Origin of the sequence: Bacteroides sp. FSHCM14E1 (assembly GCF_019633785.1) — a bacterium.
Taxonomy (GTDB): Bacteria; Bacteroidota; Bacteroidia; order Bacteroidales; family Bacteroidaceae; genus Bacteroides; species Bacteroides hominis.
In genome coordinates this window covers 173,014-230,684 of the sequence record NZ_JADKYL010000003.1, presented here as the reverse complement: position 1 = coordinate 230,684, position 57,671 = coordinate 173,014, and the positions used below count along the sequence as shown (strand labels likewise).

The 57,671-nt window shown below is 42.9% G+C and carries 59 protein-coding genes and 4 tRNA genes (2 of these 63 only partly in view); 29 read left to right on the top strand and 34 right to left on the bottom strand.

The annotated features are described in order from the left end of the window. From ISX59_RS06650 to ISX59_RS06640, 3 genes are all read left to right on the top strand, one after another. A protein-coding gene (locus ISX59_RS06650; RefSeq protein WP_032540318.1) for a BF3164 family lipoprotein crosses the window boundary here: on the top strand, positions 1-978 show its 3' portion. Its footprint begins 144 nt before the window's first position; 978 of the gene's 1,122 nt are visible here — the last part of the coding sequence; the start codon falls outside the window, past its left edge; it ends in the stop codon at positions 976-978. Positions 979-1,085: 107 nt separating this feature from the next. Further along, positions 1,086-2,999, top strand: a complete 1,914-nt coding sequence (locus tag ISX59_RS06645) for a discoidin domain-containing protein (protein WP_032540316.1) — start codon at positions 1,086-1,088, stop codon at positions 2,997-2,999. Further along, on the top strand, positions 2,968-4,164 hold the full coding sequence (locus tag ISX59_RS06640; RefSeq protein WP_032540315.1) for a BF3164 family lipoprotein: 1,197 nt from the start codon (positions 2,968-2,970) through the stop codon (positions 4,162-4,164). Before ISX59_RS06645 ends, ISX59_RS06640 begins: the two co-directional genes overlap by 32 nt. 87 nt (positions 4,165-4,251) lie before the next feature. Here ISX59_RS06640 and eis read toward each other — a convergent pair whose 3' ends face one another. The 4 genes from eis to ISX59_RS06620 are packed head-to-tail and all read right to left on the bottom strand — an operon-like array spanning position 4,252 to position 7,279. Next, positions 4,252-5,268 (bottom strand): enhanced intracellular survival protein Eis, encoded by a 1,017-nt coding sequence (eis, locus tag ISX59_RS06635; protein ID WP_005778999.1) that lies wholly within the window; start codon positions 5,266-5,268, stop codon positions 4,252-4,254. 7 nt (positions 5,269-5,275) lie between these two features. Next, positions 5,276-6,193: a DUF2156 domain-containing protein gene (locus ISX59_RS06630; RefSeq protein ID WP_005778998.1), complete on the bottom strand. Its 918-nt coding sequence runs from the start codon at positions 6,191-6,193 to the stop codon at positions 5,276-5,278. Positions 6,194-6,248: 55 nt separating this feature from the next. Further along, positions 6,249-6,944, bottom strand: a complete 696-nt coding sequence (locus tag ISX59_RS06625) for an LrgB family protein (protein WP_005778997.1) — start codon at positions 6,942-6,944, stop codon at positions 6,249-6,251. Continuing rightward, a complete protein-coding gene (locus ISX59_RS06620; RefSeq protein ID WP_005784314.1) occupies positions 6,941-7,279 on the bottom strand; it encodes a CidA/LrgA family protein in 339 nt (112 codons plus the stop codon). Before ISX59_RS06620 ends, ISX59_RS06625 begins: the two co-directional genes overlap by 4 nt. 208 nt (positions 7,280-7,487) lie before the next feature. Between ISX59_RS06620 and ISX59_RS06615 the strand changes: the two genes are divergently transcribed. The 8 genes from ISX59_RS06615 (at position 7,488) to ISX59_RS06580 (ending at position 15,896) form a co-directional block, all read left to right on the top strand. Then, positions 7,488-8,171, top strand: a complete 684-nt coding sequence (locus ISX59_RS06615) for a hypothetical protein (protein WP_005778995.1) — start codon at positions 7,488-7,490, stop codon at positions 8,169-8,171. A gap of 25 nt (positions 8,172-8,196) precedes the next feature. Then, on the top strand, positions 8,197-8,994 hold the full coding sequence (locus ISX59_RS06610) for a DUF4384 domain-containing protein (protein WP_032540314.1): 798 nt from the start codon (positions 8,197-8,199) through the stop codon (positions 8,992-8,994). Between the two features lie 44 nt (positions 8,995-9,038). Continuing rightward, entirely contained in the window at positions 9,039-10,592 is a 1,554-nt protein-coding gene (locus tag ISX59_RS06605; RefSeq protein WP_175414002.1) for a hypothetical protein, read from the top strand. A gap of 133 nt (positions 10,593-10,725) precedes the next feature. Beyond that, the gene (gene pta / locus ISX59_RS06600; RefSeq protein ID WP_005810809.1) at positions 10,726-11,745 is read left to right on the top strand and encodes a phosphate acetyltransferase; all 1,020 of its coding nucleotides are present in this window, start codon (positions 10,726-10,728) and stop codon (positions 11,743-11,745) included. An 18-nt stretch (positions 11,746-11,763) separates the two neighbouring features. Beyond that, the gene (locus ISX59_RS06595) at positions 11,764-12,960 is read left to right on the top strand and encodes an acetate kinase (RefSeq protein WP_032542899.1); all 1,197 of its coding nucleotides are present in this window, start codon (positions 11,764-11,766) and stop codon (positions 12,958-12,960) included. 222 nt (positions 12,961-13,182) lie between these two features. Beyond that, positions 13,183-14,583, top strand: a complete 1,401-nt coding sequence (locus tag ISX59_RS06590; protein ID WP_005778990.1) for an alkaline phosphatase — start codon at positions 13,183-13,185, stop codon at positions 14,581-14,583. 191 nt (positions 14,584-14,774) lie between these two features. Further along, the gene (locus ISX59_RS06585) at positions 14,775-15,086 is read left to right on the top strand and encodes a metal-sulfur cluster assembly factor (RefSeq protein WP_005778989.1); all 312 of its coding nucleotides are present in this window, start codon (positions 14,775-14,777) and stop codon (positions 15,084-15,086) included. 45 nt (positions 15,087-15,131) lie between these two features. Beyond that, positions 15,132-15,896: a UDP-2,3-diacylglucosamine diphosphatase gene (locus ISX59_RS06580; protein ID WP_122296862.1), complete on the top strand. Its 765-nt coding sequence runs from the start codon at positions 15,132-15,134 to the stop codon at positions 15,894-15,896. A gap of 28 nt (positions 15,897-15,924) precedes the next feature. Here the strand turns inward: ISX59_RS06580 and radC are convergent, their stop codons facing one another. The 3 genes from radC to efp form a co-directional block, all read right to left on the bottom strand. Then, positions 15,925-16,620, bottom strand: coding sequence for a DNA repair protein RadC (gene radC / locus ISX59_RS06575; RefSeq protein ID WP_032531360.1), 696 nt, complete (start codon positions 16,618-16,620; stop codon positions 15,925-15,927). A gap of 58 nt (positions 16,621-16,678) precedes the next feature. Further along, on the bottom strand, positions 16,679-17,668 hold the full coding sequence (locus ISX59_RS06570) for a glycosyltransferase family 2 protein (RefSeq protein ID WP_220575749.1): 990 nt from the start codon (positions 17,666-17,668) through the stop codon (positions 16,679-16,681). 138 nt (positions 17,669-17,806) lie between these two features. After that, entirely contained in the window at positions 17,807-18,373 is a 567-nt protein-coding gene (gene efp / locus ISX59_RS06565; protein WP_005778982.1) for an elongation factor P, read from the bottom strand. A gap of 192 nt (positions 18,374-18,565) precedes the next feature. Between efp and rpmH the strand changes: the two genes are divergently transcribed. From rpmH to ISX59_RS06520, 9 genes are all read left to right on the top strand, one after another. Continuing rightward, entirely contained in the window at positions 18,566-18,727 is a 162-nt protein-coding gene (rpmH, locus tag ISX59_RS06560; RefSeq protein ID WP_004292199.1) for a 50S ribosomal protein L34, read from the top strand. Positions 18,728-18,876: 149 nt separating this feature from the next. Beyond that, on the top strand, positions 18,877-19,518 hold the full coding sequence (locus ISX59_RS06555; RefSeq protein WP_022011442.1) for a PASTA domain-containing protein: 642 nt from the start codon (positions 18,877-18,879) through the stop codon (positions 19,516-19,518). 29 nt (positions 19,519-19,547) lie between these two features. Next, the gene (locus ISX59_RS06550) at positions 19,548-20,621 is read left to right on the top strand and encodes an RluA family pseudouridine synthase (RefSeq protein ID WP_022011443.1); all 1,074 of its coding nucleotides are present in this window, start codon (positions 19,548-19,550) and stop codon (positions 20,619-20,621) included. Next, the gene (locus ISX59_RS06545) at positions 20,618-21,592 is read left to right on the top strand and encodes a D-alanine--D-alanine ligase (RefSeq protein ID WP_022011444.1); all 975 of its coding nucleotides are present in this window, start codon (positions 20,618-20,620) and stop codon (positions 21,590-21,592) included. Before ISX59_RS06550 ends, ISX59_RS06545 begins: the two co-directional genes overlap by 4 nt. 99 nt (positions 21,593-21,691) lie before the next feature. Beyond that, positions 21,692-22,840: a 1-acyl-sn-glycerol-3-phosphate acyltransferase gene (locus ISX59_RS06540; protein WP_005778973.1), complete on the top strand. Its 1,149-nt coding sequence runs from the start codon at positions 21,692-21,694 to the stop codon at positions 22,838-22,840. After that, positions 22,837-23,517: a NigD-like protein gene (locus ISX59_RS06535; protein ID WP_122296861.1), complete on the top strand. Its 681-nt coding sequence runs from the start codon at positions 22,837-22,839 to the stop codon at positions 23,515-23,517. Before ISX59_RS06540 ends, ISX59_RS06535 begins: the two co-directional genes overlap by 4 nt. Positions 23,518-23,792: 275 nt before the next feature. After that, entirely contained in the window at positions 23,793-24,116 is a 324-nt protein-coding gene (locus ISX59_RS06530; RefSeq protein ID WP_005810792.1) for a hypothetical protein, read from the top strand. A 152-nt stretch (positions 24,117-24,268) separates the two neighbouring features. After that, entirely contained in the window at positions 24,269-25,408 is a 1,140-nt protein-coding gene (locus ISX59_RS06525) for a 6-bladed beta-propeller (RefSeq protein ID WP_005810790.1), read from the top strand. Continuing rightward, positions 25,405-25,959, top strand: a complete 555-nt coding sequence (locus tag ISX59_RS06520; RefSeq protein WP_022011445.1) for a hypothetical protein — start codon at positions 25,405-25,407, stop codon at positions 25,957-25,959. Before ISX59_RS06525 ends, ISX59_RS06520 begins: the two co-directional genes overlap by 4 nt. Positions 25,960-26,085: 126 nt before the next feature. Here ISX59_RS06520 and ISX59_RS21385 read toward each other — a convergent pair whose 3' ends face one another. Continuing rightward, complete coding sequence (locus ISX59_RS21385) at positions 26,086-26,301, bottom strand: transposase (RefSeq protein WP_080594398.1); 216 nt, start codon at positions 26,299-26,301, stop codon at positions 26,086-26,088. Positions 26,302-26,801: 500 nt separating this feature from the next. Here ISX59_RS21385 and ISX59_RS06510 point away from each other — a divergent pair, with 500 nt between their 5' ends. Beyond that, on the top strand, positions 26,802-27,197 hold the full coding sequence (locus ISX59_RS06510) for a rhodanese-like domain-containing protein (protein ID WP_032531766.1): 396 nt from the start codon (positions 26,802-26,804) through the stop codon (positions 27,195-27,197). Between the two features lie 59 nt (positions 27,198-27,256). Here the strand turns inward: ISX59_RS06510 and ISX59_RS06505 are convergent, their stop codons facing one another. The 13 genes from ISX59_RS06505 to ribD form a co-directional block, all read right to left on the bottom strand. Further along, entirely contained in the window at positions 27,257-28,210 is a 954-nt protein-coding gene (locus ISX59_RS06505; RefSeq protein ID WP_005810784.1) for an acetylornithine carbamoyltransferase, read from the bottom strand. 52 nt (positions 28,211-28,262) lie between these two features. Further along, on the bottom strand, positions 28,263-28,991 hold the full coding sequence (locus ISX59_RS06500; protein ID WP_175636586.1) for a murein L,D-transpeptidase catalytic domain family protein: 729 nt from the start codon (positions 28,989-28,991) through the stop codon (positions 28,263-28,265). A 39-nt stretch (positions 28,992-29,030) separates the two neighbouring features. Then, complete coding sequence (locus ISX59_RS06495; protein WP_175636585.1) at positions 29,031-30,053, bottom strand: L,D-transpeptidase; 1,023 nt, start codon at positions 30,051-30,053, stop codon at positions 29,031-29,033. A gap of 491 nt (positions 30,054-30,544) precedes the next feature. After that, a complete protein-coding gene (locus ISX59_RS06490) occupies positions 30,545-31,792 on the bottom strand; it encodes a glutamate-5-semialdehyde dehydrogenase (protein WP_220575748.1) in 1,248 nt (415 codons plus the stop codon). An 11-nt stretch (positions 31,793-31,803) separates the two neighbouring features. Continuing rightward, the gene (gene proB / locus ISX59_RS06485) at positions 31,804-32,886 is read right to left on the bottom strand and encodes a glutamate 5-kinase (RefSeq protein WP_005778957.1); all 1,083 of its coding nucleotides are present in this window, start codon (positions 32,884-32,886) and stop codon (positions 31,804-31,806) included. A gap of 189 nt (positions 32,887-33,075) precedes the next feature. Then, positions 33,076-33,312, bottom strand: coding sequence for a DUF2007-related protein (locus tag ISX59_RS06480; RefSeq protein WP_005778954.1), 237 nt, complete (start codon positions 33,310-33,312; stop codon positions 33,076-33,078). Between the two features lie 76 nt (positions 33,313-33,388). Further along, positions 33,389-34,231 carry a glutamate racemase gene (gene murI, locus ISX59_RS06475; protein ID WP_005778951.1) on the bottom strand — a complete coding sequence of 281 codons (843 nt, stop codon included), beginning with the start codon at positions 34,229-34,231 and terminating at the stop codon, positions 33,389-33,391. 104 nt (positions 34,232-34,335) lie between these two features. Next, positions 34,336-34,845: an OmpH family outer membrane protein gene (locus ISX59_RS06470; protein WP_005810775.1), complete on the bottom strand. Its 510-nt coding sequence runs from the start codon at positions 34,843-34,845 to the stop codon at positions 34,336-34,338. A 57-nt stretch (positions 34,846-34,902) separates the two neighbouring features. Next, positions 34,903-35,418 (bottom strand): OmpH family outer membrane protein, encoded by a 516-nt coding sequence (locus ISX59_RS06465; RefSeq protein ID WP_005778948.1) that lies wholly within the window; start codon positions 35,416-35,418, stop codon positions 34,903-34,905. 24 nt (positions 35,419-35,442) lie between these two features. After that, complete coding sequence (bamA, locus tag ISX59_RS06460; RefSeq protein WP_032531764.1) at positions 35,443-38,079, bottom strand: outer membrane protein assembly factor BamA; 2,637 nt, start codon at positions 38,077-38,079, stop codon at positions 35,443-35,445. Between the two features lie 23 nt (positions 38,080-38,102). Next, the gene (locus ISX59_RS06455) at positions 38,103-38,837 is read right to left on the bottom strand and encodes an isoprenyl transferase (RefSeq protein ID WP_005778944.1); all 735 of its coding nucleotides are present in this window, start codon (positions 38,835-38,837) and stop codon (positions 38,103-38,105) included. 8 nt (positions 38,838-38,845) lie between these two features. Then, positions 38,846-40,201, bottom strand: a complete 1,356-nt coding sequence (locus ISX59_RS06450; protein WP_032540309.1) for a DUF6242 domain-containing protein — start codon at positions 40,199-40,201, stop codon at positions 38,846-38,848. 138 nt (positions 40,202-40,339) lie between these two features. Continuing rightward, positions 40,340-41,380: a bifunctional diaminohydroxyphosphoribosylaminopyrimidine deaminase/5-amino-6-(5-phosphoribosylamino)uracil reductase RibD gene (gene ribD / locus ISX59_RS06445; RefSeq protein WP_032531762.1), complete on the bottom strand. Its 1,041-nt coding sequence runs from the start codon at positions 41,378-41,380 to the stop codon at positions 40,340-40,342. A gap of 53 nt (positions 41,381-41,433) precedes the next feature. On the opposite strand from ribD, the gene prmC reads away from it, so the two are divergent. From prmC to ISX59_RS06410, 7 genes are all read left to right on the top strand, one after another. Continuing rightward, positions 41,434-42,270 carry a peptide chain release factor N(5)-glutamine methyltransferase gene (prmC, locus tag ISX59_RS06440; RefSeq protein WP_022011450.1) on the top strand — a complete coding sequence of 279 codons (837 nt, stop codon included), beginning with the start codon at positions 41,434-41,436 and terminating at the stop codon, positions 42,268-42,270. After that, entirely contained in the window at positions 42,267-42,731 is a 465-nt protein-coding gene (locus ISX59_RS06435; protein ID WP_005778936.1) for a regulatory protein RecX, read from the top strand. The genes prmC and ISX59_RS06435 overlap by 4 nt, the downstream gene beginning before the upstream one ends. Positions 42,732-42,826: 95 nt before the next feature. Continuing rightward, positions 42,827-43,465: an orotate phosphoribosyltransferase gene (gene pyrE, locus ISX59_RS06430; RefSeq protein WP_005810767.1), complete on the top strand. Its 639-nt coding sequence runs from the start codon at positions 42,827-42,829 to the stop codon at positions 43,463-43,465. A 100-nt stretch (positions 43,466-43,565) separates the two neighbouring features. Beyond that, positions 43,566-43,976, top strand: coding sequence for an SRPBCC family protein (locus ISX59_RS06425; RefSeq protein WP_005778931.1), 411 nt, complete (start codon positions 43,566-43,568; stop codon positions 43,974-43,976). Between the two features lie 5 nt (positions 43,977-43,981). Continuing rightward, positions 43,982-45,325, top strand: coding sequence for an argininosuccinate lyase (argH, locus tag ISX59_RS06420; RefSeq protein WP_032540308.1), 1,344 nt, complete (start codon positions 43,982-43,984; stop codon positions 45,323-45,325). A gap of 144 nt (positions 45,326-45,469) precedes the next feature. Next, a tRNA-Gly gene (locus ISX59_RS06415) sits at positions 45,470-45,542 on the top strand. 14 nt (positions 45,543-45,556) lie between these two features. Further along, positions 45,557-45,640, top strand: a tRNA-Leu gene (locus tag ISX59_RS06410). 83 nt (positions 45,641-45,723) lie between these two features. On the opposite strand, the gene ISX59_RS06405 is transcribed toward ISX59_RS06410, so the two are convergent. The 13 genes from ISX59_RS06405 to gadC form a co-directional block, all read right to left on the bottom strand. Continuing rightward, complete coding sequence (locus tag ISX59_RS06405) at positions 45,724-46,869, bottom strand: glycerate kinase (protein ID WP_032540307.1); 1,146 nt, start codon at positions 46,867-46,869, stop codon at positions 45,724-45,726. A 126-nt stretch (positions 46,870-46,995) separates the two neighbouring features. Further along, positions 46,996-47,196 carry a DUF2007-related protein gene (locus tag ISX59_RS06400; RefSeq protein WP_005778894.1) on the bottom strand — a complete coding sequence of 67 codons (201 nt, stop codon included), beginning with the start codon at positions 47,194-47,196 and terminating at the stop codon, positions 46,996-46,998. Between the two features lie 155 nt (positions 47,197-47,351). Then, positions 47,352-49,007, bottom strand: a complete 1,656-nt coding sequence (locus tag ISX59_RS06395; RefSeq protein WP_220575747.1) for an AMP-binding protein — start codon at positions 49,005-49,007, stop codon at positions 47,352-47,354. Positions 49,008-49,024: 17 nt separating this feature from the next. Then, a complete protein-coding gene (locus ISX59_RS06390) occupies positions 49,025-49,579 on the bottom strand; it encodes a helix-turn-helix domain-containing protein (RefSeq protein WP_005778890.1) in 555 nt (184 codons plus the stop codon). Positions 49,580-49,638: 59 nt separating this feature from the next. Then, complete coding sequence (proC, locus tag ISX59_RS06385; RefSeq protein WP_005810731.1) at positions 49,639-50,412, bottom strand: pyrroline-5-carboxylate reductase; 774 nt, start codon at positions 50,410-50,412, stop codon at positions 49,639-49,641. A gap of 112 nt (positions 50,413-50,524) precedes the next feature. Then, on the bottom strand, positions 50,525-51,649 hold the full coding sequence (locus tag ISX59_RS06380) for an aspartate aminotransferase family protein (protein ID WP_032542905.1): 1,125 nt from the start codon (positions 51,647-51,649) through the stop codon (positions 50,525-50,527). A gap of 6 nt (positions 51,650-51,655) precedes the next feature. Beyond that, entirely contained in the window at positions 51,656-52,624 is a 969-nt protein-coding gene (argC, locus tag ISX59_RS06375) for an N-acetyl-gamma-glutamyl-phosphate reductase (protein WP_005778883.1), read from the bottom strand. Continuing rightward, positions 52,621-53,826 (bottom strand): argininosuccinate synthase, encoded by a 1,206-nt coding sequence (locus tag ISX59_RS06370; protein ID WP_005778881.1) that lies wholly within the window; start codon positions 53,824-53,826, stop codon positions 52,621-52,623. Before ISX59_RS06370 ends, argC begins: the two co-directional genes overlap by 4 nt. A 13-nt stretch (positions 53,827-53,839) precedes the next feature. Further along, the gene (locus ISX59_RS06365) at positions 53,840-54,418 is read right to left on the bottom strand and encodes a GNAT family N-acetyltransferase (protein WP_005778879.1); all 579 of its coding nucleotides are present in this window, start codon (positions 54,416-54,418) and stop codon (positions 53,840-53,842) included. A 33-nt stretch (positions 54,419-54,451) separates the two neighbouring features. Beyond that, positions 54,452-54,925, bottom strand: a complete 474-nt coding sequence (locus ISX59_RS06360; RefSeq protein ID WP_005778877.1) for an arginine repressor — start codon at positions 54,923-54,925, stop codon at positions 54,452-54,454. Between the two features lie 364 nt (positions 54,926-55,289). After that, positions 55,290-55,362 (bottom strand) — tRNA-Pro (locus ISX59_RS06355). A gap of 12 nt (positions 55,363-55,374) precedes the next feature. Next, a tRNA-Phe gene (locus ISX59_RS06350) sits at positions 55,375-55,447 on the bottom strand. Between the two features lie 393 nt (positions 55,448-55,840). Further along, a complete protein-coding gene (gene gadC / locus ISX59_RS06345) occupies positions 55,841-57,427 on the bottom strand; it encodes a putative glutamine/gamma-aminobutyrate antiporter GadC (RefSeq protein WP_032542907.1) in 1,587 nt (528 codons plus the stop codon). 218 nt (positions 57,428-57,645) lie between these two features. Between gadC and ISX59_RS06340 the strand changes: the two genes are divergently transcribed. Beyond that, on the top strand, positions 57,646-57,671 hold the beginning of the coding sequence (locus ISX59_RS06340) for a potassium channel family protein (RefSeq protein WP_032542908.1). It continues 712 nt past the right edge of the window; the window shows 26 of its 738 coding nt (coding positions 1-26); the start codon lies at positions 57,646-57,648; its stop codon lies off the right edge, out of view.

Genomic DNA, 57,671 nt, shown 5'->3' with positions numbered 1-57,671 from the left:
AAAATACTTCCATTGGATGGAGCGAATTTTGGATGGCTATCCACATACGACTCACTGATGTTTTTTATGAATCCTAAATTACCGGATCGCTTTTATAATATATTTAATGTAGACACCGGAAAAGAAATAGGCACTTTTTGTTATAGAGGAAGTGGTCCTGGGGAAGTTGCCGCTTTGGGTCCGATTTTTCATTTCTTTAAAGAAAAAGGGGATCTGAAAACTCTACTGTTCGCTCCTAATGAAGAGAAGCTATTTATCTGGAATATAACTCAGTCGATCAAGCGGGACACCACTGTTATGGATAAGCAAATCTCCTATCCCTGGAGAGAGGAGAATGGAGGTGCTCCATACTATTTGATGTTTCTGAAGGATGAAAATACATTAATTACAGAGTTACAGTCGTTCCCGCTTAATGATAAAGAAGCTACTTTGCCCGCTTATCAAAAACGGACACTTGACACGAATAAGTTGCTGAAGAGCTTTTCAAGCTATAAGAAGTCGATAAGGAATGATGAAGCTTCCATTCTGCCGGAGTCTTTTTTCTACTCGAATGATGCCATTAAACCGGATGGAACTAAAGTGGTGCAAGCTATGGTTCATCTTGCGCAATTGAATATTCTGGATCTTGAAACAGGTCATGTGAGCGGCTATCGTTTGGAAGGTGAACCGGACTTTTCTGTTTTTAAAAGTGATGAAAAAATAAAGTCGTATTTTACAAGGGTTCAGGCGGATGACAATTACATATATGCAGTATATTGGGGAAAAGAGCGTTGGGAACGTTTTGAGACTCCACACATGAATATCATTCATGTATATGATTGGGATGGGAATCTGATACAAAAAATAGAGACGGATTATAGCATTGGGCAGATGTGGATAGATCCTATCCGAAATAGATTATATGTGACAAATCCCCAAATAGATGACGTGCTTTATTTAGACCTGGATGATTTCTTGGTTCCTAACACAGGCTTATGAATTCATCAACTAAAATAATAGGATTGCCTCCGATGTCAAATTCAATCCTAAAACATGAATATCTTAGAAAGAATAAGTCTGAATAGAAAATAAGCATTTTTTTTACTATGAAATATATACTGTTTATCCTGTTAGTTTTAACTTTGGCAGCTTGTCAATCGGAGAAAGATAGGCGGTTGGAATATGCTTTGGAATTTGCCGGCGATAATCGCGTGGAGCTTGAAAAGGTATTAGAACATTATAGAACTGATCCGGAAAAATTGGAGGCAGCTCGTTTTTTAATTCGTAATATGCCGGGATGGTATTCTTATGAAGGAAATGAACTTGATTCTATTCACCATTTATTAGTTGGGGTTTGTGAAGGGCGTCCTATATCTAAAAGGGAGAAGAATAAATGGAACAGAATTTCCTTTGACTCTCTCTCCAAGATATATGACGCCCAAGTGATAACAGCGGAATATTTGATAGATAATATAGACCTGGCTTTTGAAGTTTGGAGGAAATATCCTTGGAATAGAAATTTGCCGTTCGATGATTTTTGCGAACTGATATTACCTTACAGAATAGCCGATGAACCTTTATCGGATTGGCGTAAATTGTATTATGAAGATTATGGAACTCTACTCGATTCTCTTTATAAGGGGGATGATGTTATTGAAGCTTCTAAGATCATTGACGGGAAACTGAGAAAGCTGTATTACATCTACAATACTGATTTTCGGATACCTCACTTGGATGCTGTTTTTCTTTATCATAATCGGATTGGTTATTGTCGTGAAGCATGCGACCTGACAATATATGCTATGCGTGCTTGTGGAATTCCTGTTGCGACCGACTATTTTGCTTATTCACCCGATTATCAACATTATCATTGTTGGACGATGTTGCGTGACACAACGGGAACTTTTCTTCAATTCGGATTTAATGAGTTTGAAGCGTCACGTGATACCTTACGGCATGACGGAAGGAAAAAGGGGAAGGTGTATCGCTATTGTTTTGGCGTACAACCTGAGAAAATCTCCGGGATTTCGGGCAATAAACGGTTGTATCCTGTGTTTAGAAATAGATTTGTGAAAGATGTGACATCTGAATATTTTGGAAGCAATGATACGACAATACCGATACAAATACCTGGAGAGCAATACATCTACTTAGGGATATTCAGTCCCGGCGGATGGATTCCTGTAGATATGGCACTTGGTAATGCGGGTAAGGTTACTTTCCGGGATATAGAACCCGATGTGATTTATCAGACTCTTTATCAGGGAGATGGAGGAAAACTTTATCCGGCGGGATATCCGTTCATATCTAAAAGGGGAGGTGAGTTTGTTTTGCTGAAACCCAATATCGATTTGATGAAGGAAGCTATATTAAGGCGGAAAATGCCTCAGCAAAAGACAATTGCGGAATGGGCTTATCGAGCAGTTATAGGGGCAAAGATTGAAGCTGCCAGTGATTTGTCATTTATACATGCAGATCTGTTATGGCAATTTGAGGATACGCTTACCACTAATTATTGCATATTAACTCCGCCTTCAAGAAAGAAGCATAGGTATGTGCGGTATGTTGCTCCGGCAGGGAAAAGAATGGAGTTGGCGGAACTGGCACTATTTAAGGATTCACTGTGTCAGGAGAAGATTCGGTTGAGGAGGATAAACAGTATAGAACCGATTGCAAAATTAGAGTATGTTACAGATGGCAATATATTGACTTATTTTCAGGCACGTGATACATCTTCTTATCTGGCCTATGATCTGGGAGAAAGTATGCCGATTGAAAGAATTGTTTTCTCTCCGCGTAACGATGATAATTACATTTGGCCCGGGGATAATTATGAGTTATTCTATCAAGACGGAATCAATGGATGGAAGTCATTAGGCAGGAAAGTGGCGACGGAAAGAAAAATTGAATTTTTAGTTCCGCAGAATGCCTTATTGTGGTTGAGAAACTGTACCAAAGGACGGGAAGAACAGGTTTTTATCTATAAAAATGGAAGGCAAACTTTTACGTTTGATTTATAAAAGTCGGGTGTGCGATGGCATACAGGTGGATATGTTATATATTTGTGGGTCTAATCTTAATTGGTGTACTATGGAGATATTGCTATTAAAAGACATGCGACTTAAACTTACAGCCGTTTTAGGAATATTATTCTTGGTTGTTTCATGCCAAAGACAACCGGAGGAGGTGTTTATTCCTGTTTTACCGTTAGATTTAACTTCTGCTACTTCTGTTCCTTATCAGGTGGTACGGACTGATTATTTATTCTCTTATCCGGAGTGTATGTGGATAGATGGTGATTGCTTGATTGTTCAAGATAAACGGGCTGTTACCAAACTTTTCCATCTGATAAACTTGACGGATGGGTTATTGAAAGAAGAGTTTTGTCTTTGGGGAGATGGACCGGGGGAATATTCGGATGCAACTTTGAATACTGTATGGGACCGGACAAAAGGAACTTTATCTTATTTTAGTGCCAATAAAAGGGCTCTGGTAACTTATCGTAAATATGGAGACTTTTTTAAATATAGTGATAGTCACTCTTTAAGGGGAATGGAAGGAAGCAAAGATACACATTTTAAAGAAATGATTCCTTGTGGTAAGCATTATATCGCCTTAGGGGAGCGTGGCATATTTCAACAGAGGCGTTTTGCCGTATTGGATAGTGCTTGCCAGATTATGAACCAATTGGGAAACTACCCCGCATTGTCAGATTTGCTGGTGGATCCGGAGAATGATTTGCAAAAGATGCTATTTGATCCTGCTTTGTTTAAGATATCTCCCGACTGGGGAAAAGCCGTTTTTGCAACTTATAGGGGTGCGTTAATTCAGTTCTATGATTTAAAGGGGCTGCCCGATTCAATACATCATGTGTACTCCAGGCAACTGGAGGTACCTATCAAAAAGTCGCAAATCTCAAAAGAACATGAGGGGTGGGTTTATGGCTTTGAGGATGTTTCTGTGACTGATAGTGCCGTTTATGCTATTTACAATGGAGAAACAGCAGAAGAGAATCCTTTGTTAGGGAAAAAAAATTTAGTATTTGACTGGCAAGGCAACCTTCAGAAGATATATCAGTTAGATTTAAACTTGCGTTGTTTGACAATTGATGAACGCAGACATTGTATTTATGCCGTTGGTTACACAGAAGAAGATGGCTTCTTTTTGGTGACTATAAATATGTAATAATAAAGATGTGTGCTTATTACTAACTGGATGAATTAATATTGTTAATTCTGTTGTGAACCTCTTTTTTCCTGAGGACTGAAAGGTTTAGTTCATCATCAGACTCATATACGGTTGCATCTCGCACAGTATTTTTTCTGATAGTTCACCGATGGTCATTCGGGTGTGTGCTCCCGGTAAGCGGACCTCACTGGTCATGCACTTTCCATTGCAAAGATAATAATATCCGTTATTGGCTGACAATTGTTCATCGGTCAGTTCAATGTTCATTTCTATTTCCGGATGACTGGCTGCGTAGAGCTGAAGAACTGTTCGGGCATCAATGACACGTGCCATTCCTAATGTTTCGTTGGGCAGGGAGGCTACAGGAGGAAGTTGAAGAATGATCCGGTCGGTGCCATTCCTTAGCCCGGCCCGGCAGAGCAATTGTGCCCGGACAGCTTCATTGTCAGCAAATAACTCGTTGATATACGAGGTATTATCGTGTTTATAGACAACAGCTATACCCGTTATTCGATTGTCCTTTCGGGCTACGAGAGCGGTATTTTGTGTCAAGGCAAGATCGGCAAGAACTACTTTGAAATCAGTAGACGTATGTTGTAAACAACAGGTACGTTCTGATAATTTGCCGTTCAAATATTGATAAACATCTTCTTGGTATTCTGTAACTTCCTCAATGCTGCCCGTTTCCGAATCGGCAGGTAATTCTGAAAGAGAGAAGGATTGGTGAGAGATGCGGAAAACCGGGGCATAACCTGCTTTTGCATAATAACCGAACAACCAGGGTTCAGCGGGAATAAGCGTACTAAACAGGACACCGTTGCGGAGCATACGTGCAAAACTTTGTGACAGTAGTTCGCGCATCACTCCTTTGCTTCGATAGTCGGGATGAGTGCATGCGCCGGATATGTATGAAGTAGGCACGGTTTGACCACAAAACGTCATGGGATAAGGGAGCATTTGGAGCGCAGCAATCACTTCTTCGCCACTTTGGATGGCTAAGTTGACTTCGTTGTTATAACGAAGCCGGAAGTAGAGTTCGATGAATGCTTCGCTATCATCGAAACACAATTTCCATAATGATTTTACCTGTTCTCTTATCATCAGTATGCTACCATTTTATCATTTCTACAGGTTGTTCTTTCAAACAAGCCATATATTTCTCCAGAATCGTTTCCGGGTGATATGAGAGCTTAGCTTTACGCAACCCTTCTATTCCCAAATCTTCTTCACGGTTGATGTAAATATATTGTTCGGGGATGTGGTTGGCAAATTCGTAATTGATCATGGCATAAGCTCCATCAATATTCGTATCTGCTTTTTCCACATGTACACCGAAGGTTTCTTTATTGATCGGCATGCCGAAAGTAAAAGCTACAATCTGACCATTGACATGCAGGATACCTCCCGTTAATCCTAACTCTTCGAAATGGTTGAGGGCATAGAGCAAAGCACGGCGCTCGTTTCCGGTTCCCTCCTGCTGGTCACAGTCATTGGCTTTGCACCATTTTGCTTCCAGTTCCAGACATTCCTGAATTCTGTCTTTGGTGATCGGAGTGTATTCGTAATCAGGGTATGTGTTGCGAAATTTGTTGATGTGATTCCGCTTTGACTGGAATTTTTTTCCCTTCAGTGTTGCGAGATCGCTGCGCAAATAAATGTAGTCGGCATAATCACGGTCAACCGTGAATCCAAACTGACCGGGCATGATAGCCTCAAGGTCTTCGCGCATACACGAACAGACACCCAGCATACAAAAAGGTTCGCCCTCCTGCCGGGCATCCTCAACCAGTTCGTTCAATACCTTTTCGAGGTTTCCTTCACCGACAGGCATCATATAAGCCAGTTCATCACCGGCCCAAAATTTGAAAACCAGAAAATTGTCGACTATGGCAAACTTGGTGTGATACAAGAACCGCCAGCTGCATAAGTTTGAAAAAGATAGGTCGCAGTTGCGGCGACAACTATTCATCGTGTAAGCTGTGATGGTATCCTTATCCTGGATCGTTATATCTTTGAATGCGATCATAAAGTTTTTGTTTCCTAATTAACTGTTTATATATAACAAAGATAAAACGATTTTGTTAGAGAATGCCTAACATTCGTAAAATAGTTGGAGTCAACAATGCGGTAAATATACCGTTGAGCGTTAAGCCAAGACTTGCATAGGCTCCGTATTTGCTACTGATGTCCATAGCCGTTGAGGTGCCGACGGCATGTGCGGCCGTACCCATGGAGAGTCCTTGAGCTATAGGACTACCTACGTGCATGATTTTCATGGTCTTGAAACCTAATACAGCACCCAGCAGACCTACACATACTACTACAGCTGCTGTCAGTGACGGAATTCCCCCCAATGTTTTAGTGACTTCCATAGCAATCGGAGTGGTTACCGATTTAGGAGCAAGTGACAGAATTACTTCCTGCGAGGCTCCCATTAACTTGGCTATCAATACTACTGATATCACACCGACGATACAGCCGGCCAATTGGGACAGAATGATGGGAAGCAGCTGTTTTTTTATGGTTTCAAGTTGCAGATATAAAGGAACTCCAAGTGCTACGACTGCCGGCTTCAGCCAAAATTCAATCAGATGTCCACCCTGATTGTAAGTCTCAAAAGAGATGTTTGTTATTTTGAGGAAGATAATAATGACTGCAATAGTCAACAGGATCGGATTTAGCAACAGAATTCCTGTCTTTTTCTGTAAAAGCTTGGCAAAGAAGTAAATCCCAAAAGTGATTGCCAACAGGAAAAATTCATTTTCTAAATAGTTCATTTGAGTTTACGTGTTAATTGATGAACCCATCCGGTGATGACAAGCACCAGCAGGGTACTGACTAAGGTAGCTATCACAATCGGCCAGAATTGCGCCGCAATGATGTCGAAATACAACATCAGGGCCACTCCCGGGGGGATGAAGAAGAAACCAAGATTAGCAACCAGAAAGTCGGACATTCCTTGCACCCAATGCAATTTGATCCAACCTAATTTTAAAAAAAGGGTGAGCAGCAACATCCCGATGATGCTGGACGGGAGCTTAATTCCCGTGAGATAAACAATCAATTCACCCAAAGCCAAACAGCCAAATAAAATGGCACACTGACGTATCATACTATTACCTATTGAATTTTGAAAACGTTGCAAAGTTATGAAAAATAGAGTTAGGGTATCAACTAATATGGTACGAAGATTCTTTTTTAACAGTGGGCAACTACAAAAAAATCAAGAAAAAGTAAACGAAATGGATTACTTTATCTATTTTTGCAAAATGAAAAACGAATATACATAACGAATATTAACTACTAAAAACAGAATTGACATGAAAAAGAGTTTGTTAATCAGTGTTTTTGCAACACTGGCAATGATGATTTCTTTAAATGCATTTGCACAAGAAAAAGCGACAGGTAAGGCTTATAAAGCAATTCAAAAGGACGAAAAAGTAATCAACAAAGATTTGCAGAAAAAAGCGATTAAAGAAGCCCGCAAAGAGGCGAAAGCACTGGCAAAAGAAGGCTTCAAGACTCCGGTTGGAAAATTGCCGTTGGACAAACAGCTGGAAAATTCATGGGAAAAACAGATGGAAATTGATATGAATGGCAATCCATATTGGTATATAGCAACTGCAAGAGTGATTGGTGGAAATCAGTCGGCTGCGGCTATGCAGGCAACCAATACTGCTAAGATTGACATTGCCGGACAGGTTCAGACAAAGGTGACTCAACTGATTGAATCGAAGGTTGCCAATGACGATATGGGACAGGAAGAAGCGGCCAGCCTGTCGAGTGCTGTAGCTGCCGGAAAAAGTATTATCAGCGGAACATTGGGGCGCACTATTCCTTTGGTGGAAGTGTACAGGACATTGCCAAATAAAAATGTTGAGGTAATGGTTACCATTGGTTACAGTCTGGAGGCGGCAAACAAAGTTGCTGTCAAAGCGCTTAGCGAAGAATTGGCTAAAAAATCACCGGAACTGGCTAAAGAACTGGATAAACTTGCTCAGTGAGTTTTAATATAAAAAGGCAAACTGAATGAACATAAACAGGCTATTAGGAATTTTAGCTGTACTTTTATTGACCGCTGCCAGCGCTCTTTACGCGCAGAAACCCGTAAAAGTGAAAGGTGTACAAGGGCGTTGGCAGGTCAGCGATGACATCACATTGAAGCAGGCGGAAGAGCGTGCTTTTATGGAAGCAAAGAAAGCTGCTTTGCAAAAGGCGGGCGTGATGGAGAATGTGTGGTCTGTTTTTGGGCAGATTACCCAGGAAGACGGACAGGAGCTTCACGAAGCTTATTCGCAAATGAATGTGCTTGCTATCGGAGGAATGGTGAATATTACTAATAAAAAGGTAGAAGAGGTTTGGGACACAGATACACGCAGCTTGTATAAGGTAGTAACCATCGATGCCGAAGTGCAGAAAGAGGATAAACCGGACAGTTCGTATGCTCTCGAAGTGAAAGGGGTGGAGACACTCTATCGTGAGGGGGATGTGTTTCACTGTAAATTGACTGTACATGGTACGGATTCATACTTGAAGTTTTTCTGGTTCGACAGTAATGGGGGAGCTTTGCTTTATCCTAATAGTTACGAACCCAATACGTTGTTGAAAGCCGGCAAAGAATATTCGATTCCTTTCAGTAATGCTGTGGACTATCGTATGGAGAAACAGCATAACAAGGAGAGCGAGAAGATAAATATGATGATGGTGGCAACTAAAGAGGATATTCCGTTTACTAAAGAGGTCACTTATCAGAATGTATTAGAGTGGGTGTACTCTATTCCGGCAGTTCAGCGTTGTGCTTTTTATGATATGGTACTTATAAAATAGTGGTTCCCGAACTACTGACCGTTAATCATTAATCACTTATTATGATGAAAACGAAATATTACTTTTCTTTCGTTTTTGCGTCACTCTTTCTGGTTCCATCCGTTGCTATGGCACAGGATGTGAACTATCAGAAGGAGTTTGATAATTTCCAAAAGAAACAGCAGAAAGAATATAAAGACTTTAAAAATAAAGCAGACGAAGAGTTTGCCACATTTCTGAAGGAAGCGTGGCAAAAGTATAATGCCTCTGTGGGGGATTCAATGCCGACACGACCGGAACCGGTGAAACCGACACTTTTCGATAAAAAGAAACCTGTCCCTGCTCCGGTAGAGATTAAGCCGGCGGCTCCCAAAATACCTGTGTCCGATAAACCGGGAGTAGGGGATAAAGTAAATGTGGAAGTTAAAAAGCCGGATCTGCCTGCGGTAGCAGATAAGCCGGCACCCGGTGTCTATGTACCGGGTAAACCTTATACTCCTGTGAAAGTTGATATCCCGGTTCCGCTGCCCGGAAGTTCGGCCCGTCGCAATGTGATTGAGTTCTATGGTACTCAGTTTGAGGTGGCTACGGATATTATTGAAGACTTTGTACTGGGGGGGACAAGCGAGAGTAAAGTTGCGGCTGCTTGGAGCCGGTTGTGTAAAGCCGATCACGAGCAATTGATTAACGATTGCGTCCGTTTGAAGAATGAGCACCGGATGAACGACTGGGCATTCTTGCTGTTCATTAAACAGTTAGGGGTACAAATGTGTGGTGCTGCCCGGAAAGATGATGTTGCTTTTTTACAGATGTTTATTCTCAATAAATGTGGATATAAGGTGCGTCTGTCTAAAATAAACGATAAGCTGAAGTTGTTGGTGGCTCCGGCAGGAACTATATTCGGTGTTCCGTATATTACTTTCAAGGGCGTCAAGTACTATGTGTTTGAAGCAGATAAGGGCGGTTCGATGGCTGTTTATACCTACAGTCAGGATTTTGCCAATGCCAAGAATCTGGTGTGTATGGATTTGAACGCTGTGCCACAGTTCGGTATGCAAGAGTTAGGTAAAACAGTATCTCCTTCGGAAAAATCTCTTCTTCAAATCAATGCGGTTGTCAATAAGAACCTGATGGACTTTTATAAAGATTATCCGCAATGTGAAGTTGCTGTCTACTATAAAACACCCATGAGCAAAGAGTTGAAGAGTGCCCTTTATCCGTCTTTGCAGACAGCTATAAAGGGAAAATCAGAGAAGGATGCTGCGAACATTCTGATTGATTTTGTACAGAATTCATTTCAATATCAGACAGATGGTGAACAATTTGGCTATGAAAAGCCTTTCTTCATGGACGAGAATTTTTATTATCCGGCTTGTGACTGTGAGGACCGTGCCATCTTGTTCTCCAATCTGGTGAAAGACTTGATGGGATTGGACGCTGTGCTGCTCGACTATCCGAACCATATCGCTTCGGCTGTCCGGTTCAACGAAGAAATCTCGGGTGACTACATCTTGCTGGATGGTAAAAAATATCTTATTTGTGATCCTACTTATATCGGTGCACCGATAGGAATGTGTATGGATCGTTTCAAGAGTGTAGCTCCGGAAATAATCCGTTAGTGTTAAATATTATAATAATTGCAGGTTCGGGGTAAAAAATACCCCGAATTGCAATGTTGATATTGCAATATTGTGTACTTTTGCGGCGTGAAATAACACACCCTACTGAATTTATATACAATATTAAATATCTATGCTTAATTTAATTAACTCTATCGTTGCGCGTGCGCAAGCTAATCGCCAGCGCATTGTCCTTCCCGAAGGTACAGAGGAACGTACCTTGAAAGCTGCCAATCAGATTTTGACAGATGAAGTTGCAGATTTGATTCTTTTGGGTAATCCGGAAGAAATTAATGCTGCCGCTGCCAAATGGGGACTCGGAAATATCAACAGGGCCACTATTATTGATCCTGAGAATCATCCGAAGAAAGAAGAATATGCGCAATTGTTGTGCGAACTCCGTAAGAAAAAAGGTATGACTATCGAAGAAGCCCGTAAATTGGTACTCGATCCGTTGTATCTGGGCTGTCTGATCATTAAAAGTGGTGACGCTGACGGACAATTGGCGGGTGCCCGTAATACTACGGGAGATGTGCTTCGTCCGGCTCTCCAGATTATAAAGACATCTCCGGGGATTACATGTGTGTCGGGTGCTATGCTGCTGTTGACACATGCACCGGAATGCGGTCAGAATGGTCTGCTGGTGATGGGGGATGTTGCTGTAACTCCGGTTCCGGACGCTTCACAACTGGCACAGATTGCCGTTTGTACAGCGCGTACTGCTCAGGCGGTAGCAGGAATAGCTGATCCGAAAGTAGCAATGCTTAGTTTCTCTACTAAAGGTTCGGCAAAGCATGAAAATGTGGACAAGGTGGTAGAGGCATTGAAATTAGCTAAAGAGATGGCACCCGATTTGAATATCGATGGTGAAATGCAGGCGGATGCTGCTCTGGTTCCTTCGGTAGGTGCGAGCAAGGCTCCCGGTTCTCCGGTTGCCGGTGAGGCAAATGTGCTGATTGTGCCGAGTCTGGAAGTTGGTAATATTTCTTATAAACTGGTGCAGCGTTTGGGACATGCCGATGCTGTAGGCCCGATTCTTCAGGGTATTGCCCGCCCGGTAAACGATCTTTCACGCGGATGTTCTATTGAAGACGTATACAGAATGATTGCAATCACAGCCAATCAGGCGATTGCTGCAAAGAATGGTAAATAATTAAATCGAAAATCAGATATGAAAGTTTTAGTGTTGAACTGTGGTAGTTCATCTATCAAATACAAGCTGTTCGATATGGACAGCAAAGAAGTGATTGCCCAGGGAGGAATCGAAAAAATCGGTTTGAAAGATTCATTCCTGAAACTGACTTTGCCCAACGGTGAGAAGAAAATCCTTGAGAAGGATATTCCGGAACATACTGTAGGGGTAGAGTTCATCCTGAATACCTTGGTAAGCCCGGAATATGGCGCTATCAAATCACTTGAAGAGATCAATGCCGTAGGTCATCGTATGGTACACGGGGGTGAACGCTTCAGTAAATCAGTATTACTGACTAAAGAAGTGCTTGAAGCTTTCGCTGCCTGCAACGATCTGGCTCCCCTCCACAATCCTGCTAACCTGAAAGGAGTTGATGCCATTACGGCTATTCTGCCGAATGTTCCGCAAATCGGTGTATTCGACACTGCATTCCACCAAACCATGCCGGAATATGCATACCTGTATGCTATTCCTTATGAATTGTACAAAAAGTACGGTGTACGTCGTTATGGTTTCCACGGAACTTCCCATCGTTACGTTTCACAGCGCGTGTGCGAATATCTGGGGATTAAACCGGAAGGACTGAAACTGATTACTTGCCATATCGGAAATGGTGGTTCGATCGCCGCTATCAAAGATGGCAAATGTATCGATACTTCTATGGGATTGACACCGTTGGAAGGTTTGATGATGGGTACCCGTTCTGGTGATATCGATGCCGGAGCTGTAACATTCATTATGGATAAGGAAGGTTTGACAACTACAGGCATTTCCAACCTGTTGAATAAGAAAAGCGGTGTGGCTGGTATGATGAACGGTTCAAGTGATATGCGTGACTTGGAGGCTGCCGTTGCAAAAGGTGATCCTCAGGCTATCTTGACAGAACAGATGTATTTCTACCGCATTAAGAAATATATTGGTGCATATGCTGCTGCTTTAGGAGGCGTAGACGTTATCCTGTTCACAGGTGGTGTCGGTGAAAATCAGGCAACTTGCCGTGCCGGTGTTTGTGAAGGACTGGAATTTCTGGGCGTGAAACTCGACGCTGAAAAGAATAAGGTTCGTGGTGAAGAGGCCATGATCTCAGCTGATGACTCAAGAGTGAAGGTAGTGGTGATCCCTACAGACGAAGAATTGCTGATTGCGTCTGATACAATGGCTATCCTGGATAAATAAAGGTTGATAAGTAATATAGAGGAAAGGCCGGAGGCGGAGATTTATTCTCTGTACTCCGGCTTTTTATATAGTTTGGGTGTGGAGGGAGGCAATCCGTTTTTGAGCGCTAAGCAGCCGGGGACGAGCTATTTAACAGAATATTCATACCCCTTTCTCCTTTTCTTCATTTTAAAAGTTTTATCTTTGCTATCACTAACTCAAATAAACTTAAATGATACAAGAATGAAACGACTTTTTTATTTCTTTCTTTTTGTCTGTGTGGCAGTTATTGCGAATGCTCAGGCAAAATATGTTTTCTATTTCATTGGTGATGGAATGGGTGTGAACCAAGTAAATGGTACGGAGATGTACCGTGCCGAAATCCAGAAAGGGCGCATTGGTGTGGAGCCTTTGCTTTTCACCCGGTTTCCCGTCGGAACGATGGCTACTACTTTTTCTGCTACCAACTCTGTGACAGATTCTTCTGCTGCCGGGACAGCCCTTTCAACCGGTGAAAAGACCTATAATGGTGCTATTGGCATGGATGATCAGAAGAATCCCTTACAGACTGTTGCCGAGAAAGCTAAGAAAGCCGGCAAGAAGGTTGGGGTTACTACCAGTGTAAGCGTCGATCATGCTACTCCTGCAGCTTTCTATGCACACCAGCCGGATCGTAATATGTATTATGAAATAGCTACCGATCTTCCTAAAGCCGGTTTTGACTTTTATGCTGGTGCCGGTTTCCTGAAACCGACTACTACTTACGACAAAAAAGAAGCTCCGAGCGTTTTCCCGATGTTCGAAGAAGCCGGTTACACCATTGCCCGTGGATATAACGATTATAAGGCTAAAGCTGCCACAGCCGGTAAGATGATTTTGATTCAGGAGGAAGGTGCCGATGCGGGTTCTTTGCCTTATGCTATCGACAGTAAAGAAGGTGACTTAACCCTCACACAGATAACGGAAAGCGCGATTGATTTTCTGACCAAAGGAAAAAATAAAGGTTTCTTCCTGATGGTAGAAGGTGGTAAGATAGACTGGGCATGCCATGGAAATGATGCTGCTACAGTGTTCCACGAAGTAGCCGATATGGATAATGCGATCAAAGTTGCTTATGAATTCTACAAAAAACATCCGAAAGAAACCCTGATTGTAGTAACTGCCGATCATGAGACAGGTGGTATGGCATTGGGAACCGGAAGATACGCTCTGAATCTTAAAGCACTTGAAAACCAGAAGGCATCTGCTGAAGAATTGTCTAAGAAGATCAGTGATTTGCGCAAAGCTAAGAACAACCATGTGGCTTGGGAAGACGTTAAAAATCTGTTGTCCGAACAGATGGGCTTCTGGTCTGTACTTCCTATCTCGTGGGAGCAGGAAAAGAAACTGCGTGACGAATATGAAAAGTCATTCGTGAAAAATAAAGTAGAATTTGCCGAGAGTATGTATGCCAAGACCGAACCGATGGCAGCCAAAGCCAAAGAGGTGATGGATCAAATCGCTATGGTAGGCTGGACCAGCGGTGGGCATTCTGCAGGATATGTGCCGGTGTTTGCTATCGGTGCCGGTTCTGATCTGTTCATCGGTAAAATGGATAATACAGAGATTCCGAGACGTATTGCAAAAGCGGGCGGATATAAGTAACCGGCAGGTAAGTTCACCATAGAGCCCGCAGAGTATACAGAGGATTTGTTGATATACGTATTAATAAACTCTGTGTACTCTGTGTGTTTTGTAATGAACTTGCCTCGTTGACGTTAATTTATCCTCAATATTCTCTATCTTTCAAAGAATTTCTTTAGCTTTGTCTTGTAAACTTTCAAAGAAATATAGAAATGACTAAGTTTGAAATAGAAGAAAAGATAGTAGATATGCTCAAAACCGTATTCGATCCCGAGATACCGGTAAACGTATACGATCTGGGACTGATCTACAAGATAGACGTCGCCGAAGAGGGAGAGGTTTCTATCGATATGACCCTGACCGCTCCTAATTGTCCTGCGGCAGATTTCATTATGGAAGATGTGCGGCAGAAAGTAGAGTCAATTGAGGGAGTGAATTCCGCCACTATCAATCTGGTTTTTGAGCCGGAGTGGGACAAAGATATGATGAGTGAAGAGGCTAAACTGGAACTGGGCTTTTTATAATCGTTACTGTTTTACTTCTATTCTTAAACGATCCATTCTTACAGTATGAAGAACGTATATTTCCTTTCTGATGCCCACTTGGGTTCACGTGCCATAGAGCACGGACGTACACAGGAGCGGCGCCTGGTCAATTTTCTCGACAGCATTAAACATAAAGCTACCGCGGTATATCTGCTGGGTGACATGTTCGACTTTTGGTATGAGTTCCGTTTGGTGGTGCCCAAAGGTTATACCCGTTTTTTAGGAAAACTCTCTGAACTGACTGATATGGGAGTAGAGGTGCATTTCTTTACGGGCAACCATGATCTTTGGTGTGGCGATTACCTGACCAGGGAGTGTGGGGTGACGATTCACCGTGAGCCGGTGACTACGGAAATCTATGGGAAAGAGTTCTATTTGGCGCATGGTGACGGACTGGGCGATCCGGACAAAAAGTTTAAGTTACTGCGCACGATGTTCCATAGTCGTACGTTGCAGACTTTATTTTCCGCCATTCATCCCCGTTGGAGTATGGATTTAGGACTGAATTGGGCCAAACATAGCCGATTGAAACGTGAAGGGGGGAAAGAGCCTGATTATATGGGTGAAGATAAGGAGTTCTTGGTGCTTTACACAAAGGAGTATCTGAAAAATCATCCCGATATAAACTTCTTCATCTACGGTCACCGTCACATTGAACTTGACTTGATGTTAAGTGCTACCGCACGTATACTTATTCTGGGCGACTGGATCAATTATTTCTCCTATGCGGTGTTTGATGGTGAGAACCTGTTTCTTGAGAATTACATCGAGGGAGAAACACAGCTTTAATTTTCCGGAGTCAGTTGCCGGAGACGAATCAGATAAGCCCTTCGTCAGCAAAACTATAAAAACAACCGTCGCAGACAATGATATGATCCGTCAGGGTAATATTCATTGTTTGCGACGCTTTTTGTATAGCTGCCGTCAGGCGTTTGTCTTCCTGGCTTGGTTTTGCATTGCCCGACGGATGATTGTGAATCAGAGCTATCTGTGTGGCACGTCCTATCAGGGCTTCCCGCAAGATGGTACGTACATCGGCGTATGTTCCGTCAATCCCCCCTGTACTGATACGTAATTTGCTGATTACTTTGCATGCCTGATTCAAAAGTAGGATCCAGAACTCCTCTTGTGGCAGGTCGCACATTAATGGGTGGAACAGCCTGTAAATGTCCTCTGAGCATCTGACTTGTTCACGCTCTTTGCTCTCCTGTAGTTTGCGCCTTTTCCCCAGTTCAAGAGCTGCCATGATAGTAAGACTTTTGGCGGGTCCCATGCCCTTGAACGAGGAAAAGTCCCGTACTTCCCATTTTCCCAGTTCATTCAGGTTATTGTCGCAAGAGGCAAGTATCCTTCTCGTCAGTTCAACGGCACTCTCTTCCGTATTGCCCGAACCTATCAAGATGCCCAATAGCTCGGCGTCGCTCAATGCTTCGGCACCTTTTGCCATCATTTTTTCGCGTGGCCTATCGGCTTTGGACCACTGGTTGATGTTTAGTTTTTGTTTGTTTTTCATAAGTTGGATAGAGAGTGTTTGTATTCTTTTTATATCAACAACTGAAAGACCGCCTTTTTTATTTATAGAAGTTCTTGCGGAAAGCTTCAAACTCGCTTCTTCCCAATACACAGCGTTCCCACCAGGCACGCCAGAATCCCGTTCCGTATCCGATAAGTTGGATGAAAGAGGCAGCGATGGAATAGATGCCGATGCGTAAACTTTTGTTTTGCAGCGAAGAATCCAGACAGACCAGCAATGTATAAAGCAGAATCGGGACAAGACTGAACAGGCAGAAGGGAGTACATAATAGCAGAAGGGTAACTCCTAATGTGAATGCAGCCGGTAGCAGATGGACGACTTTCAGCGATTCGGGATATTTTTTATAGAGGTTGATACGCGCAATGCCGGAGTTGTGTACTTGCTTGAAGAACTTCTTAAAATCTGTGCGCCGTTTGTGGTATACCCAGGCACCGGGAAAGAGACGGCATCGGTATCCTCCTTTGAAAATGCGAATGCTGAAATCGATGTCTTCGCCGAAGCGCATATTAGAGAAACCTCCCAATGCCTGATAGACTTCACGGCGGACACCCATATTGAAACTTCGCGGATAGAACTTATCCATTTTCTTTTTACCCCCGCGTATGCCTCCGGTAGTGAAGAAAGAAGTCATCGAATAATTGATCGCTTTCTGTATATCAGTGAAAGAACTATGTGCCCGGTCCGGTCCGCCAAAGGCATCGGCCGGGGTGGTAGAAAGTTCCTGTTCCACTGCATCGAAGTATCCTTCGGGAAGGATACAGTCCGAATCTAATATGATAAGGTAGTCCCCTCCGCTGCGTTCGGCCCCGTAATTACGGGTCTGTCCCGGGCCGGAGTTTGGTTTGGCGTAATAATGTATGTCCAGTTTCCCTTGATATTTATTTACTATCGCTTCGCAAGGGACAGATGATCCGTCTTCTACCACTATGACTTCGAAATCCTTGAAATGTTGGGTAGTGAGGCTTTGCAATAATTCGTCCACTTCATCGGGACGATTGTAAACGGGGATAATAACGGAGTATCGCATAGGTTTAATGATAATCGGTTGTTGACTTGCAAATATATGCCATTATTTTTCGATAACCGTCATGGATGGTAATAAAAAAATGCGGCCCCTATTCCCGTAAGGGATAGAGACCACATTTTTTTTCGGCAGTTAACCTGTTTATGCTTTTACACGACCTACATAAGAGCCGTCACGAGTATCGATTTCGATTGTTTCGCCTTCGTTGATAAATAGCGGAACACGAACGGTTGCACCTGATTCTACAGTAGCCGGTTTCAATGTGTTAGTAGCTGTATCCCCTTTCATGCCCGGTTCTGTATAAGTAACCTTCATCTGAACTTTGATAGGCATATCAGCGTAAAGTACGGTTTCAGTAGAAGCATCAGATACTACTTCCAGAACGGCACCTTCCAACAGGAAGTCTACACCGTTGATCAGGTCGTGGGCAATCGGGTGTTGGTCGAAAGTTTCCTGATTCATAAAGATATAGTCTTCACCTTCTTTATATAAGAACTGGTAGGGACGACGTTCTACACGTACATCTTCCAACTTTTCACCGATGTTGAAGCGACGTTCGAGAACGTATCCGCTTACCACATCTTTCAGTTTAGTACGCATGAAAGTGTTACCTTTTCCAGGTTTAACGTGGAGGAATTCGATACAGAAATACAGTTTGCCATCCATGCGGATACAAGTTCCGTTCTTGATGTCTTGAGCATTAATCATACTTGATATTCTTTATTTTATAGATTGTTATTGAGTTATCTTCGAACCTTTTCGAGTGCAAAAGTAATCTAAATCGGCAAAAAACACAAAATGTTTTGACTAAAAATGACTTAACTCTTGGTTTATTTAAAAAAAGTGCCTATTTTTGCAGCCCGAATCCGTAGAAATAATAACATAAAACAAGATACAGTAATGAAAAGAACATTTCAACCCTCTAACAGAAAGAGAAAAAACAAACACGGTTTCCGTGAGAGAATGGCTACAGCTAACGGTCGTAGAGTATTGGCTGCGCGTCGCGCTAAAGGTCGTAAGAAACTGACTGTTTCTGACGAATACAACGGAGTGAAGGCATAAGTATTAGCCATAGCAAACGAATAAGAAGAAGTGAAGGAGGATTCCTTTGCTTCTTTTTGTTTTAATAAGCTTTTATCAAAAACTCAGTGAAACTCTGTGATACTGTGTAGCGAAAATAGTATCTTTGTCCGGATTAACAGCTTATAATTATGACGATAAAAGAATTTTTTTCTTTCAAAGCCAATAGATTCTTCTGGGTAAACATCATAGCCATGGTTGTGGTGGCTGTGCTCATTGTGTTCGGCGCACTTAAAGGATTGGATATATACACACGCCATGGCCAAGCTGTAGTGGTGCCCGACGTAAAAGGGATGTCTGTAAGCGAGGCTGAAAAGATGTTCCGGGATCAGGGACTGACTTATGTTGTGTCCGATTCCAATTATGTAAAGAACAAACCGTCCGGCATCATTCTTGATCTTAATCCGTCGGTCGGGCAGAAAGTGAAAGAAGGACGAACGATCTACCTCACAATAAATACACTCAGTACTCCTTTGTGCGTAGTGCCCGATGTGGCCGATAACAGCTCCGTGCGTCAGGCACAGGCAAAGTTAATGGCTGCCGGTTTTAAGCTGACCGAGAACCGGATGGTGAGCGGAGAGAAGGACTGGGTATATGGTGTCATTTATCAGGGACACCAGTTGCAGATTGGAGATAAAGCTCCTATTGGTGCTACTTTGACTCTGATGGTGGGTGACGGGGTGCAATCTGCCGGAGCCGATTCGGTCGATATGGTAGAAGATGCTGCCATTTCTGCTGATGATTCTGGTACTGAAGACGATTCCTGGTTTTAATGTAAGAAACGTATACGTAGAAAAAACGCATGATAGAAGAATTGCCTGACGAACTTGAACAGGACGAATTGGATGATATAGAACCTGTAGGTGACGAGAACCAGCTCTACGAGCATTTCCGTGTGGTAGTGGACAAAGGGCAGGCGATGGTCCGGGTAGATAAATATTTGTTTGAACGCATCGTCAATGCTTCGCGCAATCGCATACAGAAGGCTGCTGAAGACGGTTTTGTCATGGCTAACGGCAAGCCCGTGAAGAGTAGCTATAAGGTGAAACCGCTGGATGTGATTACGGTGATGATGGATCGTCCCCGCTACGATAATGAGATTATTCCTGAAGACATTCCCTTGAATATTGTCTACGAAGACAAATACCTGATGGTGGTGAACAAGCCTGCCGGGCTGGTTGTGCACCCCGGACACGGAAACTATCATGGTACATTGGTCAATGCCATCGCCTGGCATCTGAAAGATAATTCGGACTATGATGCTAACGACCCTCATGTGGGATTGGTACATCGCATCGATAAAGATACTTCGGGGTTACTGGTCATTGCTAAAACTCCGGATGCCAAAACCAATTTGGGCATTCAGTTTTTCAACAAGACTACCAAACGCAGATACCGTGCACTCGTATGGGGAATTGTCGATCAGGACGAAGGTACCATCGTAGGGAGTATCGCCCGTAATCCGAAAGACCGGATGCAAATGGCCGTTATGCCCGACCCGGCTCAAGGAAAACATGCTGTCACCCATTACCGGGTACTCGAGCGTCTGGGATATGTCACTCTGGTGGAATGTATTCTTGAAACAGGGCGTACGCACCAGATACGCGTACACATGAAGCATATCGGTCACGTACTCTTTAATGACGAACGGTATGGCGGTCACGAAATCCTGAAGGGAACTCACTTTAGTAAATACAAACAATTTGTAAACAATTGCTTCGACACTTGTCCGCGGCAGGCCTTGCACGCCATGACGCTGGGGTTTGTGCATCCCGTCACTGGTGAAGAGATGCATTTCACTTCGGAGTTGCCGGATGATATGACCCGGTTGATAGAGAAGTGGCGAGGCTATATTAGCAACAGAGATTTAGAATGAAACGCAACATTGCCATCGTGGCAGGAGGCGATACCTCCGAAATCGTAGTTTCCCTGCGTAGTGCACAGGGCATTTACTCCTTCATTGATAAGGAGAAGTATAATTTGTACATCGTAGAAATGGAAGGCCGTCGCTGGGAAGTGCAGTTGCCGGACGGAAGTAAAACGCCGGTAGACAGAAACGACTTTAGTTTTATGAATGGGGCGGAGAAGGTTGTATTCGACTTTGCCTATATCACCATTCATGGGACGCCGGGTGAAGACGGACGTTTGCAGGGGTATTTCGACATGATGCGCATTCCGTATTCGTGTTGTGGTGTATTGGCTGCTGCCATCACTTACGATAAGTTTGTCTGCAACCAGTATCTCAAGGCATTTGGCGTACGTATCTCCGAATCATTGTTGTTGCGTCAGGGACAGACTGTTTCCGATGAGGATGTGATAGAGAAGATCGGTCTGCCTTGCTTCATCAAACCCAATTTAGGGGGGTCCAGTTTTGGAGTGACAAAGGTAAAAACGCGCGAACAAATTCAGCCGGCTATCGCTAAAGCTTTCGGCGAAGCGGAAGAGGTAATGATAGAAGCTTTTATGGCCGGAACAGAATTGACTTGCGGTTGTTATAAGACGAAAGAAAAATCGGTCGTTTTCCCGTTGACTGAGGTAGTGACGCATAATGAGTTTTTCGATTACGATGCGAAGTACAACGGACAAGTAGACGAAATCACTCCGGCACGTGTATCGGAAGAACTGACCGAACGGGTACAGGCATTGACTTCGGCTATCTATGATATATTGGGATGTTCGGGCATTATCCGCGTAGACTATATCATTACGGAAGGTGAAAAGATTAATCTTCTGGAGGTGAATACCACACCGGGTATGACCGCTACCAGCTTCATTCCCCAACAGGTGCGTGCTGCCGGAATGGATATAAAAGATGTAATGACTGATATTATTGAGAATAAATTTTAACTGTAAGCTGTGAGCAATGGGCTACAGGCTGCACAAACCGCAAGTTTGGTGTGGTATAAGATAGCGTGGCTCTCGTAGCTTATACAAAGAATGAAAGCTATGAATACAACCGAGTTTGATGAAATCCGTCCTTACAACGACGAAGAGCTCCCCGGAGTTTTCGAAGAACTGATTGCCGATCCGGCTTTTCAGAAAGTGGTTGCCGGGGTGATACCGGATGTTCCCTTTGAGATGTTGGCACAAAAGATGCGTGCCTGCAAAACGAAACTGGAATTTCAGAAGACCTTCTGTTACGGTCTGCTGTGGAAACTGGCGGGGGAGTGTACTGATGGTATCTCATTAGATCATACGGCTATTCCGGACAAGAGTAAGGCATACACATACATTTCGAATCACCGGGATATAATCCTCGATTCCGGCTTCTTGTCGGTACTGTTAGTCGACCAGGGGATGGATACGGTGGAAATTGCCATTGGTGATAACCTGCTGATTTATCCGTGGATCAAAAAGTTTGTCCGGGTCAATAAATCATTTATCGTACAGCGCGCACTGACTATGCGGCAAATGCTTGAATCATCGGCACGTATGTCCCGTTATATGCACTATACGATTGGTCAAAAGAACCAGTCCATCTGGATTGCACAGCGTGAAGGACGTGCCAAGGACTCCAATGACCGCACCCAGGACAGTGTGCTCAAGATGCTTGCGATGGGTGGAGAGGGTGATGTAGTGGATCGTCTGATGGAGATGAATATTGCTCCTCTTGCTATTTCTTACGAATATGATCCTTGCGATTACCTGAAAGCACAGGAGTTCCAGTTGAAACGTGATATAGAGGGGTATAAGAAGACCATGGAAGACGATCTGAAAAATATGCAGACCGGTCTGTTTGGTTATAAAGGTAAGGTACACTTCCAGACCGGGGCCTGCCTCAATGATTTGCTTTCGACAGTGGATCGTTCTTTGCCTAAGCCTGAGTTGTTTACACGCATCTCTACATGGATCGACGAACGCATTCATGGCAATTATCGACTCTACCCGGGCAATTATGTGGCTCATGACTTGCTGACCGGCAAAAATGATTTTGAGTCCCATTATACATTGGCCGACAAACAACGTTTCGAAGCCTATATGGAGAAACAGCTTGGAAAGATTGAGATACCCGATAAGGATATTCCATTCTTGCGTGAAAAGTTGTTGCTGATGTATGCTAATCCGCTTGTGAATTACTTAGCTGCACGTCAATGAGAATATGGGTGCTGCATATCGCCCGACTTGTATTGCTCTCTGCTTTCCTGATCTCCTGTAATGAAGAAGAGGGAGCCTCTTACCCTCCTGTGAAACTGGAGTTTCTGACCGCTGAGGCGGGAGCAGACGGTACTTTGCAAACATTGGTAACGGATAAGGGAGAGCGTCTGGTGGTGGCAGAAGACCGCACCCGGACGGAATTATTCCCGAATGGAAGTAGCCGCGTGGTGAGTAATTATGAAGTAATCTCGTCCGCCGGTGGGCAGAAGGAGGTGCGGATTTATGCATTGGCCAATACTGTATCTCCTGCCCCGGTACCCGCTGCGGAGTTCGGAAATGGTTTGAAACTGGACCCGGTTGATGTGCTGAGTATCTGGATGGGGCGTGATTTTCTGAATATGATCCTCTCCATCAAAGCACAAAGTGAGAAACACAGGTTCCATTTCATTGAAGAGTCCGTTGTGAGGGATGCCGTAACAGGGCGGTTAACTGTCCGTTTGATGCTCTATCATGATAATGGAGGAGATATGGAAGCCTATACCAAACGGGCTTATGTCTCGGTGCCGTTGGGCCGGTATGCGGCAAGTGCTGCCGAACCGGCAATGATTTATTTCAGCTTGCATACGTATGACGGGAAGGTGAAGACCTATCAGTTTGAGTACGTACCCAGTCACTAATCATTAATTACTAAAAAGTTGTGTTTTGAATTTATTATTTAATTCTGTAGAGATGTGTATGATTGTATTGGGTGGAGTATATTTAAGTGATATTGGAAAGCGTTTTTGTTATTAAACGACTTTAGATATTATTCTTATTTTGTGTTCTCATTTCACCATGTCTTGAGAATTTATTAAAACTAATAAAATATTATATAAAATAATATTTTATTAGTTTATTTATGTGTATATTGTGACCATTAAACGATATTTGATTAATCTTAAAAAAGAAGCTTATGAAAAAGAACATTTTATTGGGGAGTGTTTTGTTATTTATTATGGTTATCACATTGGGAGTCTCTATATCAAGAACTCAGAATGTGAATTCCGATTTGTTTTCTTTGGTTGGCGTGGAACAGCTATCTTATGCTGAGGTTATTGGCCCTGTTGAAGTAACTTGTAGTGGAGGTAGTTCTGGTACTTGTTTCAAAATGGGATATCAAGAGGGATTATATGGTACTTGTTACTTCTTTTGTACTTTTACTGGATATCAAAGCGACTATTGTAGTTCTTGGTATGTTAACTTGGTGAATTTTTGTACAATAATAGGGGGGATCTAAACGTATCGATATAAAATGATTTTGAGGGTTATGTATAACTTTTGAGAGCAGAAACTATGAATTTGAGTAAAAAGTGTTAATATACAATGTGCTAATGTATTATAGCTTTTTACTCAAATTGTTTTAATATTTATTTCTCTGAGGCTTAAATTATGAAAAATATACTTGTTTTTATTATTATAGCAATGGGACTTGCAGCATGTAGGCGTTCGTCTACAATCACTCCAAGAGATGTAAAGGGCATAAAGACAGTAAATATAGATAAAAATAATGTAGTTTCTATCTATGATATTTTTTCTAAGGTGGAAATAATTCCTTTAGAGATGACTGAGGAGTCTGCATTAGGCTATCCTCTAAGAAAAATTTTAGTGAATGATGGAAATTATTATGTTTTAGATTACACTCAAAATACAATCTTTAAATTTGACTCTTGTGGCAAATATTTAGATAAGATTAATAAATTAGGCTCTGCTCCAGAAGAGTATACTTTATTATATGATTTCAGTTTTAATCCTTATAACCAAAATTTGGAATTAATGTCTGCTATGGGATATATTAATATTTATGATCATTCTGGGGAATTTTTTAAGCAGCGTGTAAATTTACCCAAAACAGTACATTCTATTAACTATTTTGCAAATTTATCTCCCGACAAATATGTTTTCTTTAGTAACACAAAAGAAGGTAATAAGATTATGCTTTATGATATAAAAGAGAAAAAAATAACTTCTGAGAATTATGATGTACCAAGTTTTATTTTTACTAATACCCCTTATCATCATTCTTATAGTCCATTTTATATGCATAATGATACTGTTTGCTTTGTGCAAGCTTATAATGGCGATGTATTTACCATTTGTGAAGATGGAACTCTGAAACCTAGATTTCAATGGAATTTTATGGAATATAATTTTGATATTTCGACTCTTAAAGAGGAGTCGATCGAATTTTATGTTAATCATAGTCGTAACGTAAGTAGCCATTATGCAACATGTTTTTTAGCTTATGGTGAGAATTCTGATTATTATATAACTCGTTTTAGACTGAAGAAGAGATATTACCATTTGATATTAAATAAAAAAGAAGGGACCTGTCTCACATTTAATTCTTTGAAGGAGGGGTGTGACTGTTTCCCGTTTTTAATGGATAATAATTATCTCTACTTTTATGTAAGCCCTCGGGAACTAAATTTTGCATTGAATCCAGATGTACTTAATAGTAGAGACCGATTGAAATTTGAAACTGTAACTTTTGACGATAATCCAATAATAATTAAATATACATTTAAATGACAGAAATGAGAATAAAAGTGATTTTGTTTTCTGGCCTTTTGATGGCTTTTTCGATTTTAATAATAACAGTTATAATATTATTTATGTGCGCAAATATTACTCAGAAACCAAAAGAAGAAGATAATCCTGACTTTGGAATAGAGAGAATGTATATTGAGGATAATATTTATGAGGCCAGTATGAATAATGGTTTAGAGTTAGATTTGCCTTGGATTCATTTAGATACAGTATTTGTCTGCTATTATTCTGCTCAATCATGTGGCATTTGTGTTGAGTATGCTTTAAATAAGATAAAAGAGTCCTTTGAGCCTACTGATATGGGGCAATGTGTATGGTTTTTAACTTCTGATTTTAATCCTAAAATGAAATTTAGTGAGGAAGGGACAATAAATCTTGGTAAGAAAAAAAGTGGATTAAAAATAGAAGGCTCCATGTATGTATGTTATTTTTTGCTGATAAATGGAAAGGTCCAACATCTTTTTATACCTGAAAAAAAATTCCCTAATTATACAGATATTTATCTGAAAACAATGAAAAAACGATATTTCTAGGAACTTGTTTGAGGAATAATTTCTGAGTTGTAAAATTGTAATATAATATATTGGGCTTTAATTAAATATTGTTTCCTAACTTCTTGATTATTATGGGATAACTTGATGTAAACACAATGGGTATTGTTAAAATATGGTAATCGAATTATTGACATCTCTTTCGATGTTGACAATCAACTTTGGGGAAAGAAACAATATGCAGCAATGCTGCTCAGTAGATTTACAACAAGATTTGAAAAGCTTATGTTTGGAATGCCCTATTTGGACGATGTTCTTTAGTTCATCATTGATAGTTTCGGTGATAGATTTTTTCTTGAGCAATATTCTGTCGTGAATGCTCATAGGTGTTCTCCGGTGTGTTGCTGTTGAGTAGGGTAATCAATTGTATTCAGTTAATAAACAACTTTTTGAGGAGTTTTTGATTATATGTCCTTTGTTTTCGATAATGATCATAGGAAATCAGATGGAGAAACAGGTGAGTCAAATGTGTGTATACATATTGCTGATAATAATGTTCCAAACGTCTGTAATCTAAGGTATGAAACATAATGAGAATTGAATCACCTACGGCATTCTTGGATTTTGGTGATATTTCTGCTTTTGAGAAGTGTTTCAGAATTTATGTTATATTTTTCAACAGGGTATCAAAAAACTAACAGAAATCATTTGTTAAACAGAATATTTCAATAACTTTGTTTTCAGCAAACATAGCGATAAGAGACTTGAAAATGTTATAATTAAGCATTATAACTTTGTGGGTATTATTGTTATTTATCAAATAATCAAACGATTAAATCCTGTTGAACTCACGTCGTTATAGAATCAAACAATTACTAAATTATATGTCGAAAATGAATTCAATGCTTATGGGAATATGGTTTTTATTGTCATCTCTCTTTTCTTGCCAGCAGTCGAAAGGGGATTTCAAGACAGTGCCGGTAAAGGAGTTTGCTTCACTGATTCAGGACGAGAGCGTACAGCGGTTGGATGTCCGTACAATGGCCGAGTACTCTGAAGGCCATATCCCGGGGACTATCAATATCAATGTGCTTGATGATTCGTTTGCCGCTATGGCAGACTCTACGCTTCAGAAAGATAAGCCGGTAGCTTTGTATTGCCGTAGTGGTAAGCGCAGCAAGAAAGCGGCTGTCATCCTCAGTGAGAAAGGTTATAAAGTTTACGAACTGGATAAGGGATTTAATGCCTGGCAGGAAGCGGGAGAGAAAGTAGAGAAATAACGATCAACGATGAACAGCAATCATGTGCAACCCTGTTCATCGTTGATCGTTCATTGTTATTATAGATTTTCCAACAGTCTTTTCAATACTACTGTTGCTGATATTTCGCGGTTTGCAGCTTCTGGGATCACAATGGATTGCGGGCTCTCGATAACATCGTCCGTCACAATCATGTTCCGTCTTACCGGAAGGCAATGCATGAAGTAGGCGTTGTTGGTTACGGCCATTTGGCGTTCGCCTACGGTCCAGTTGCGGTCTGTACTCAAAATCTGTCCGTAGTTGTCACCTGTGTAGGCTGCCCAGTTCTTGGCATATATAAAGTCGGCTCCTTCGAATGCTTTCATCTGGTCATATTCTACCCGTGCGTTTCCTACAAACTTCGGGTCGAGTTCATAACCTTCAGGGTGGGTGATGACAAATTCATAGTCAGTGGCATTCATCCATTCGGCAAACGAGTTGGGGACCGCCTGTGGCAATGGACGCGGATGCGGTGCCCAGGTCATTACTACTTTCGGACGGGCAGTCTTTTTATATTCTTCGATGGTGATAAGATCGGCAAAGCTCTGCAACGGATGGCGGGTGGCCGCTTCCATGGAGAATACCGGGCGTCCGGAATGTTGTATAAACTGATTGATGATTACTTCGTTATAGTCGTACTCGCGGTTCTCGAAGCGGGCAAACGAACGTACACCGATAATGTCGCAATAACATCCCATGACCGGAATGGCTTCCAACAGATGCTCTGGTTTGTCGCCGTCCATGATGACGCCACGTTCCGTTTCCAGCTTCCAGGCTCCCTGGTTGATGTCCAGCACAATTACGTTCATACCCAGGTTAAGCGCAGCTTTCTGAGTGCTGAGGCGGGTGCGGAGGCTGGAGTTAAAGAAGATCATCAACAGGGTTTTATTACGTCCCAGTTCTACATATTTAAACCGGTCTTTCTTGATCTCGAATGATTCGGCCAGGGCTGATTTCAGGTCGCCGATGTCTTGTACGCAAGTAAATTTCTTCATAATTGTCTTTGTTAGAATGAATATACCTTTCCGCAAAGGTATGATAAAATTTTCAATTGGCAGACTGTGCCCATGAAAGATACTCCGTTTGCCGTGGGGACAGGAAAGTGCTGTTGGCCAGATAATCCTTATTGTTAGCATAGATAAAGAGCACACTGCCCTTTTTAATCGTGTCGATTATCGGTTTGGCAAGTGTCTGCGGCAGGGCAGGACAACCCAGGCTTCGTCCCAGGCGGCCGGCAGAAGCGGCTATGTTAGGGTTGGCATAAGCGGCGCCGTGCATCACGATGGCACGTTGTTTGGCTTGGTCATTAATTCCTTTTTCCAGTCCGTTCAGTACCAGAGAGTAGCCGTTGCGCCCCTGATATGTATTTTCTGTCAGGTAAAAGCCAAGTGAACTTTTGTATGAACCGTTTTTATTGGAGAAAGAAGTTGCATAGTTCTCTCCGCTGTTTCTGCCATGTGATACGACAGAGGTATAAAGCAATTTCTTATTCTTCATATCGAGCACATAGAGGCGCTTCTCGGTAGATGGTTTAGAAAAGTCTATCAGCGTCATGATAGACTTGCTTTTCTGCTCGATTTTCCGGTAGCCGGTGACTGCCTGACGGAAGGCTGTATAGCTTACGATACCATCCAGGTGCATATCGTCGAACAGTTGATCCACTTCGTCCGTTTCGGGAGTGGAGGCAACGGATACAGGTTCACTGACCGGTACACGGCTGGGTGCTTCTGCCAAAGGAAGAAGAAACAACAGGAGAAATAGAAATACTTTTTGCATAGGAAACAGAGAAAAATAACGGCGCAAAGATACGGATTTCTATTCCAAAACAAAAATAATTGTCTCATTTACAGGTGCCCAGTCGAAAATAAACTTCGAATGTGAGGTGGCATTCCGTACACACATGTGCGAACGGGGGGTGGTGCCCAGTGACGGACTGTACTCGATGAGTGCTTTGCGTGGCTCGTTTACCGGGACTCCGTGAATGTATCCTCCGTCCGAGAACCGGCTTGCGTAAGGTGCAAAGCCTCCGGTAGCGGTAGAACCGTCTTTGAGGAATATCATACGTGCCTTTTTCTCCTGCAATACGAAGATGCCTAACGGGGTTTCCTGTGCATACGGCGGGCGGTGTCGTCCGGTGGTGGCGGGGTTCATGCTGCGTACAGCCCATCGGGCCTCACCGGTTTGTTCCAGTGTTGCTATGTTCTGGTCTCTCCGGTCTATCATGATTGCTTTGGTGAAACGGGTCGTATCCGGGAGTACTTTGACGTATTTCTTGGGTACATACCACTCTTCGCCTATGTAGATGGGAGATACCTTAACGAACTTTTCTCCGTCTGCCAGAAAACGTACCAGCGAACCGTCTTCTCCATAACGTTCGGGTACCAGTGTATCGGTGAGCAGATAGAGCGGAACGGACTGGTAACGCTCTATGCCCAGGGTGTCGGCAATGCGTTTGTAAGCATTCCGTTTGTAGTGGCGCACCAATGGGGCTTCACCGTTCCGATTCTTATAGTTTTGCAGGATACCCCATCGAGAGGGTTCTTGCTGGATATTTTCGAGCAGAGCCAGACGTTCTTTGATCTTATCCCACTGGAAACTGCGGGTGGTATCTTTGTACGGGTAAGTATCTTCAAGGGTATATTTGTCGTAGAGCAGGTCTTTCACAATCTCTATCTGCTCTGCTGAGATAGCCTTGGGCTTCTCTTCGGGAGGTGTTTGTTCCAGTGAATCTGCTACAGCAACCGTTTCGGGCTGTAGCGGATTTGTTTTGTTTTCTCTGTTGCATGCGCAGAAAAGGAAGAGGAGGGAGAACAAGTATATATGGGCTGTTTGCTTCATAATGGGATGGGTTAAGGGTTCATTTACAAATATAATATTTTTTATAAGGAATAGCAAAGCGTTTTGTTTTCGTATTATTAATAATTTGCATATTTGCCCTTTGTTTTGTCAAGAGCAAGTTTACACTTCTTTAACGTGAGGTCTTGCCGGATTAAACTATTTATACTTTTCGGATTTTGCGCGGAGGAGTTATGCCGGATGTTAACCGCGATAATAAGGTGAAGATGCCGTCTCCGTCTCCGGAAGCAACCGTCTTCGGGCCGGAACACCGGCTCTTCCGGCACGGAATACCGGCTCTGTTGAGGGGAAACACCGGCTCTATCTTTCGGAAATGCAGCCTTTGAAAAAAAGAAAGGGGGAGGCAGCGGCCTCTCCCTTTTATCGCATTCTAAATAGAATGTAATGTATGATTCTATTTACAAAGATAGCATAATCCGGGGGCAAAGTCAAGTTTTGAACCGGTTATTTTGCGGATTTCGCCTGAATAAAGATCATCGGCGCGTTTGTCCGTCACCTTCGATGATCCATTTGTAGGAAGTGATCTCTTCCAGTCCCATCGGGCCACGGGCGTGCAACTTCTGTGTACTGATGCCGATCTCTGCTCCCAACCCAAATTGTGCTCCGTCGGTAAACGCCGTAGATACATTGGTATATACACATGCTGCATCTACCATCCGGGTAAAAAGGGCGGCGCGTTCCCGATTTTCAGTGACGATGCTCTCGCTGTGGCGGGAACTGTACTCTTGAATATGTCCGAGTGCGTCTTCAAAACTACAGACTGTCTTGATCGCCATTTTATAGTCCAGGAACTCTGTTCCGAAACTTTCGGGTGTAGCCGGTTTCAATCCTTTGGCAGGATAATGTCCTTCAAGTGCCTGATAAGCCAACGGATCAGCGTAGATAGTCACATTGCTTGCTTTGAGCTTCTCGCATAGCGCAGGCAGGTCGGACAATCTGCTCTTATGAATGATCACACAATCGAGTGCGTTGCAGACGCTGACACGGCGTGTTTTGGCGTTGTGAATGATGGCTGCTCCCTTAGTAGTGTCTCCGTATTCGTCAAAATATGTATGGCAGATGCCTGCACCTGTTTCTATCACCGGTATGGTGGCATTCTGTCGCACGAAGTTGATCAGGCTACTGCTACCGCGGGGAATAAGCAGATCTACATATCCGGCGGCATGCAAAAGTTCGTTGGTCGCTTCGCGGTCAGCCGGCAGCAACTCGACGGTGTGGGTGTCTGCATCAAACAGCCGGAGCACATTATGTATCACTTCTACGATGGCGCGATTCGAAAAGTCGGCATCGCTACCGCCTTTTAAAATACAGGCGTTACCACTTTTCAAGCAAAGCGAAAAGACATCGAAACTGACGTTAGGACGTGCTTCGTAGATGATACCGATAACTCCGAAGGGCACACTTACTTTTGTCAGCTTCATTCCGTTGGGCCGGATGCTTTCTTTCAGGATCCTGCCCAGCGGTGAGGGGAGTGTCGCTACGTTCCGTATGTCGGAGGAAATTCCTTTCAACCGTTCTTCGGTCAGTTTCAGCCGGTCGTATTTCGGATTGTCGGGTGACATCCGATCCAGGTCTTTCCGGTTTTCGGAAAGGATATACGGCGTTTGTGCCAAAGCAGCATCCGCTACGGCGTTCAATATCCGGTTTATTTGTTCGTCGGGCAATAATGCCAAACGACGGCTGGCTGCTTGTACGGCAGCAAATGTATCATTCAGGTTCATACGCAATTCGTTTATTCGATATAAAGGTAGTCATAATGGACTACTGCTTTTTTTCCATGTTTTCCGATGGCGTCCCGTGCTTGTGTCGAGTCACAGTTGGCTTTGCCCACACCTATGGGAACGCCCCGGTTATCGATGATCCGCACGATGTCATCTTTCTCAAACTCCCCTTCGATGCGGGTGATTCCGATGGGAAGGATGCTGACTGCCTTGTCCGAGTTCAAAACTTCGGAGGCTTGTTCATTGATGTGTATCTCTCCTTTGGCGAAGCCTTCGCTGTGGGCTATCCATTTCTTGATACTCGACACCGGCTGTGGGGCGGGGATGAAACGGGTGCAAATGGTTTCTTCCGGATGTTCCGTCAGGTTGATGAGTATATTGTCACGTTTGCCGTTGGCAATGATTACGGTAATACCTTCGTCTGCCACTTTGCGGGCAATGTTGGTTTTAGTCAGCATACCACCCCTCCCAAAACTCGATTTGCTGGTCTGGATATAGTTTGTCAGGTCTTTCCCTTGCCCTATTTCCCGTATCACGGATGAAGCCGGATCGGCAGGAGAACCGTTGTATATGCCGTCAATATTGCTTAGGATGATAAGAGCCTGCGCATCCATCATTGAGGCGATGAGTCCCGATAATTCGTCGTTGTCCGTGAACATCAGTTCGGTGACGGAGATGGTATCGTTTTCGTTGACAATGGGGATGACTCCGTTCTCGAGCATTACCGTCATGCAATTTTTCTGGTTGAGGTAATGCCGGCGGGTACCGAAATTCTCTTTGGTGGTGAGTACCTGGCCTACGGCGATGCCGTGATCACGGAACAATTCGTAATATCGGTTGATGAGTTTGGCTTGTCCTACAGCAGAAAATAACTGGCGTTGGTCAACGCTGTCGAGTTTCCTGAGGGTGCGTATTTCACTTCGTCCTGAGGCGACAGCCCCCGAAGAGATAAGAATGATTTCCATTCCGGCTTTATGCAGGGCAGCTATCTGGTCGGTTAGGGCAGACATCCGGGTGACGTCCAGCGTTCCGTCTTGCCGGGTAAGTACGTTACTTCCCACCTTTACAGCTATTCGTGTAAACTCCTTTTTCATTATGCTAACGATTTGAAAGCACAAATATATGGATTTTTGTCGAAATGTAACCTAAGGGGTACATTAAATGAAAGGTCTTATCATCCGGGTGCCTAAAGAGAGGGATTAGGTGCCGGTAGTACATACCTCTCCCACGTGGGTATGCCTGACGGACATGTCTGCGTGGGAGGAGAAAAAATGTTTGGTGATTTATTCGTTCGCCTTTTCCCGGTTTCTCACTATTTCCATAGCCTGCTCGTAATCGTCTTCATTGACGAGGACAGCTATTTCCTGTCCGATGTAGTAAGGTGCCAGAGCCGCAAGGCCGCCTCCGTCCTTCAGAATGGATTCTATTCCATTGCTTTCAAGTAATCCTTTGGTAAACTCTGCTTCCCAAGGCGAACCGGTGAAGACTTCTACTAAGCGGGTGTCTTTATCTTCTTTCATAATGGTAGGGATATTATGTGGTTATCTCCTACAAATATAACAAAAAGAACCTGGATAATGTTGTTTTACATATAGATTATTCCAAAGATATCCGTTGTACCGTAATGTCTTGGTTGAGGAATGTTGAGGCCGATTCAATAAATTTATCTTCGGCTTCTGTGGTACAAAAGCTGCAACTGCCTCCCCGAGTGCATTTCCGGTCCATTTCGGGGTGCCTGTAGAGGTAATCTTTCAGGCTGGCGGCTACATATTCTCCCTGTGCAACCACTTTCATACTTTGGGGCACGAACTGTTGTATCTTGGGCAGCAGCAGCGGGTAGTGGGTACATCCCAAAATGATAGTGTCTATCTGTCCGTCTTTGGCAAGCAGGTTGTGGATGTATTTACGGATGAAAAAGTCGGTTCCCTCACCATTGGCTTCGTTGTTTTCGACCAGAGGTACCCACATTGGGCAAGCTTCTCCACTTACTTTTATGTCCGGAAAGAGTTTATGTATTTCGAGCGGATACGATTCCGATTTGATGGTGCCGGCTGTGGCCAGTACTCCGACATGGCGGGTTTGGGTTATGCTGCCGATGCACTCTACCGTTGGACGAATGACTCCCAGGACTCTTCGGCTGGGATCGATATCCGGAAGGTTGTTCATTTGTATGGTTCTTAATGCCTTGGCCGAAGCTGTATTGCAGGCAAGTATCACTAAGTGGCAACCCATCTCAAACAGTTTGTTAACCGCCTGCAGGGTAAATTCATATACGATTTCAAAAGAACGGGTACCGTAAGGGGTACGGGCGTTGTCGCCCAGGTAGATATAGTCATAATCCGGAAGAGCCTCCCGGATTTTACTCAGGATGGTCAGTCCGCCATATCCGGAGTCGAATACTCCGATAGGACCGGGTTTCTGGGAAAGGGATTGTTTCATAACGGAGATGGGTTAAAATGTTACGAGCTACAAGTGACAAGTCGTAGCGTATTTTCCGCATAGTACTTGTAGCTTGTAGCTCGTAACTTTATAGCTTCCGACTCTTATTTAATGCCCAATTGGGTCTTTACTTTCGGAGTCAGGTTGATGCTCTGATTTTCGTTAACGTAAGGTATCGGAGTACGTGCCATGTCGAAAATGTAGATAACACCTTCTGCTGCGCCTACTGCTTTGATAGCATCGTCCAGCTTCTTGTATACCGGAGCCATCAGGTCGTTATTGGCTTTCTCCATATCCTGTTGCGCCTTAGCCTGGAATTGTTCTTGTCTCTGCATCATGTCTTCCAGCTCTTTTTGTCTTCTTTCTGCAATCACAGTAGGAAGAGAGTCTTTCTGCTGCATGAACTCCTGATATTTTTTGTTGAATTCTTCTTGAGTTCTCTGAAGGTCCTGTCCGAGTTGTTTGTTCAATGCCTGCAATTCAGATTGTGCTTTGGTGTATTCCGGCATAGCCGAAACAATTTCCATTGCATTGATGTGACCGAATTTAAGATTTTGTGCGAATACGCCCATCGGGAGTACCAGCATCATTAAAAGTGCAATTTTTTTAAGCATAGTTCTATTATTTATTTGAATGATTACTTTTTAGTTATCGGCTGCAAATGTATGAAATTAATTTGAATATCCTAATTTCGCCAGCACTTCATTGCTCACATCAATGCGCGGAGTGGCAAAAATAATGCTCGAAGCTGAGGCTCTGTCCACTACTACAGCGTAGCCGTTTTCTTCGGCTACTACTTTTACTGCATTGTATATTTCATCCTGAATGGGCTTCATCAGTTCTTCTCTCTTCTTAAAAAGCTCGCCTTCGGGACCAAAGTACTTCCGTTTCAACTCTGAGGCAGCCTTTTCTTTTTCTACGATGGCATCTTCTTTTTGAGTTTTCTGCGCAGCCGTCAGCTTTGCAGATGCAGCTTGATATTCTTTAAACATGGTTTGTGCTTCCTTTGCCAATACTTCGACTTCACCCTGCCATTGTTTGGTGGCTTGGTTCAATTGTTCGTTGGCACGTTCGTAAGCCGGAATGTTCTTCAGGATATACTCCATATCGATCAGAGCAAACTTTTGTGCTTGAGCTGTCATACCTACGGCAAACAGCAAGATGATAAATAGAACAGACTTTTTCATAACGCTTAGTTTTTAATGAAACAATTAGAATTCCTGACCCAATACGAAGTGGAATCTGCTTCCGCCTGCGCTCTTGTCGCCAAGTACTTTGTCGAAACCGTATGCCCAGTCGATACCCATCATACCGATCATCGGGAGGAAGATGCGGACACCTACACCGGCCGAACGTTTCAGGTCGAACGGATTGAAGTTCTTCACATCATGCCATGCATTACCGGCTTCCAGGAATGTTAACGCATAAATATTGGTACTTGTTTCCAGCATCAGCGGATATCTTAATTCAAATCCGATACGAGTGTAGGCATATCCTTCCTGTCCACGGTACGGAGTTAACGAACTGTTTTCGTAACCACGAAGGGCGACACTCTCGGTTGCATAGCTTGAATATCCGGTCATACCGTCACCACCGACGTCAAATGTACCGAACGGAGATTTCTTATATTTGTTGTAGTGGCCCAATATACCGAATTCCACACGTGTCATCAGCACCGGAGTCTTTTTCACGGTTGTCGGGTTCAGCAACGGAATATATGTTTTTGCTTTGAACTTCCACTTATGGTATTCTACCCATTTGTGCATTTTGTTCATATCGTTCTGGTTGTACTCGTTATATTTACTGTAGTCTACTCCGTCGAACAGTGAGTAAGGCGGTGTGAACTGTACAGACAGAGAGAAGTCTGAACCACTACGCGGATAAATCGGGTTATCATAAGAAGCACGTGCCAATGTCAAGCCGATGCTTAAGTCGTTACATTTACCGTTAGTTACCGGGAAGTACTGCCAGTCTTTCAAGATATATCTTTGATAAGAAAGCTCGGCTGAAAGCTGGAAGTAGTCATCCGGCCAGTTCAAGCGTTTTCCCCAACCTGCTGACAGACCCCACATTTTGATTGACTTGTCAGGGTCATAATAGTTTTCGTAGTTGTTATAGTTACCATAATTGTACATACCGTAACCGCCTAAGCCGCTGTAATAACTGTTGTAGTAATTGTTATAGTAGCTTGAGTTATAGTAACGGCTGCTGATATCAGTCTGAACTGAGAAGAATGCCGACAGGGAGAATGAATTCGGACGTTTACCTCCGAACCAGGGATCAAAGAACGAAATGCTATACTGCTGATAGTATTGTGCATTGGTCTGTCCGCTGATGGTCAGTGTCTGTCCGTCACCCTGAGGCAGGATACCACGATAGTTTTCTCCCGGGTGCAATAGGTTTGCCAAAGAGAAGTTCGTAAATTTCAAACTTAATTTACCGATAACACCCGTCTGTCCCCAACCGGCAGAGAACTCTACCTGGTCATTTGCTTTGGATACCAGATCATAGGCAATATCTACCGTTCCGTTCACTTGGTCCGGCTGAATATCCGGTTTGATGTTTTCCGGGTCAAAGTGTCCCATTTGTTGGATCTCACGCATAGAACGCATCAGGTCCTCACGGCTGAACAACTCGCCCGGGCGGGTACGGAGTTCACGGCGAACAACGTTTTCGTACAAACGGTCATTACCATTGATCTTGATCTTATTGATGCTGGCTTGCCGGCCTTCGTAGATTCTCATCTCCAAGTCGATAGAGTCGTTGTCGATATTCACTTCTACCGGATCTAACGTGTAGAACAGATAACCATTGTTGTAATAGAGGTTACCGATAGCGTCTTCATCGGTTGACAAACGTTCATTCAGCAATTTCTGGTTGTATACATCTCCTTTCTTCATGCGGAGCATAAAGTTCAGTTGTTCTGAGGGATAAAGAGTGTTACCCACCCATGTTACGTTGCGAAGGTAGTATTTATCGCCTTCCTCCAATTCAATGTATACATCTACCGTTTTATCGTCAAATTTGGATACGCTGTCTTTCACGATACGTGCATCGCGATAACCCAGTTCGTTGTACTTATCAATAATCAGTTGCTTGTCCTCTTCATACTTCTCATTAACAAACTTCTTGGTGCGGAACAAGTTCAGCAGTTTTCCCTTTTCGTTTGTTTTCTTCATCACACGTTTCAGTTTCGATGTTTTGATAGCATGGTTACCGGCAAAAGTAATGGCATGGACTTTTACCTTTTCTTTCTTATCGATATCTATGTCGACCAATACTTGATTTTCATTTGCAGGATCATCTCTTTGAGTGATGGTTATTTCTGCATTCTTAAATCCTTTATCGTCGAAATAGCGTTTACTTAAAACCTTTGCACGGTCCACCAGATTCGGGGTGATTTGACTGCCTTTTATCATACCCAGTTTGGTCTGTAGGTCTTCACGCTCCGACTTTTTCACACCGTGATAACGTATGTCTGAAATGCGCGGACGTTGAGTCAGACTGATCTTTAGCCAGATTTTATTGCCTTCTACCTTTTCGGCTGTGATTGACACGTTGGAGAACAGACCGTGACGCCAGTAGCGTTTGATTGCCCCCGTGATCTCATCACCCGGTACGGTAATAGTTTGTCCTACAGAAAGTCCGGACAGTCCGATAAGAACATAATCTTCGTAGTTCTTGACACCTTCGACCTTGATGTCGGCTATTTCATATTTTTTCGGTGTCCCGGAATACATGATAACGGGTTTTGATTCGTCAGTGTTAGCATCTTGTGCTACGCCCGGCAATGCAAAGCAAAACAGGCTGATAAACGTTACGAATATGAAGGAAATACGATAATGCATTTATGTTATAATTAAGTTTTGAGTTAACTGATTTGTTCGCTGGTCTTTCCGAATCTGCGTTCGCGTCTCTGGTAGTCACAGATAGCCTTGTGCAATTCTTCTTCCTTAAAGTCTGGCCAGAAGGTTTCACAAAAATAAAGCTCCGAATAAGCACATTGCCAAAGTAGATAGTTGCTTAAACGAATCTCTCCGCCTGTACGGATTAAGAGGTCCGGATCGGGCATGAAATTGGTTGTCAGATGCGTCTGGATGCTTTCCGAAGTAATTTCTTCAGGAGTCATTTCTCCTTTCTGAACCAATGTGGCAATCTGCCGTGCGGCCTCGGTTATTTCCCATCTGGCAGAATAACTGAGGGCAAGTACCAGACACATTCCTGTGTTTTTGGAAGTACGTTCGACACAGGCATTCAAGCGCTTCCGTACATTTTCGGGTAGTTTGTTGATGTCTCCGATGATACGGAAACTTATATTGTTTTTCATAAATGTTTCCTCTTCGATAGAGTCGAATAGGAGGCTCATCAATGCAGCGACTTCGTCCGATGGCCGGTTCCAGTTTTCGGTTGAAAAGGTATATAAGGTAAGGAATTTGACTCCTAACCTGGCTGCCTCTTCAGTGATGATATGCACAGTTTCGGCTCCGGCCTGATGTCCAAAACTACGTTCGCGTCCGCGTTGTTTGGCCCATCGTCCGTTACCGTCCATGATAATGGCTACATGCTTAGGTATCCGGTTTAAATCTATTTGTTCTTTATAGGACATTTCTTTAATTATTTGTTCTGTCTGACAAAACCAAATTTATTAAGTCGTCCACGCCATACTTCGTTGGCATCGCCGTTACTCCATATTACCCAGATAAAGTTATCTTTGTCCACTACAGTAGAGTAGTTGTTTCCTCTGTCTTTGAATTCAGTCGGTAAGAAGATTTTCTTATCGGCTTTATACCAGGCAAGTCCTGCTTCCGATGTGTAAATCGTTTCGAACTTTCCTCCGAATGCCCAGAAAGCGTTGCCATAATAGAAGAAAGACGGTTTGTCGAGCTTCGGACAATAGGCAGTGGTCGATGACGTTTTTAAAGGAATCCAAAGTAAACCGTCCTGTGAACTCCAGGCCACCGAAGTTGTATCGCTTGCATTGCGATTATTGCCCATTACAGCTATCGTCTGTATTCCTGTAGCATTGAGATAAGAAGTTGCTGACAAATTATCCAGCGGGAAGTCAGATCCGACTTCTTCTAAACTGATATTCCATGCGGTTGCTTCAGGATTGCTTATCGCAAATGTAGATTGACTACCATTATTAATAATACCGGCAATTCCGGAGATATCCAGCAGATTGCCCTCATTCTTGGGAAAAGGAGCGATCAGCATCTCTACTTTACCGTTTTTATTCAAATCGGTTGCAAGACTCCATGATGCCCCATCTGAAGAAACATATACTTTCTCACCGTTTGTGGCATACAATTTTTCACCAAAGGCAATGAGGGAAGAGAGTTTTATGTTTTCCGGAAGCCCGGTAACAGATACCTGTGTCCAACTTCTTCCTTTGTTGATTACGTCTCCTGATGATTTGTAGGCAGTAGTGTTTGATGTATACACAAGAATGTCTTCACCCAGAATTACGGACTTCTGATACCCACTGTAGTTAGCAAAGTTATCTGTCATTTTAGTCCAGTTCATGGAGTCCGGATCCTGTCGGTGTACGCGCACTGAAATGGTGTACTCTTTGGTATATTGCATATCCGCGGCCCATACCTTTATTCTCATGGGCTTTTCCATAGTGCCCCTGAAGTCAATAGAGTCAGAGTAATTAAACAAGGTGTCTTGACCCTCTGCGTTTTTAGCCGTGATTATTCCGGACGCTGTGGTCAATGTCTTTATAAGAATACGGTCAATAATTGTATCGGAGCCCACAGGCAGTGAATCCTGGTTATAAATAAGTCCAACTCCGTCAGGTCCAAATTGATCTATTGTAAATTTATAGTTTACCCCATGTACGGTATCAAGTGCAAATGCATGTATGGTAGCATCCGGGCTGTATTCAATTTCTTCAGTGTCAAGGCACGAAGTAACGGCAAACGATACAAGGAAGAAACTTACAATTACTGATAAAAACTTTATTCTCATTTGAAAGATTGTGTTTATTTACAAGTTGCAAAAATAGGAACATTTTTCTCTATATTGAACATTGAAGGGAAGTTTTATATAAAATTATAGATAATCTGCTCGATTTTGTCGATATAAAACTCCCTGAATGCTGCGAATTTAGGTATTTCTCTTTAAGTAATGCCTGAAGGTTGTAGCGAAATGTTTTTCTTCTGAATAACTAATTTTATCGCTTATTTCAGGTGCTTTAACACCGGAATAAAGCCGTTTGTCGCTTCTTTCTATAATAATTTCATCCCATATTCCGGAGCAGATAAATGATTCCAGCAATATCTTGCCTCCTTCGACCATCAAGGATTGTAGATTACGCTGATAGAGGGTTGCCAGTATTTGTGGCAGAATATCTGTTTGATAGTCCAAGGGGATATATTCCAGATTCTTTTTACCGGGGCGGTGGCATTCCGTAAAAATGAGTGTAGGCACGCTACCATCCAAAAGGTGTGAAGTCTGAGGAAGCGAATGATTACGGTCCAGAGCTATGCGTACCGGGTTATGCCCGTACCAGTGACGTACAGTTAATGCCGGATCGTCTAATAATGCTGTTCGGGTACCTACCATGATAGCATCCGATTCTGCTCTTTTTTTATGTACCAACATGGAAGTGAGGGGAGTGGATAATAGCACAGGATGTCCTTCTGTACGCTCTAAGTCGATGAAGCCATCATCCGATTCTGCCCATTTTAAAACAATATAAGGGCGATGAAGGGTGTGGAAGGTGATGAATTTCTGTATAAGTTCGCGGCACTCCTTTTCCAGGACTCCCACTATGACCTCACGTCCGGCATTCCGTAATTTTTGGATGCCTTTACCCGCAACTTTGGAAAATGGGTCCTGGCAACCGATTACGATTTTGGGAATTTGCTTTTCTATGATTAGGTCAGCACAGGGAGGTGTCTTTCCATGATGGGAACAAGGCTCAAGGCTTACGTATATAGTACTGCGTTTCAGTAAAGAGGGGTCTTTAACAGAACGGATAGCGTTGACTTCGGCATGGGCTTCTCCACAACGGACATGATAACCTTCGCCGATGATTTGTTCATCACATACGATGACGGCCCCCACCATTGGGTTGGGAGATACGTTGCAAAGACCGTTTCTTGCCAATTGGATGCAACGTCTCATGTATTTTTCTTCTTCCATCTTTTAGGCTTATAGCTATATTATTTGTATTTTTGCACCCCAAAATAATGAGAATGAACTGCGTCACCACTTATATCCGCCAGTCTTTACACCATATTTATCCACCGGGAGAACTCAGGAGCCTCACAAAAATGATTTGTTGTGATCTGCTGGGGCAGGATGCTATTGACTATTATTTGGGCAAAGATATAATTTTATCTGCAAACGAACAGCGTGATTTAGAAAGCATTGTTGAACGGTTGAAGAAAAACGAGCCAATTCAGTATATTCAGGGAAGGGCAAATTTCTACGGATCCATGTTCCGGGTAGCTCCGGGAGTCCTGATCCCTCGTCCCGAAACTGAAGAACTGGTGGATTTAATAGTAAAAGAGTCTGCTACAGGTGTCCGTCTGCTTGATATAGGAACCGGAAGTGGGTGTATTGCTATAAGTTTGTCTAAGCATATTCCTGGAGCGGAGGTTACGGCGTGGGATGTGTCGGAAAATGCACTTGCCATTGCCAGGCAAAACAATCAGGAACTGAAAACTAAAGTGAATTTTGAGAAAGTGGATGTCTTTTCTACGGAGTTTTCTGGAGACAGAAGATATGATATTATTGTAAGTAACCCTCCTTATGTGACAGAGAGCGAAAAAAATGAAATGGAACCTAACGTCTTGGATTGGGAGCCCGGTCTGGCTCTGTTTGTTCCGGATAATGATCCTTTATTATTTTACCGGCGTATTGCCTCTTTGGGGAGAGAGATGCTAAGTCTGCATGGTAAACTCTATTTTGAGATAAATCGGGCGTATGGTGAAGAAGTTTTGCAAATGCTTGGCGGAAAGGGATATAGAGACCTTCGTTTGATAAAAGACATATCGGGTAATGATCGAATTGTAACTGCTAAACGATGAATATAATAACAGAAGAAGATGCGTTAAACCGCATGGCTGGCTATTGCTCTGCAGCCGAGCATTGTAAAGCTGAAGTGAGTGAAAAACTACAGAAGTGGGGCTTGCCTTATGAAGCGGTCAATCGGATTATTGATCGGCTTGTGGTTGAGAAGTTTATAGATGAAGAACGTTACTGTAGGGCATTTGTCAATGATAAGTTTCGTTTTGCCAAATGGGGTAAAATGAAGATTGCTCAAGCACTTTACATGAAAAAGATATCTCGTGAAGTGTCTTATAAATACCTGAATGACATTGATCAGGAAGAGTATCTTGCTATTTTGGGAGATTTGATGGCTGCTAAACGTAAAAGTATACACGCCAAAGATGAATTCGAGTTGAATGGGAAGTTGATCCGTTTTGCTATGAGCAGAGGATTTGAAATGGATGATATCCGCCGTTGTGTGCAAGTGGAAGAAGAGTAAGTGACAAATAACAAAAAAATAATACGGCTTCTTCTTTTTAGTCTCGTTCCATTTCCGTATTTTTGCATCCTGTAATTATCATAGTTAGTTTAGTTATGAAAAATTTAGAGAGATTATTCGCCGAGAAGTTGTTGAAGATTAAAGCTATTAAGCTTCAACCGGCAAATCCGTTTACATGGGCTTCCGGATGGAAATCACCGTTTTACTGCGACAACCGTAAAACCCTTTCTTATCCTTCTCTTCGTAGTTTTGTTAAGTTCGAAATTACACGTCTGATTCTGGAACGTTTCGGACAGGTAGATGCCATTGCCGGAGTTGCAACAGGTGCTATTCCTCAAGGTGCTTTGGTAGCTGATGCATTGAATCTTCCGTTCGTGTATGTCCGTTCTACCCCTAAAGACCATGGCTTGGAGAATCTTATCGAAGGCGAACTTCGTCCGGGTATGAAAGTCGTTGTAGTAGAAGATTTAATTTCTACCGGTGGAAGTAGTTTGAAAGCCGTAGAGGCTATCCGTCGGGATGGTTGTGAAGTAATTGGTATGGTAGCTGCCTATACTTACGGATTCCCGGTTGCCGAACAGGCTTTTAAAGATGCTAAAGTACCTTTGGTAACGTTGACTAATTATGAAGCAGTGTTGGATGTTGCATTGCGTACCGGTTACATTGAAGAAGAAGATATTGCAACGTTAAACGAATGGCGCAAGGATCCAGCTCATTGGGAAACCGGAAAATAAGACTGATTTTTTTGATGATTAAAATATAGAAAGAAGGGCCATTCGGACAGAGTTTGTTCGGATTGTTCTTCTTTTTTCTTTATAAGTAAGATAGAATAAGATGACTAAATTTGAGAGTAGTGTCAAGGTAATACCTTATAGCCAGGAACGTGTGTACGATAAACTTGCGGACCTTAGTAACCTGGAATCCATAAAGGACCGTTTACCACAAGACAAAGTGAAAGATATGAGTTTTGATACGGATACACTTAGTTTCAATGTAGATCCGGTGGGACAGCTAACCCTTAAGATTATTGAACGTGAGCCCTGTAAGTGTATTAAATTTGAGACGATTAATTCTCCTCTGCCTTTTAATATGTGGATTCAGATTGTATCTTCAGCCGATGAAGAATGTAAACTTAAAATAACCATTGGGTTGGATATTAATCCATTTATGAAAGCAATGGTACAGAAGCCTTTACAGGAAGGACTGGAGAAGATGGCTGATATGTTATCCATGATACAATATTAAAGAATATGGCACAGAAACTTTGGGAGAAATCTGTTGAGGTAAACAAGGATATAGAACGCTTTACCGTTGGTCGTGACCGTGAGATGGATCTTTATCTTGCTAAACATGATGTACTTGGTTCAATGGCACATATCACTATGCTTGAGAGCATAGGTTTATTGACAAAAGATGAATTATCTTTATTGTTAGCCGAATTGAAAGATATTTATGTTTCTGCCGAGAAAGGAGAATTTGTAATAGAAGAAGGAGTTGAGGACGTTCACTCTCAGGTGGAGTTGATGTTGACTCGTCGGTTGGGAGATGTGGGTAAGAAAATTCATAGTGGTCGTTCACGTAATGACCAGGTATTACTTGACTTAAAGCTTTTTACCCGCACACAGATAAAAGAAGTGGCAGAGGCGGTGGAGCAACTCTTTCATGTTTTAATTCGTCAGAGTGAACAATATAAAGATGTATTAATGCCCGGGTATACTCATTTGCAGATTGCGATGCCCTCGTCATTTGGCCTTTGGTTCGGGGCATATGCCGAAAGTTTGGTGGACGATATGCTCTTTTTGCAAGCTGCATTTAGGATGTGTAACCGTAATCCTTTGGGATCGGCTGCGGGATATGGTTCTTCATTTCCTTTGAATCGTACGATGACTACCCAGTTGCTTGGTTTTGACTCTTTGAACTATAATGTAGTTTATGCTCAAATGGGACGTGGCAAGATGGAGCGTAACGTCGCTTTTGCACTGGCAACAATTGCAGGAACCATTTCAAAATTGGCTTTCGATGCCTGTATGTTCAATAGCCAGAATTTTGGTTTTGTGAAACTGCCGGATGAATGTACTACCGGTTCCAGTATCATGCCGCATAAGAAGAATCCGGATGTGTTTGAATTAACACGAGCTAAATGTAATAAGTTGCAATCTCTCCCACAGCAAATTATGATGATTGCCAATAACCTGCCTTCCGGATATTTTCGTGATCTGCAAATTATCAAGGAGGTTTTCTTGCCGGCTTTTCAAGAACTGAAAGATTGCTTGCAGATGACTACATACATCATGAATGAAATTAAGGTGAATGAACATATTCTTGATGATGATAAATATCTTTTTATCTTTAGTGTAGAAGAAGTGAATCGCCTTGCACGTGAAGGTATGCCTTTTCGGGATGCTTATAAAAAAGTAGGCTTGGATATTGAAGCTGGTAACTTCTTGCATAATAAGAAGGTGCATCATACTCATGAAGGAAGTATTGGTAATCTTTGTAATGATGAGATATCCGCTTTGATGCAAAATGTAGTGGAAGGCTTTAATTTCTACAGCATGGAACAGGCTGAAAAGACCTTGTTAGGGCGTGTTTGATAGATTATTGCTATGTGAAGATAACTTCTATCTTTACATAGCTTTTATGATAAAAATAGTTTTCCGTTTCTTTGAGAATTTTTTCTTTGGAAAAAGTTTGGCAGAAAGCAGGAAACTACTTATCTTTGCACCCGTTGAAAAAACGCGGAAATAGCTCAGTTGGTAGAGCATAACCTTGCCAAGGTTAGGGTCGCGAGTTCGAGTCTCGTTTTCCGCTCTCTTTGAAAGGATGCTCGAATGGTGGAATGGTAGACACGAAGGACTTAAAATCCTTTGGCCATTGCGGCTGTGCGGGTTCAAGTCCCGCTTCGAGTACTATAGTTGCATCCTAAAAAGCTCCATAAGTTCATTACTTATGGAGCTTTTACTTTATTCATGGAGATGTTATCTATATGCCGTTAGTTATGCAATAAGGATAACATTCGCATGCATTGATGGACAGTTCTCTCTATGTTGCTGCAGGTCCTTGATTTTTCCATAGCTTGCTCTTGAGAGACCGGACCTTCTACAATAGGATATACAGCCAGAAAACCTGCATTATTCAGCAATTCGGTTTCATCTACACATCCGGCAATACCAATTACAGGAATATTTTTTCGTTGGGCTGCTTTGAGAACTCCCATAGGGGCTTTTCCCATTATAGTTTGGGCATCCATTTTCCCTTCGCCTGTAATCACAAGATCGGCTCCTTGTAGTTTCTCATTAAAATGGAGAGCATCCAATACAGTGTCAATTCCCCGGGATAACCGAGCGTTGAAGAAGGCCATAAAACCGCCACCCATGCCTCCGGCTGCTCCTGCTCCGGGGATAGCATCAATATCCTTATATAGGGTTTGGGCAATCAACTGTGCAAAATGCTTCAGTCCTGTGTCTAATATGCGTATTTGTTTTGCATCGGCTCCTTTTTGGGAAGCAAAAATAAATGCGGCTCCTTGTGGTCCGGAAAATGGGTTGTTTACATCGCATGCGATGGTGAATGTACACTTTGCCAGTTTATCTTCCGGGAAATCGTTGCTATCAATCATCTCTATCTTTTGAAGTATTTCTCCTCCATACCCTAATAAATTCCCGGCTATATCCCGGAACTTCATGCCTAATGCCTGCAACATTCCCGTGCCTGCATCATTGGTGGCACTACCTCCGATTCCTATCAGAAATTTCCTGCAACCGTGTTCCAAGGCATCCTGTATTAATTCGCCTGTACCATAAGTGGTTGTTTTCATCGGATTTCTCAGATGGGGTTCAATCAATGTCAGTCCACTCGCGGCTGCCATTTCGATGACAGCAGTTTCTCCATCTCCCAAAACGCCATACCGGGCTTCTATTAACCGCATTAATGGATCGTGCACGTGACACGAATGTATCCGTCCATTTGTTGCACTGACCAGTGCTTCAATTGTTCCTTCTCCGCCGTCCGCTATAGGGAGTTTTATGATTTCGCATTTCGGAAATACTTTTCGAATACCTTTTTCACATGATACAGCTACCTCTGCGGATGACAGGGAACCCTTAAACGAGTCGGATGCAATGATTATCTTTTTCATGCTTGGAGAAAATTGTTTTTATTTAGAAGATGTGATAATAATCATAAGAAGCGTTGAAAATAAAAAGCCGGAATGTAACACGAATCATTCCGGCTTTTGTCCCTAATCAAACCTAATCTAACAAACCTATGAAGCTATTCTGTTGCTGATAACCCGCATTGCTGCAGTGTAATATTCACAGGGGACAGAAAGCAGTATGCAATCTATTCCTTTGTCCTTCATCACCACTTCGATAGATGCAGCCTTTAGAAGGGTTCTCACACTTGCCACTTCCCATGGGCTACCAGCGAATACTTCAACCTGAGAAATCTTTCTACTTACTACCATTTGCTTTTTAGTTATTAAATGAATATGTTGCAAATATAGCAGGTTGTTTTCTTTCAGAAGAGCAATTTTAGTTCATATTATAGCACTTATGTTGCAAACGTTTGCTGATTTGTTGGTTTGATCAATATTTTATGTACGAATTTTGTATAATTGGGCTATTTCTCATCATTCTTACGGATTTCCACCCGCCGGATTTTGCCACTGATAGTTTTGGGTAATTCATCTACAAATTCAATGACACGTGGATACTTATAAGGAGCCGTTACTTTTTTCACATGGTTCTGGAGTTCTTTTATCAACTCTTCACCTGCACGTTCTTTATAATCTTTTGCCAGCACAATAGTTGCTTTTACCACTTGCCCTCGAATTTCATCGGGTACACCAGTGATGGCACACTCCACTACAGCAGGGTGGGTCATCAGCGCACTTTCTACTTCAAACGGTCCGATACGGTAACCGGAGCTTTTTATTACGTCATCGGCACGCCCTACAAACCAAAGATAGCCGTCTTCATCTTTCCAGGCCACATCACCTGTATAATAGATGCCGTCATGCCATGCTTCGTGTGTACGCGCAGAGTCGCGATAATACTCTTTGAACAGTCCCAACGGTTTACCGTTAGTAGTCCGAATAACAATCTGTCCTTGTTCGCCAGCCTCTACCGAACGGCCTTCATAGTCTATCAGGTCAACATCATATTGGGGGTTAGGGACTCCCATGCTTCCCGGTTTCGGTTCCATCCAGGGGAAGGTGGCAACCGTTAGTGTTGTTTCCGTTTGGCCGAACCCTTCCATCAGTTTGATGCCTGTCAGTTTCTTAAATGTATCGAATACTGCCGGATTTAATGCTTCACCGGCAATCGTGCAATATTCCAAGGAAGAAAGATCGTATTTGGTCAGATCTTCGTGAATCAGAAAACGGAAGATTGTGGGAGGGGCACAAAGTGAAGTAACATGGTAGTTTTGTATTTTCTCCAATATGTCGGCTGGAGTAAACTTCTCGTGGTCGTAGACGAAAACATTAGCTCCGGCTATCCATTGTCCGTACAGCTTTCCCCATACAGCTTTTCCCCAACCTGTATCGGCGATGGTGAGATGAAGGCTGTTCTCTTTCAGATTGTGCCAGAAACTGCCGGTGACAATATGTCCCAACGGATAGGTGAAATCATGTGCAACCATTTTGGGCTCACCGGTCGTTCCGCTGGTGAAGTACATCAAAGAGATATCATCGTTGGAGTTTGGATGTTCCGGTTTAGCGAAAGGGGCTGCATCTTTAATGCCTTGATGAAAATCTTCGAATCCTTCTGCTATTTCAGGGCCAACACTTACCAAATGTTTCACTGTAGGAGAGTCCGGCATGGCATCTATGATATGTTTAGTAATAACCTCTTCTCCGGCTGCTACGATCATCTTTATATCGGCTGCATTGCAGCGATATACAATGTCTTTCTTGGTTAGCAGGTGGGTGGCAGGGATAACAACGGCTCCCAGCTTATGCAAAGCGATGATGCTGAACCAAAATTCGTAACGTCGTTTCAATATCAGCATGACCATATCACCATGTCCGATGCCCAGACTTTGAAAGTAGGATGCTGTCTGATCTGTATATTGTTTTATATCCGCAAAAGAGAACTGGCGTTGTTCACCTTTATCATTGGTCCATAACAAAGCCGGTTTGTCTGGCTGTTCAGCAGCCCAGGCATCTACTATATCGTATCCGAAGTTGAAGTTTTCCGGAACATTTATCTTTAAGTTCTTGACAAAATCTTCCTGTGAACTGAAGGAAGTTTGCGATAAAAATCTATCTATCATTTTCTTCATTTAAATAATTACATGATTACTGCCAGAAAACGCACTGTTTTTCCATCCAGTGCTTTCATTCCATGGGGCAGTTTTGAGTTGAAGTACAAGCTGTCTCCTTCGTTTAGTATCAGGTCTTTTCCATCTATGCTGATCATCATGCGACCTTCAAGTACCAAGTTGAACTCCTGGCCGCCATGGCTATTATAGTGTATCGGTTCGTTGTCCGGTTTTGGTTCGACAGTTACGATAAACGGGTCGGCGTTTCGGTTCATAAAGCCCGCCGCTAATGATTGGTATTTATACGCCTTTGTACGTTCTATACTGGTTCCTTTACCTGCACGTGTCAGGAAATAGCTGCTCATCTTAGGCTCTTCTCCGAACATCAGAGCATCAAGAGCTATGCCGTATTTACGTGCGATTTTTTGCAGCATACTTACTGAGATGTCGTAATCTCCGGTTTCTGCAAGACGATATTCTTCCGCTGAAATCTCACAATCACGGGCGATGTCTTCAGCTGTCAGTTCAAGTACGTCACGTAGTCCACGCAGACGTTCTGCTATTTGTTTAATTTGGTCGTCCATATAAATTTAGTGTTTAGTGATTAATGTTTTTGTTTTTTGTGATTAAAATTAGATAATCACTATCTTGATGCTTTCATTGCTTTAATAATGGCAGAGGTAAATCCATTATGCTCTAACTCATTGATACCTTTGATTGTAATTCCGCCGGGAGTAGTCACTTTGTCAATCTCTACACTCGGATGGGTATCGTTGTTCAGTATCAGTTCGGCAGCCCCTTTTACAGATTGCGCAATCATATCCATGGCATCCGACGGGCGGATTCCCATTTCAATACCTGCTTGCATAGCAGCCTGAATATATTTCAGTACATAAGCAATGCCACAAGAGGTTAGAGCAGTAGCTGCTTCCAGCTTGTCCTCAGGCAAAATCATAGCCATCCCCATCTCACTGAAGAGGTTGACCATCAGTGTTTCCAGATCGTGTCCGGCATTTCGTGAAGCTATCAGTGTCATACTTTGTAGTTCGCTGATAGCTGTATTGGGGACAATACGGAACATGGGCATCTCTGGTTCAACGACATCATGCGCCAATTGTTCGAAGCTGATTCCGGCTGCAACGGAAACGAGAATCTGTTTGCTTTTTAGTTTCATTTCGCGGAGCACACTTCTGATTAGCCAGGGTTTCACGGTCAAAATCACAATATCAGCACCGATAGCAGCTTCTGCATTATTGCGAGTGGTAGTGATAGAAGGGAATTCTTTTTTCAACGCTTCCAGTTTTCCGGCACTGGGGTTGGACACTATAATATCGGAAGCCGAGATCAGCTTGCCTTTTGCCAGTCCGCAGGCAATGGAGCCTCCCATATTTCCTGCACCAATGATAGCTACTTTCATATTTTATAATTATTTAGTCTGTTTCTGACAAAGGTATAAGTAAAAAGTGAAAATACGAGCAAACGTGGCAGGTATTTTCACTTTTTCACTTTCCTTATAAGGATGCTGATTATTAACCGAGTACTTTTCTTAGCCGGACAAGGAATTCATCGGCTTCTGCCTTGCTGAGGCAGAGAGGAGGTAGCAAACGGATTACATTCGTACCACTGGCACCGGTAAATACTTTTTGTTCGTGAATCAGGCGGTTGCGGATTTCCTTTACCGGTTGGTCGAACTCCATTCCGATCATAAGTCCGCATCCGCGAACTTCTTTGATTTCTCTGAATTTTTTCAATTCTTCTAACAGATAGGTACCGATGTCGGCTGCATTTTCTACCAACTTTTCCTGTTCAATGACATCCATTACTGCCAGTGCAGCGGAGCAAGCCAGATGATTGCCACCAAAAGTAGTCCCGAGCATGCCATATACCGGTGTGAATATCGGGCTGATCAGTACCCCTGCCATTGGAAATCCGTTTCCAATGCCTTTGGCAACAGTGATTATGTCAGGTTTGATTCCGGCATACTGGTGGGCAAAGAATTTGCCACTACGTCCGTAACCGCTTTGTATCTCGTCCAAGATCAGGATTGTGCCGTTGTCAGTGCAGGCTTTACGGAGTTCCTGCAGGAATTCGGTTGTTGGTATTTTGATACCGCCTACTCCTTGTATGCCTTCAATAATGACAGCACAAACATCTCCTTTTGCCAGTTCGGCTTTCATCGTCTCCGTATCGTTTAGCGGAAGGTAGGTTATATGCCCGTTGGCATTGATCGGAGCTATAATCTTAGGATTATCTGTAGCTTCTACCGCCAGCGAAGTACGCCCGTGAAAAGCTTTGCCGAAAGATATTACTTTGGTCCGTCCGTTATGGAACGAGGCCAATTTCAGTGCATTTTCATTTGCTTCGGCACCACTGTTGATCAGGAATAGGGAGTAATCTTCATATCCGGATAGTTTTCCAAGACGTTCGGCTACCTGTTGCTGTAACTTGTTGATTACAGAATTTGAATAGAAGCCCAGTGTTGCCACTTGCTTGCTAATCATGTCAACATAATGCGGGTGAGCATGTCCGATCGAGATGACAGCATGTCCTCCGTAGAGATCCAGATATTCCGTGCCGTTTTCATCCCAAACGTGACAACCTTTTCCTTTTACTATGTTTATATCAAAAAGGGGATATACGTCAAATAGGTTCATTGCTTTTTAGAATGCAGAGGGTTTAAGGCGCAGGCCTACCGTCTCCTCCAGATTAAACATCAGGTTCATGTTATGGACTGCCTGCCCGGATGCACCTTTCAACAGATTGTCAATACAAGAAATGATCAATAGTTTATCACCGTGTTTTTCCAGGTGAATCAGACATTTATTGGTATTTACTACCTGTTTCAGGTCTATGTTTTTGTCTACGATGTGTACAAACGAGTCTTTGGAATAATATTCCTCATACATGCGTACAATTTCCTCTAATGCTACCTTTGTTTTTACGACTAAAGTAGCAAAAATACCGCGGGGAAAATCACCCCGGTAAGGGATGAAGTCAATTTCTGAATCAAAACTATTCTGTAATTGTTTCAGTGATTGCCTGATTTCGGGAACGTGTTGGTGTTCAAAAGCTTTGTACACGCTCATATTATTGTTTCGCCAACTGAAATGACTGGTGGCTCCAGGTTTTACTCCTGCTCCTGTGCTTCCTGTAATAGCGTTTACCATTACATCTCCGTTTAGCATCAGATGTTTTGCCAATGGAAGTAATCCTAATTGGATACAAGTAGCAAAGCATCCCGGATTGGCTACATGTTTTGCTGTGCAGGTTGCACGGCGATTTAATTCCGGCAGGCCATAAATAAAGTCATGATCCGGTGAAGCAATGCGGTAGTCCATTGATAAATCAATGATTTTCAGATCCTCCGGAATGTTGTGACTTTCTATAAATTTCTTTGTATCTCCATGGGCGGTACAGAAGAAAAGCACATCGATGTCTTCTAACGGGAGTTCGTCGGTAAAGACCAGATCGCACTCTCCGTAAAGTCCTTCATGCACATCGGTAATTTTGTTTCCGGCATTACTGGTACTGTTAACGAATATGATTTCGGTTTCGGGATGGTTGATAAGCAGGCGGATAAGTTCGCCTGCCGTGTATCCTGCTCCGCCAATTATTCCTGCTTTTATCATACTTCTTCGTCTTTATGGTTAGCATAGTAAACACGTAGCGGGGTAGAAGTTACTTTGATGAAGCCTTTAGCGTCTTCGGCTGTCCAACCCTTTTGCATTTCTCCATATTCACCAAATTTGGTTTTTACCAGATCGTCTTGTGACTCTACACCAACGGTGGAGAATGACAAGGGGCGGAGTTCAAGGATTGCAGTACCGTTTACATTGCGCTGAGATTCCTGTAGCATTGCTTCAATATCACGCATTACCGGTTCCAGATACTGGCTTTCGTGAAGGAACATGCCATACCAGTTGGCTACTTGGTCTTTCCAATATTGTTGCCATTTGCTCAGCGTATATTTTTCGAGGAACCGGTGTGCGCCGATGATAAGCATCGGGGCAGCTGCTTCAAATCCAACACGTCCCTTAATGCCGATGATGGTATCTCCTACGTGCATATCACGACCAATACCGTAAGCTGCACCTATTTCTTCCACCTTCTGGATGGCTGCAATCTTGTCTTCAAAGACTTCACCGTTTACAGCATGAAGCTCACCGTTTTTAAATTCAAGACGCAGTAGTTCGCTACCTTCTTTGGTGACTTGTTTCAGATAAGCTGTTTCGGGCAATCCCTGTGCGCTGTCCAGAATTTCTCCTCCACAGATGGAAGTACCCCATAATCCGACGTTATAAGAGTATTTCAGCTTCGTAAAGTCGGCTTCGAAACCATTTTTGTTCAGGTAATCGATTTCCTCCTGACGACTTAGGGCCATATCACGAGTCAGCGTAATGATTTCTACACCTGGAGTCATGACAAGGAAAGTCATGTCAAAGCGAATCTGGTCGTTTCCTGCTCCGGTAGAACCATGTGCAATGGCTTCTGCACCAATCTCCTTGGCATAACGTGCAATGGCCAGTGCCTGGAAGATGCGTTCGGAGCTAACAGAAATCGGGTAAGTGCCATTACGCAGTACGTTGCCGAATATCATGTATTTCAAACTCTTTTCGTAGTATTCCTGAGTGACATCGAGGGTGACATATTTCACAGCACCCAGTTTGTAGGCATTCTCTTCGTTCTGCTTCAGTTGTTCTTCGCTGAAACCGCCTGTATTGGCGCATGCAGCGTACACTTCATATCCTTTTTCCTTAGCCAGGTACATTACAGTGAACGAGGTATCGAGACCTCCGCTGAATGCAACCACTACTTTCTTTTTCTGTTCCATAGTGCTGTATTTTTTAAATGTTATTTCTTTCTTGTTCCTTTTTAATGTTATGCGGATCTGCCGGATCATATAGCATGGCGGTGCAAATACAGAATTTACGATTCTTTGCCACCAGGATTTCATGGTTAGTGCAACCTTCACATCCTTTCCAGAAAGCTTCGTCATCGGTCAGTTCATTAAATGTGACCGGTACATATCCCAGTTCCGTGTTCATTTTCATCACGGCCGCACCACTGGTCAAACTGAATATTTTAGCTCTCGGCCATCGTAAACGAGCCAACTGAAAAGAGGCCTGTTTGATACGTTTGGCCAATCCTAATCCCCGGAAGTCGGGATGTACAATCAATCCCGATGTAGCAACGTATTGTTTGTTTCCCCATGATTCAATATAAGTAAATCCGGCAAACACATCTCCACTGAGGGCTATGATTGCTTTTCCTTCTTTCATTTTGGTGGCTACGTACTCATGTGTACGTTCTGCTATTCCGGTTCCGCGTACTTTTGCTGCGTTTCTGATTGTCTCCAAAATAGTGTCAACGTAAACCTCATGCGAGGCGTCGGCTACCATAACATCTATTTGTTGAGTGTCCATTTTTGATTTAGTGTAGAGTATAATTGTTGTTAGTTAGTTGATATTCGGAATAATGAGAGACAAGAAACTTCGTACGGCAGTGGGAGTCACTCCTTCGCGCAACACCAGCATGATGGTATCGTCTCCGGCAATCGTTCCCAGAATGGTATCCGACTCACGGTTATCAATGTCGTAAGCCATGCTGCTCGCGTATCCGGGGCGGGTTTTGATTACTGCAATATTTCCGGAGAACTGAAGGGAGATAAATCCATTATTCATTAACATTTCACTGGCACTTTGGTCGCCAACCCGTTTGTACATGATGTCATTGGGCAATACATATACATATTTGCCATTCATGCTGGCAGCTTTGGCTACTTTCAGTTGTTTCAGGTCACGTGAAAGAGTGGCTTGTGTCAGTTCGAATCCTTCCTGTCCTAATTCTTGCAAGAGTTCTTCTTGTGAACCTACTTCTTTACTGGAGATAATCATTTTTATGGCATCTAACCGGTTTGCTTTCTTCTTCATCTTGTATAATTATTCTAAGAATGGCGCAAAAGTATGCAATAATTTGGAAATAGTATGCATAAAAGGCTGTTTTTTTACTCTTTTTATACATAAACATAGCATATATTGTGGAAATATGCAGAAATGGTAGCATGAATATATCTATGCTTGAATGGTTATGTAGTTTTTATGAATTGCTGAATTCTGATTAGAAGCGATATATAAATAAGGTGAAGATATATTTCTATGGAATCAGAACTGATTGGGAGGTGGATAGTTGTATGGAAAGGAAGATTAGGAAAACTGTTGTTTTTAATATAATTCAATTATTCCTCTAAAAAAAACAGACAAGCCGCTCAATTTGAACGGCTTGTCTATGCGAATGTCGGAATGAGGCGACTCGAACGCCCGACCCCTACGTCCCGAACGTAGTGCGCTACCAACTGCGCTACATTCCGCTATCTGCAAAGTGGTGCCACCAGGAATCGAACCGGGGACACAAGGATTTTCAGTCCTTTGCTCTACCAACTGAGCTATGGCACCTTTGTGATTGCGGGTGCAAAGATAGGTATAATTTTTAATACTGCAATAGTTTGGCAAAGAAAATATAAAATATTTGCTCAAACGAGGTGAAGAGCATCTTTCTCTTCCGGATTTTAAGATGGATATAATATACATTTCTGATGAAAACGACATTAATTGATACGTTTCTATACATAGGACAGGGCGTTAATTGGGGACATAACTTGCCATCTGTATTATTAGGAGGAAAGTTTTTTTTAAATGTAGTCATTTTTAGTAAAATAAAGGTTTACTCTTCCTTTGACATCCTGAATGGTTTCTCCAAAGAAATAAGAGGTTGTATCCGGTAGAATTTAGATTAAATCTCCGGATACAACCTCTTTCATTCAGGTAGATAGATATTTCCTTTTAACTTTACTTTTGCGGAGTGTCCTTATCAGAAGGAGCAGAACCTGCTGACGGTGCAGAAGTAGTGCTGGTGGAAGTGTTAGCACCGCTTACAGCCGGGCCGGATGCTGTTGCAGTAACGGGAGCTGCTTGCGGTTTGGCTTGTGTTTCCCAGTGGAAGGGTTCAAAAGTACTGTTGGGGTCGGCCCATGATGGTTTCTTTGCTGCGTAGATGATGAACGGAGCAATGACTACAACCAGTGCTCCGATGATCAATACTGAGAACCATACAGTGTTGCTGCCGGTAGAGATCTGGCTGGGCGGAATGAAGCTGAGGATGAATGCCAGCAATGAGCCAAGGAAGCCCAGGCCGCCTACAATCCACATTAAACCATTACCCTTCTTACCGATACGGAACGGGCGGTTGGCCTTCTTCATGTTATAGCGCAGATAGATGGCGCCGGAGAACATAAGCAAGTACATCACCAGATAAAGAATAACTGTCAACTGTGACAAAATCTGATAGAAGCTCTGTACGGAAGGCATAACCACAAACAAAAGGCTCAATACGGTAACAGCACCACCCTGAACGAACAGAATGTTTTTCTGTACACCCAGTTTGTTGGTCTTCTGGAAGAACGGAGGCATATAACCGGCCTTACCTACGGCAAAGATACCTTTTGACGGACCGGCAACCCATGTCAATACACCTGCCAACACACCGAATGCAAGGGCGATGGCGATGATTGGTGATAACCAGGAGGCATGGATATATCTGAAGTAATTGTCGAAACCTACAAGTAAGCTCTGTGTCAAGCTGATGTCCTTGGCCGGAATAATGATACCCAGTGAGAATGTACCCAATACGAAAATGATTACGGTGATAAATGCACCGATAAATACAGCTTTCGGATAGTTTTTTGACGGGTTTTCCATATCCTTTACATGGATACCGCCCATTTCCATACCGGCATAAAAGAGGAAGATACTGGCTGCTAACACCACGTTATCAAAGTTGGTCAGGTCGGGGAAGAAACTGCTGTGGAAGTCGAGGTTGGAATGACCTCCGGATGCCAGGTAGGCAATACCCAGAATAATCAGCAGGGCAGCCGGAATAATTGTTCCGACCATACCACCTACTTTAGCTACTTTACCTACCCATCCCATGCCTTTCAGTGAGATGAAGGTAGCCAGCCAGTAGATGATAAGCACAACGGCCAGTGTGTAGTATTTATTGCTGGCCAGTGTCATGTCATGTGCGTCATTTGTTCCGATGAAAGCGATGGATACGGCACCGAATGTCAATACAGTCGGATACCAGATCGTACTTTCAATCCATTGTACCCAGATGGCAAGGAATCCTAATTTTTTTCCGTATGCTTCGCCTACCCAACGGAACACACCACCTTGTTTGTCTTGGAACATGGCAGCCAATTCCGCCGCAACGAGTGATGTCGGAATAAGGAATACGATAGCTGCGAAAAGATAATAGAAGGCCGAACTCATTCCATATACGGCCTCGGCAGGAAGTCCACGTAGGGATACTACTGCCGTTACGTTCATGATCGCCAGGGTGAATACCCCTAGTTTCACTGCTTGTTTAATATTTGCCATAAGTTAAGGTTTTAAGTGAAAAATATTTTTAAGTCAGTGTCTATAACAACGTTTAACGTAAGATGTTTCAGTTTACTAACGTCAAACTTGGTTAATTAACATCGGCCAAGAGTGAGAAAACCGGTTTTCCTCCTGATCTTGATTCGATATCAAACAAATCGTGTATGACTCTTGTTCCTTTTGCATAATTAAAAATAACCCATAAAATATCAGTGCTTATGAAAATGGCTCTTTCTGATTTTTC

Excerpts from the sequence above, each read along its gene's own strand:
- bamA (WP_032531764.1), bottom strand. The coding sequence starts at position 38,079 with ATGCATTATCGTATTTCCTTCATATTCGTAACGTTTATCAGCCTGTTT.
- ISX59_RS06530 (WP_005810792.1), top strand. The coding sequence starts at position 23,793 with ATGAAAAAGAACATTTTATTGGGGAGTGTTTTGTTATTTATTATGGTT.
- ISX59_RS06545 (WP_022011444.1), top strand. The coding sequence starts at position 20,618 with ATGAAACGCAACATTGCCATCGTGGCAGGAGGCGATACCTCCGAAATC.
- ISX59_RS06590 (WP_005778990.1), top strand. The coding sequence starts at position 13,183 with ATGAAACGACTTTTTTATTTCTTTCTTTTTGTCTGTGTGGCAGTTATT.
- ISX59_RS06510 (WP_032531766.1), top strand. The coding sequence starts at position 26,802 with ATGTCGAAAATGAATTCAATGCTTATGGGAATATGGTTTTTATTGTCA.
- ISX59_RS06625 (WP_005778997.1), bottom strand. The coding sequence starts at position 6,944 with ATGAACTATTTAGAAAATGAATTTTTCCTGTTGGCAATCACTTTTGGG.
- ISX59_RS06395 (WP_220575747.1), bottom strand. The coding sequence starts at position 49,007 with ATGATAGATAGATTTTTATCGCAAACTTCCTTCAGTTCACAGGAAGAT.
- ISX59_RS06365 (WP_005778879.1), bottom strand. The coding sequence starts at position 54,418 with ATGGACACTCAACAAATAGATGTTATGGTAGCCGACGCCTCGCATGAG.
- ISX59_RS06585 (WP_005778989.1), top strand. The coding sequence starts at position 14,775 with ATGACTAAGTTTGAAATAGAAGAAAAGATAGTAGATATGCTCAAAACC.
- ISX59_RS06555 (WP_022011442.1), top strand. The coding sequence starts at position 18,877 with ATGACGATAAAAGAATTTTTTTCTTTCAAAGCCAATAGATTCTTCTGG.
- ISX59_RS06405 (WP_032540307.1), bottom strand. The coding sequence starts at position 46,869 with ATGAAAAAGATAATCATTGCATCCGACTCGTTTAAGGGTTCCCTGTCA.
- ISX59_RS06645 (WP_032540316.1), top strand. The coding sequence starts at position 1,086 with ATGAAATATATACTGTTTATCCTGTTAGTTTTAACTTTGGCAGCTTGT.
- rpmH (WP_004292199.1), top strand. The coding sequence starts at position 18,566 with ATGAAAAGAACATTTCAACCCTCTAACAGAAAGAGAAAAAACAAACAC.
- ribD (WP_032531762.1), bottom strand. The coding sequence starts at position 41,380 with ATGGAAGAAGAAAAATACATGAGACGTTGCATCCAATTGGCAAGAAAC.
- ISX59_RS06370 (WP_005778881.1), bottom strand. The coding sequence starts at position 53,826 with ATGGAACAGAAAAAGAAAGTAGTGGTTGCATTCAGCGGAGGTCTCGAT.
- pyrE (WP_005810767.1), top strand. The coding sequence starts at position 42,827 with ATGAAAAATTTAGAGAGATTATTCGCCGAGAAGTTGTTGAAGATTAAA.
- ISX59_RS06640 (WP_032540315.1), top strand. The coding sequence starts at position 2,968 with ATGGAAGGCAAACTTTTACGTTTGATTTATAAAAGTCGGGTGTGCGAT.
- ISX59_RS06400 (WP_005778894.1), bottom strand. The coding sequence starts at position 47,196 with ATGGTAGTAAGTAGAAAGATTTCTCAGGTTGAAGTATTCGCTGGTAGC.
- argH (WP_032540308.1), top strand. The coding sequence starts at position 43,982 with ATGGCACAGAAACTTTGGGAGAAATCTGTTGAGGTAAACAAGGATATA.
- argC (WP_005778883.1), bottom strand. The coding sequence starts at position 52,624 with ATGATAAAAGCAGGAATAATTGGCGGAGCAGGATACACGGCAGGCGAA.
- ISX59_RS06580 (WP_122296862.1), top strand. The coding sequence starts at position 15,132 with ATGAAGAACGTATATTTCCTTTCTGATGCCCACTTGGGTTCACGTGCC.
- ISX59_RS06470 (WP_005810775.1), bottom strand. The coding sequence starts at position 34,845 with ATGCTTAAAAAAATTGCACTTTTAATGATGCTGGTACTCCCGATGGGC.
- ISX59_RS06535 (WP_122296861.1), top strand. The coding sequence starts at position 22,837 with ATGAGAATATGGGTGCTGCATATCGCCCGACTTGTATTGCTCTCTGCT.
- ISX59_RS06505 (WP_005810784.1), bottom strand. The coding sequence starts at position 28,210 with ATGAAGAAATTTACTTGCGTACAAGACATCGGCGACCTGAAATCAGCC.
- ISX59_RS06620 (WP_005784314.1), bottom strand. The coding sequence starts at position 7,279 with ATGATACGTCAGTGTGCCATTTTATTTGGCTGTTTGGCTTTGGGTGAA.
- ISX59_RS06610 (WP_032540314.1), top strand. The coding sequence starts at position 8,197 with ATGAACATAAACAGGCTATTAGGAATTTTAGCTGTACTTTTATTGACC.
- ISX59_RS06380 (WP_032542905.1), bottom strand. The coding sequence starts at position 51,649 with ATGAACCTATTTGACGTATATCCCCTTTTTGATATAAACATAGTAAAA.
- ISX59_RS06450 (WP_032540309.1), bottom strand. The coding sequence starts at position 40,201 with ATGAGAATAAAGTTTTTATCAGTAATTGTAAGTTTCTTCCTTGTATCG.
- gadC (WP_032542907.1), bottom strand. The coding sequence starts at position 57,427 with ATGGCAAATATTAAACAAGCAGTGAAACTAGGGGTATTCACCCTGGCG.
- ISX59_RS06525 (WP_005810790.1), top strand. The coding sequence starts at position 24,269 with ATGAAAAATATACTTGTTTTTATTATTATAGCAATGGGACTTGCAGCA.
- ISX59_RS06570 (WP_220575749.1), bottom strand. The coding sequence starts at position 17,668 with ATGCGATACTCCGTTATTATCCCCGTTTACAATCGTCCCGATGAAGTG.
- ISX59_RS21385 (WP_080594398.1), bottom strand. The coding sequence starts at position 26,301 with ATGAGCATTCACGACAGAATATTGCTCAAGAAAAAATCTATCACCGAA.
- radC (WP_032531360.1), bottom strand. The coding sequence starts at position 16,620 with ATGAAAAACAAACAAAAACTAAACATCAACCAGTGGTCCAAAGCCGAT.
- ISX59_RS06550 (WP_022011443.1), top strand. The coding sequence starts at position 19,548 with ATGATAGAAGAATTGCCTGACGAACTTGAACAGGACGAATTGGATGAT.
- ISX59_RS06425 (WP_005778931.1), top strand. The coding sequence starts at position 43,566 with ATGACTAAATTTGAGAGTAGTGTCAAGGTAATACCTTATAGCCAGGAA.
- pta (WP_005810809.1), top strand. The coding sequence starts at position 10,726 with ATGCTTAATTTAATTAACTCTATCGTTGCGCGTGCGCAAGCTAATCGC.
- proC (WP_005810731.1), bottom strand. The coding sequence starts at position 50,412 with ATGAAAGTAGCTATCATTGGTGCAGGAAATATGGGAGGCTCCATTGCC.
- ISX59_RS06495 (WP_175636585.1), bottom strand. The coding sequence starts at position 30,053 with ATGAAGCAAACAGCCCATATATACTTGTTCTCCCTCCTCTTCCTTTTC.
- ISX59_RS06465 (WP_005778948.1), bottom strand. The coding sequence starts at position 35,418 with ATGAAAAAGTCTGTTCTATTTATCATCTTGCTGTTTGCCGTAGGTATG.
- proB (WP_005778957.1), bottom strand. The coding sequence starts at position 32,886 with ATGAAAAAGGAGTTTACACGAATAGCTGTAAAGGTGGGAAGTAACGTA.
- ISX59_RS06500 (WP_175636586.1), bottom strand. The coding sequence starts at position 28,991 with ATGCAAAAAGTATTTCTATTTCTCCTGTTGTTTCTTCTTCCTTTGGCA.
- ISX59_RS06360 (WP_005778877.1), bottom strand. The coding sequence starts at position 54,925 with ATGAAGAAGAAAGCAAACCGGTTAGATGCCATAAAAATGATTATCTCC.
- murI (WP_005778951.1), bottom strand. The coding sequence starts at position 34,231 with ATGAAACAATCCCTTTCCCAGAAACCCGGTCCTATCGGAGTATTCGAC.
- ISX59_RS06390 (WP_005778890.1), bottom strand. The coding sequence starts at position 49,579 with ATGGACGACCAAATTAAACAAATAGCAGAACGTCTGCGTGGACTACGT.
- prmC (WP_022011450.1), top strand. The coding sequence starts at position 41,434 with ATGAACTGCGTCACCACTTATATCCGCCAGTCTTTACACCATATTTAT.
- eis (WP_005778999.1), bottom strand. The coding sequence starts at position 5,268 with ATGATAAGAGAACAGGTAAAATCATTATGGAAATTGTGTTTCGATGAT.
- efp (WP_005778982.1), bottom strand. The coding sequence starts at position 18,373 with ATGATTAATGCTCAAGACATCAAGAACGGAACTTGTATCCGCATGGAT.
- ISX59_RS06595 (WP_032542899.1), top strand. The coding sequence starts at position 11,764 with ATGAAAGTTTTAGTGTTGAACTGTGGTAGTTCATCTATCAAATACAAG.
- ISX59_RS06630 (WP_005778998.1), bottom strand. The coding sequence starts at position 6,193 with ATGATCGCATTCAAAGATATAACGATCCAGGATAAGGATACCATCACA.
- ISX59_RS06480 (WP_005778954.1), bottom strand. The coding sequence starts at position 33,312 with ATGAAAGAAGATAAAGACACCCGCTTAGTAGAAGTCTTCACCGGTTCG.
- ISX59_RS06520 (WP_022011445.1), top strand. The coding sequence starts at position 25,405 with ATGACAGAAATGAGAATAAAAGTGATTTTGTTTTCTGGCCTTTTGATG.
- ISX59_RS06615 (WP_005778995.1), top strand. The coding sequence starts at position 7,488 with ATGAAAAAGAGTTTGTTAATCAGTGTTTTTGCAACACTGGCAATGATG.
- ISX59_RS06435 (WP_005778936.1), top strand. The coding sequence starts at position 42,267 with ATGAATATAATAACAGAAGAAGATGCGTTAAACCGCATGGCTGGCTAT.
- ISX59_RS06455 (WP_005778944.1), bottom strand. The coding sequence starts at position 38,837 with ATGTCCTATAAAGAACAAATAGATTTAAACCGGATACCTAAGCATGTA.
- ISX59_RS06540 (WP_005778973.1), top strand. The coding sequence starts at position 21,692 with ATGAATACAACCGAGTTTGATGAAATCCGTCCTTACAACGACGAAGAG.
- ISX59_RS06490 (WP_220575748.1), bottom strand. The coding sequence starts at position 31,792 with ATGAACCTGAATGATACATTTGCTGCCGTACAAGCAGCCAGCCGTCGT.
- ISX59_RS06605 (WP_175414002.1), top strand. The coding sequence starts at position 9,039 with ATGAAAACGAAATATTACTTTTCTTTCGTTTTTGCGTCACTCTTTCTG.